General features: G+C 69.1%; 43 protein-coding genes, 1 pseudogene and 2 CRISPR repeat arrays (1 of these 46 running past the window's edge). Of the genes and pseudogenes, 31 read left to right on the top strand and 13 right to left on the bottom strand.

The features are described 5' to 3' along the window. Together ABD352_RS10680 and ABD352_RS10675 are read right to left on the bottom strand one after the other, a co-directional pair. Window positions 1-656, bottom strand: the 5' portion of a protein-coding gene (locus ABD352_RS10680; protein WP_344612117.1) for a tyrosine-type recombinase/integrase. Its footprint begins 385 nt before the window's first position; the window shows 656 of its 1,041 coding nt (coding positions 1-656); it begins with the start codon at window positions 654-656; its stop codon lies beyond the left edge, outside the window. Next, on the bottom strand, window positions 646-1,113 hold the full coding sequence (locus tag ABD352_RS10675; protein WP_344612116.1) for a hypothetical protein: 468 nt from the start codon (window positions 1,111-1,113) through the stop codon (window positions 646-648). Before ABD352_RS10675 ends, ABD352_RS10680 begins: the two co-directional genes overlap by 11 nt. A 357-nt stretch (window positions 1,114-1,470) precedes the next feature. Here ABD352_RS10675 and ABD352_RS10670 point away from each other — a divergent pair, with 357 nt between their 5' ends. From ABD352_RS10670 to ABD352_RS10660, 3 genes are all read left to right on the top strand, one after another. After that, window positions 1,471-5,067 (top strand): NACHT and WD repeat domain-containing protein, encoded by a 3,597-nt coding sequence (locus ABD352_RS10670; protein WP_344612115.1) that lies wholly within the window; start codon window positions 1,471-1,473, stop codon window positions 5,065-5,067. A 313-nt stretch (window positions 5,068-5,380) separates the two neighbouring features. Further along, window positions 5,381-7,531 (top strand): hypothetical protein, encoded by a 2,151-nt coding sequence (locus ABD352_RS10665; protein WP_344612114.1) that lies wholly within the window; start codon window positions 5,381-5,383, stop codon window positions 7,529-7,531. Window positions 7,532-7,575: 44 nt separating this feature from the next. Further along, on the top strand, window positions 7,576-9,234 hold the full coding sequence (locus tag ABD352_RS10660; protein ID WP_344612113.1) for a hypothetical protein: 1,659 nt from the start codon (window positions 7,576-7,578) through the stop codon (window positions 9,232-9,234). A gap of 693 nt (window positions 9,235-9,927) precedes the next feature. On the opposite strand, the gene ABD352_RS10655 is transcribed toward ABD352_RS10660, so the two are convergent. Continuing rightward, window positions 9,928-11,388: a hypothetical protein gene (locus ABD352_RS10655; protein WP_344612112.1), complete on the bottom strand. Its 1,461-nt coding sequence runs from the start codon at window positions 11,386-11,388 to the stop codon at window positions 9,928-9,930. A 144-nt stretch (window positions 11,389-11,532) separates the two neighbouring features. On the opposite strand from ABD352_RS10655, the gene ABD352_RS10650 reads away from it, so the two are divergent. From ABD352_RS10650 to ABD352_RS10635, 4 genes are all read left to right on the top strand, one after another. After that, the gene (locus tag ABD352_RS10650) at window positions 11,533-12,459 is read left to right on the top strand and encodes a hypothetical protein (RefSeq protein WP_344612111.1); all 927 of its coding nucleotides are present in this window, start codon (window positions 11,533-11,535) and stop codon (window positions 12,457-12,459) included. 26 nt (window positions 12,460-12,485) lie between these two features. After that, on the top strand, window positions 12,486-12,968 hold the full coding sequence (locus tag ABD352_RS10645) for a hypothetical protein (RefSeq protein WP_344612110.1): 483 nt from the start codon (window positions 12,486-12,488) through the stop codon (window positions 12,966-12,968). Window positions 12,969-13,333: 365 nt separating this feature from the next. Next, complete coding sequence (locus ABD352_RS10640; RefSeq protein WP_344612109.1) at window positions 13,334-14,701, top strand: hypothetical protein; 1,368 nt, start codon at window positions 13,334-13,336, stop codon at window positions 14,699-14,701. Beyond that, complete coding sequence (locus tag ABD352_RS10635) at window positions 14,698-17,325, top strand: hypothetical protein (RefSeq protein ID WP_344612108.1); 2,628 nt, start codon at window positions 14,698-14,700, stop codon at window positions 17,323-17,325. The genes ABD352_RS10640 and ABD352_RS10635 overlap by 4 nt, the downstream gene beginning before the upstream one ends. 161 nt (window positions 17,326-17,486) lie before the next feature. On the opposite strand, the pseudogene ABD352_RS10630 reads toward ABD352_RS10635, so the two are convergent. From ABD352_RS10630 to ABD352_RS10620, 3 genes and pseudogenes are all read right to left on the bottom strand, one after another. After that, window positions 17,487-17,588: pseudogene (locus ABD352_RS10630) on the bottom strand (IS5/IS1182 family transposase); the annotation flags it as partial. A gap of 292 nt (window positions 17,589-17,880) precedes the next feature. Further along, complete coding sequence (locus ABD352_RS10625; protein ID WP_344612107.1) at window positions 17,881-21,063, bottom strand: DEAD/DEAH box helicase; 3,183 nt, start codon at window positions 21,061-21,063, stop codon at window positions 17,881-17,883. Further along, window positions 21,036-23,648 carry a hypothetical protein gene (locus tag ABD352_RS10620; RefSeq protein WP_344612106.1) on the bottom strand — a complete coding sequence of 871 codons (2,613 nt, stop codon included), beginning with the start codon at window positions 23,646-23,648 and terminating at the stop codon, window positions 21,036-21,038. The genes ABD352_RS10625 and ABD352_RS10620 overlap by 28 nt, the downstream gene beginning before the upstream one ends. 1,115 nt (window positions 23,649-24,763) lie before the next feature. Between ABD352_RS10620 and ABD352_RS10615 the strand changes: the two genes are divergently transcribed. From ABD352_RS10615 to ABD352_RS10600, 4 genes are all read left to right on the top strand, one after another. Continuing rightward, on the top strand, window positions 24,764-25,474 hold the full coding sequence (locus tag ABD352_RS10615; protein WP_344612105.1) for a Hachiman antiphage defense system protein HamA: 711 nt from the start codon (window positions 24,764-24,766) through the stop codon (window positions 25,472-25,474). Next, a complete protein-coding gene (locus ABD352_RS10610) occupies window positions 25,467-27,479 on the top strand; it encodes a hypothetical protein (protein WP_344612104.1) in 2,013 nt (670 codons plus the stop codon). Before ABD352_RS10615 ends, ABD352_RS10610 begins: the two co-directional genes overlap by 8 nt. Before the next feature lie 159 nt (window positions 27,480-27,638). Further along, window positions 27,639-28,217 (top strand): hypothetical protein, encoded by a 579-nt coding sequence (locus ABD352_RS10605; RefSeq protein ID WP_344612103.1) that lies wholly within the window; start codon window positions 27,639-27,641, stop codon window positions 28,215-28,217. Next, on the top strand, window positions 28,208-28,567 hold the full coding sequence (locus ABD352_RS10600; RefSeq protein ID WP_344612102.1) for a hypothetical protein: 360 nt from the start codon (window positions 28,208-28,210) through the stop codon (window positions 28,565-28,567). Before ABD352_RS10605 ends, ABD352_RS10600 begins: the two co-directional genes overlap by 10 nt. Window positions 28,568-29,072: 505 nt before the next feature. Here the strand turns inward: ABD352_RS10600 and ABD352_RS10595 are convergent. Both ABD352_RS10595 and ABD352_RS10590 read right to left on the bottom strand, forming a co-directional pair. Next, window positions 29,073-31,541, bottom strand: a complete 2,469-nt coding sequence (locus tag ABD352_RS10595; RefSeq protein ID WP_344612101.1) for a lipase/acyltransferase domain-containing protein — start codon at window positions 31,539-31,541, stop codon at window positions 29,073-29,075. Next, window positions 31,538-32,011: a CHAT domain-containing protein gene (locus ABD352_RS10590; RefSeq protein WP_425553519.1), complete on the bottom strand. Its 474-nt coding sequence runs from the start codon at window positions 32,009-32,011 to the stop codon at window positions 31,538-31,540. Before ABD352_RS10590 ends, ABD352_RS10595 begins: the two co-directional genes overlap by 4 nt. A 346-nt stretch (window positions 32,012-32,357) precedes the next feature. After that, window positions 32,358-33,656: direct repeats of the CRISPR family, unit length 37 nt; unit sequence GCTGCGCCCGGCCTTCGGGTCGGGCGAGGATCGCAAC. A gap of 93 nt (window positions 33,657-33,749) precedes the next feature. Beyond that, a CRISPR array of direct repeats spans window positions 33,750-34,236; the repeat unit is 37 nt; unit sequence GCTGCGCCCGGCCTTCGGGTCGGGCGAGGATCGCAAC. A 21-nt stretch (window positions 34,237-34,257) separates the two neighbouring features. On the opposite strand from ABD352_RS10590, the gene ABD352_RS57570 reads away from it, so the two are divergent. Further along, window positions 34,258-34,617, top strand: coding sequence for a transposase (locus ABD352_RS57570; RefSeq protein WP_425553524.1), 360 nt, complete (start codon window positions 34,258-34,260; stop codon window positions 34,615-34,617). Window positions 34,618-34,633: 16 nt separating this feature from the next. Here the strand turns inward: ABD352_RS57570 and ABD352_RS10580 are convergent, their stop codons facing one another. The 4 genes from ABD352_RS10580 to ABD352_RS10565 all read right to left on the bottom strand — a co-directional run bounded on the left by ABD352_RS10580 (window position 34,634) and on the right by ABD352_RS10565 (window position 37,340). Continuing rightward, the gene (locus ABD352_RS10580) at window positions 34,634-34,948 is read right to left on the bottom strand and encodes a hypothetical protein (RefSeq protein ID WP_344612098.1); all 315 of its coding nucleotides are present in this window, start codon (window positions 34,946-34,948) and stop codon (window positions 34,634-34,636) included. Further along, window positions 34,945-35,292: a helix-turn-helix domain-containing protein gene (locus ABD352_RS10575; protein WP_344612097.1), complete on the bottom strand. Its 348-nt coding sequence runs from the start codon at window positions 35,290-35,292 to the stop codon at window positions 34,945-34,947. Before ABD352_RS10575 ends, ABD352_RS10580 begins: the two co-directional genes overlap by 4 nt. A gap of 252 nt (window positions 35,293-35,544) precedes the next feature. Next, window positions 35,545-36,081: a GNAT family N-acetyltransferase gene (locus ABD352_RS10570; protein ID WP_344612096.1), complete on the bottom strand. Its 537-nt coding sequence runs from the start codon at window positions 36,079-36,081 to the stop codon at window positions 35,545-35,547. Beyond that, a complete protein-coding gene (locus ABD352_RS10565; RefSeq protein ID WP_344612095.1) occupies window positions 36,078-37,340 on the bottom strand; it encodes an NsdA family TPR-like regulatory protein in 1,263 nt (420 codons plus the stop codon). The genes ABD352_RS10570 and ABD352_RS10565 overlap by 4 nt, the downstream gene beginning before the upstream one ends. An 830-nt stretch (window positions 37,341-38,170) precedes the next feature. Between ABD352_RS10565 and ABD352_RS10560 the strand changes: the two genes are divergently transcribed. From ABD352_RS10560 to ABD352_RS10470, 19 genes are all read left to right on the top strand, one after another. Beyond that, a complete protein-coding gene (locus ABD352_RS10560) occupies window positions 38,171-39,691 on the top strand; it encodes an APC family permease (RefSeq protein WP_344612094.1) in 1,521 nt (506 codons plus the stop codon). A gap of 586 nt (window positions 39,692-40,277) precedes the next feature. Continuing rightward, complete coding sequence (locus tag ABD352_RS10555; protein ID WP_344612093.1) at window positions 40,278-40,970, top strand: hypothetical protein; 693 nt, start codon at window positions 40,278-40,280, stop codon at window positions 40,968-40,970. Beyond that, window positions 40,961-42,199, top strand: coding sequence for an aminotransferase class V-fold PLP-dependent enzyme (locus ABD352_RS10550; RefSeq protein ID WP_344612092.1), 1,239 nt, complete (start codon window positions 40,961-40,963; stop codon window positions 42,197-42,199). Before ABD352_RS10555 ends, ABD352_RS10550 begins: the two co-directional genes overlap by 10 nt. Continuing rightward, window positions 42,193-42,840, top strand: coding sequence for a hypothetical protein (locus tag ABD352_RS10545; protein WP_344612091.1), 648 nt, complete (start codon window positions 42,193-42,195; stop codon window positions 42,838-42,840). The genes ABD352_RS10550 and ABD352_RS10545 overlap by 7 nt, the downstream gene beginning before the upstream one ends. Window positions 42,841-42,970: 130 nt before the next feature. Continuing rightward, complete coding sequence (locus ABD352_RS10540; protein ID WP_344612090.1) at window positions 42,971-43,261, top strand: hypothetical protein; 291 nt, start codon at window positions 42,971-42,973, stop codon at window positions 43,259-43,261. Window positions 43,262-43,741: 480 nt separating this feature from the next. Further along, on the top strand, window positions 43,742-44,479 hold the full coding sequence (locus tag ABD352_RS10535; RefSeq protein ID WP_344612089.1) for a hypothetical protein: 738 nt from the start codon (window positions 43,742-43,744) through the stop codon (window positions 44,477-44,479). Next, complete coding sequence (locus tag ABD352_RS10530) at window positions 44,476-44,613, top strand: hypothetical protein (protein WP_344612088.1); 138 nt, start codon at window positions 44,476-44,478, stop codon at window positions 44,611-44,613. The genes ABD352_RS10535 and ABD352_RS10530 overlap by 4 nt, the downstream gene beginning before the upstream one ends. A gap of 125 nt (window positions 44,614-44,738) precedes the next feature. Continuing rightward, entirely contained in the window at window positions 44,739-45,551 is an 813-nt protein-coding gene (locus tag ABD352_RS10525; RefSeq protein ID WP_344612087.1) for a hypothetical protein, read from the top strand. Then, entirely contained in the window at window positions 45,548-46,309 is a 762-nt protein-coding gene (locus ABD352_RS10520) for a tetratricopeptide repeat protein (RefSeq protein ID WP_344612086.1), read from the top strand. Before ABD352_RS10525 ends, ABD352_RS10520 begins: the two co-directional genes overlap by 4 nt. Next, the gene (locus ABD352_RS10515) at window positions 46,309-48,627 is read left to right on the top strand and encodes a hypothetical protein (protein WP_344612085.1); all 2,319 of its coding nucleotides are present in this window, start codon (window positions 46,309-46,311) and stop codon (window positions 48,625-48,627) included. Before ABD352_RS10520 ends, ABD352_RS10515 begins: the two co-directional genes overlap by 1 nt. A 118-nt stretch (window positions 48,628-48,745) precedes the next feature. After that, complete coding sequence (locus ABD352_RS10510; protein WP_344612084.1) at window positions 48,746-49,555, top strand: SAM-dependent methyltransferase; 810 nt, start codon at window positions 48,746-48,748, stop codon at window positions 49,553-49,555. Then, window positions 49,552-50,679, top strand: a complete 1,128-nt coding sequence (locus tag ABD352_RS10505) for a glycosyltransferase family 2 protein (RefSeq protein WP_344612083.1) — start codon at window positions 49,552-49,554, stop codon at window positions 50,677-50,679. The genes ABD352_RS10510 and ABD352_RS10505 overlap by 4 nt, the downstream gene beginning before the upstream one ends. A gap of 23 nt (window positions 50,680-50,702) precedes the next feature. Next, on the top strand, window positions 50,703-52,322 hold the full coding sequence (locus ABD352_RS10500; protein WP_344612082.1) for a carbamoyltransferase family protein: 1,620 nt from the start codon (window positions 50,703-50,705) through the stop codon (window positions 52,320-52,322). A gap of 25 nt (window positions 52,323-52,347) precedes the next feature. Continuing rightward, window positions 52,348-54,447 (top strand): glycosyltransferase, encoded by a 2,100-nt coding sequence (locus ABD352_RS10495; RefSeq protein ID WP_344612081.1) that lies wholly within the window; start codon window positions 52,348-52,350, stop codon window positions 54,445-54,447. Continuing rightward, window positions 54,444-55,073 (top strand): AAA family ATPase, encoded by a 630-nt coding sequence (locus tag ABD352_RS10490; protein ID WP_344612080.1) that lies wholly within the window; start codon window positions 54,444-54,446, stop codon window positions 55,071-55,073. The genes ABD352_RS10495 and ABD352_RS10490 overlap by 4 nt, the downstream gene beginning before the upstream one ends. After that, entirely contained in the window at window positions 55,070-55,465 is a 396-nt protein-coding gene (locus ABD352_RS10485) for a hypothetical protein (RefSeq protein ID WP_344612079.1), read from the top strand. The genes ABD352_RS10490 and ABD352_RS10485 overlap by 4 nt, the downstream gene beginning before the upstream one ends. Further along, entirely contained in the window at window positions 55,462-55,764 is a 303-nt protein-coding gene (locus tag ABD352_RS10480) for a PTS transporter subunit EIIB (protein ID WP_344612078.1), read from the top strand. Before ABD352_RS10485 ends, ABD352_RS10480 begins: the two co-directional genes overlap by 4 nt. Then, entirely contained in the window at window positions 55,761-56,228 is a 468-nt protein-coding gene (locus tag ABD352_RS10475; RefSeq protein ID WP_344612077.1) for a PTS sugar transporter subunit IIA, read from the top strand. The genes ABD352_RS10480 and ABD352_RS10475 overlap by 4 nt, the downstream gene beginning before the upstream one ends. Before the next feature lie 210 nt (window positions 56,229-56,438). Beyond that, a complete protein-coding gene (locus ABD352_RS10470; protein WP_344612076.1) occupies window positions 56,439-57,110 on the top strand; it encodes a hypothetical protein in 672 nt (223 codons plus the stop codon). Between the two features lie 231 nt (window positions 57,111-57,341). Here ABD352_RS10470 and ABD352_RS10465 read toward each other — a convergent pair. Continuing rightward, window positions 57,342-57,671: transposase (locus ABD352_RS10465; RefSeq protein WP_344612075.1), on the bottom strand; the 330-nt coding region annotated here is incomplete at its 5' end.

The raw sequence follows: 57,671 nt of genomic DNA, 5'->3' as shown, positions 1-57,671 counted from the left end.
GCGAGGTCGCGGCTGATCGGCTGCCAGCGGGTGGTGCCGCCCTTCTCGCGCAGTAGCAGGAGTCCGCGGTCGGCGTCGAGGTCTTGCAGCCGGAGGCCGAGGGCGCCGCCGCGGCGGCAGGCGGTTTCGGTGTGCAGCCGCAGCAGGAGGGCGTCGAGGATGGCGTCGTTGCCGGTGGTCCGGGCGACGTGGTTGATGGCGGTGAGTTCGTCCGAAGTCAGGGCACGGCGGGTGCTGGGCACCCGACGGGGTTTCCGGACGCGGTGGGCGGGGCTGGCTGCGGCGTCGAGGTGGCCGTCGGCGATCGCGCGGTTGTAGTAGGCGCGGGCTGCGGCGATGAACAGTTCGCCGGCGTAGCGGCCGTGGCGGCTGTTGCGGCGGGAGCGGGCGCCGTGTACGACGACGAGCCGCATGGCTTCGATCTCGCTCGCAGCAATCGCGTCGAGCGGGCGACCGGCCCACGCCCTCGCCATGCGCTGCCAGTAGGTGCCGTAGACCCGACGTGCGCCCGGCCCGGCGGCGGCGACAACCTGGGGCAGGTACGCGTCGAAGGCCGGTCGCGGAGGCTTGGCATCGCGTTGCAGGTCGGCGAGGGTCACCCCGAGGCCGGCGAGAGCAGTCCAGGCCGCGTCGAGTCGGTCGCGGTCAACCGGCATGGCCGGGTCCGGAGCGGGCGCCGAGCAGCCGCGCCACCAGCTGCGCCGGATGGATCACGAGGAGGTCGCGGGCGGGATCGGCGAGCAGGACAACGGTGTCGCCGGCGGCGAGATGACACAGCTGGCGGGCAGCGGCCGGGATCGGCAGGAGGTTGCGGGCGCCGACGACGTGCCTGCCGGACCCACTGGTGGTGGCGGTGATGGCGTGGTCGGCGACGTCGAAGCGCAGCCGGTGGCCGGTCGGCCAGTGCAGCAGGTCCAGCAGCAAGCGGGCCGAGACGCGGCCGGACGGGTCGAGCTTGGCGAGGTCGAGCTGCGGATCGGCGGGGTAGCCGGGTGGCGTGAACGGCTCGGGCAGTCTGGGCAGCGGTGGGCGCGCTGGCCGGGCGCGGGGGGATGGTGCCGGGATGAGCGCGGCGATCATCTGCTCGGTCAGGGCCGTGGTGCTGCGCGGCACGCCGCTCATCGTCGCTGCCCTGCGGCGGCGGGGAAAAACCGATACCCGACCGGGTGATCGCCCGCTCGGGTCAGCTGGTGGGGTGCATGCTCACTGAGAATCTTGGTGAAAAACCACCAAGACCAGTGTCGAAGGTCTGACACGCACCATTACCCAACGTCCCGGCCTGCCGTCGGCCTGGTTGGCGGTCCCACAGGTTGACTGACGGCATGTTCGCGGCGCCGATCGCCGATCCCGTCATACCGTCGGACGATGCCGGCCAACGCGCGTTGCGGATGGATGCGACTGCCGCACTGCCAAGTGAAAGTTCGCCGGCCAGGCTTGCGCAACGCAAGCGGTGCGTAGTGACATTGGTCCATGACGCGGACGGCGAATCCTTCCCGTGCGGAGGTCCGTTCCCTGTTCATCAGCGTCGTCTCCGGCGTCGGGGTCAACATCCTCACGGCCGAGACGCGAGGATGGTGGGGGCCACTGCAGCCGTTGGCCAAGTATCCATACATCTGGGTGCCATTGTCCCTCGTTGCATGGGTGGCCTGGCTGCTGTGGCGGGGACATCAGCGCCGCCCAACATGGAAAGGTCCGCAGAGCCCATATCCAGGGCTCGCGCCGTACTCTGCCGAGTTCACGGCCGTCTTCTTTGGCCGTGATCGTGAAATCACGGAGGTGCTCGCCCGGCTGGAACGCTCGGGGACCACCGCCAGTCGCCGGTTCATCCCGTTGGTCGGCCCTTCCGGCACCGGTAAGACGTCGCTGGTCCAGGCCGGAGTCATGCCGCGGCTGCCGAAGCGTTGGGTCCTGCGGGGCCCGTTCCGCCCGGCGGCGGATCCGTTTCTTGCGCTGGCGCAGTCGATCGCTGCGTCAGATACCAACGTGAGCCGCATATCGCGCCTACTGCGAGACGAGGCACGCCGCGGCGCAGTCGGGCTATTCCTCAGTCTCGTTGGTGAGGGGCACCGGCCGATCCTCCTGATCGTGGATCAGCTCGACGAGCTGTTTACGTTAACCAGCGAGGCAGATCGCCGCGACTTCCTCTGTCTACTGTCGAACGCTCTCGCGGCGCAGCCCGCCTTGCACTGTCTGGCGACACTGCGGCCGGAGTTCAACGCCGCCGCGCAGCAGTTGCAGCCTGCCCTGTTCGCCAACCCTTCGGCAATCGGGACACTGGATATGTGGGCCGTCCGCGACGTGATCGTGCTGCCGGCGCACGCGGCTGGCATCACGATCGCACCGGACTTGGTCAGCGCCATGGTCGCCGAAGCTACAATCGGCGACGCGCTTCCGCTGCTCGGGCATCTCCTGCAGCGGCTATCTTCCGAAGCCACCAACGGTGTCATCACCGCCGAACAGTACGAGCGCGCTGGCCGCGTTGCCGGAGCGATTGCCCAGCACGCCGATGGGCTCTACCAGGCACTCTTGGCGGTCCATCCGCAGAAAGTTGTGGACCGGGTGCTATTGCAGTTCGTAGGGTTCGAGGGCAACGAACCCGTCCGTCGTTGGGTGCTACGAGGTTCCCTCGATGAAGTCGGCCTCCGTGTACTGGAAGAGCTCCGGGCGGACCGGCTTGTCGTAGAGGTCAACGATTCGAGCGCGTCCGAGCCGACGTATGAGCTCGCCCACGATGCGCTCTTCCGGCAGTGGGTGACCCTTGCCAGTCTCGTGGACCGCAACCGCCAAGAACTGCGTCAGATCACCGTTTGGGAGCAACGCGCCGTTGCATGGGCGGCGGGAGCGGTGCATGACGATCTGCTCCGCGGCGCCGCACTGCAGCACGCCATCCAGGTCACCGAACGACTGATTCCATCGTCGGCACTCGCCGCGTTCATCGCAGCCTCATGCGCCGCGGAATCGCAGGACCTGCAACGGCGAGCCGACCACGCCGCAGAACGGGCGCAGCAGCTGCGTGTACAAGACCGAGATCTTGCGCGAGCCATCGTAGACGCCGCGGTCGACGAACTCGCCCCATCTCAGGCCGCGCTCCTGACCCAGTGGGCACTGTCCGCTACCGGCACACACCGACGGCTGCCGGTCGGCCACACCACCACTGCGAACTCACTGGTCTGGCTCCCAGGAGTAGGTCGCCTACGCACCGCAGACGCTACCGGAGTCGTGTGTACCTGGGCGGCCTCCGGGCAGTTGATCGAGATCGACCAGGTCCCGAGTGGAGCGGTGCTGCTGAGCCACGACGGTCGGCACGCTCTCATTGCCAACGGCTGGGACGAAGAGGGACACTCGACACTCGAGGTGTGGAGCATCGACGATAATAAGTCGATAAACCGGTGGACCGCTGGCTTCGGCCTATCGTCCGAAACGTTCTCGTGGGCGTCCAACGGACGATTCGCCGGTCAGTACACCTCTGGCACCGTCCACGTCGACGTCCTGAAAAACGGTGGCACCGAATCGGTTACCGAGATACCACGCAAGCACGTCCTGGCCACCAGTTGGTCGCCAAGCGGAGATCTGCTCGCAGTCGCCACCAACGAGACGCTCGACATCTTCAAGATCACCGACGCTGCTGAACACCATGTGGGCGTGCACGCTCGCTGGCAACGCCCAGCGCTGGCCTGGTCTCCCGCCGGGGACAAGCTCGCGATCACTGCCGGTGACCAGCGTACCCGCGACCAATCTCCCATCGGCTTTCGCGATCGCAGGACGATCCGCATCCTTGACGTATCGAACGGCCAGTTTACCGACGAATGGGAGGTAGACGATGCCGAAGCTGTTACGTGGTCACCGGACGGAACCCAGATCGCGTATACCCGCACGCGGGGTAGTCGCGACTACATCGAGCTTCACAACTTTGCAGCGGGACGCGTCCGTCGCCGTTGCCGTCGCCGCGGCGGGAAGCGCCTCGCATGGGCACCAGACGGCGACCGTCTCGCGATCGCCGGACAGTACGGAGCACCGGAAGTCTGGAATCTCGCCGTAAATGCCGTTGTCCGTGTGCCTGCCGGCGAGCCGCAGAGCCTATCCTGGTCGCCGGACGGTGATATCGCCGCCGTGGCTCGGTACGGCACCCCCGTCGAGCTCGTCGCTGACCACCCAGCCCGAACCGTCGAACTTCATGACCTACCACGAGCCTTCGGGCCTCAGCCATTCAAGGTGTATTGGTCGCCTGACGGGCGCTTCATAGCCGCGAGAAACCGCACACACATCGCCGTGTGGGACTCCCGCACGGCAGTCAAGATCGCCACCATCGGCCCGTTTCCGCTCCCTGGCACCCGACGCCAGCGCCAGCATCGCAGCCACAATGATCACTCAATCGGCTCACTCACATGGTCGCCCGACAGCCGACGGCTCGCGATGACCTGCTTCGACTGGTGGGAAATTGCCCCCAGCAGCGTGATGGTATGGGAGGCTTCCGAGCCAAGCCTCGAGTTCGCGCTCCAGCCGGAGGACGGCATCGGAGGGCCACTCGCCTGGTCGCCTGATGGCACCCGTCTGGCCTCAACGATGCGCAAACGTCGCGGCGTTGCGCTCTGGAATACGTTCGACGGCACCCGACAGCATGCATGGAGCATCGACGACGGGGAGATCGACCAGTTGCGGTGGTGCCCCGGATCAACCCGTCTCGCGATCGCAATCGGTGACCGTATCGAAATCTGGGATGCCGCCCACGCTGCTCTGGTCGCTCGCTGCGCAGGCCACCCTGGCCCCCTTCACGAGCTGTGCTGGTCCTCCGACGGCTCTCGACTCGCCAGTGCCGGCGGCGCCCACGCCATCTACTTCTGGCAAGCAGACGGAGGAGCACCGCTCGGCGCGCTCGATCTGCCCCGGAGGCATTTGCTTCGCGACCTTCGCTGGAGCGAAGCGCTCACCGCCACCTTCGACAACGGCACCGTGATGACATGGCAGGTACCTGAACCCGGCATAGCAGCCGCTGTCGTCCGCACGGAACGAGTCCTCACTCAGGAAGACCGTCGCCGATTCGATCTGCCAGTCGACCGGTGCGAATAGGACGCCGTGCCGTATGAACCGCAGCTGAGCAAGTAGGTGACCGACCTCGATGGGATGGCCAGTGGATCGTAGGCTCATATGCCGCCGCGGAGACAGCGTTGGGCTCGACTTGGGGAGGACATCAAGTGCTCAGTACCCGCCTTGACCTGCGTTGTTAGGCATGCGTCGTGCCCAGGTTTGGCAGGCACCATTGCCAAACGCGTTGACCTGCGTGGTGAGCCGTCGACCCAAGCGATGGGATCGGGATAGCATGTCGTTGCCCCCGTCCATGGCCATGCCGATTTCGTTGGAGCTAGCCCGGAACACGCACCAGGTGAACACACCCTACGCAGATCGGTGGTCGACCGTTGACGAGCTGGCGTTGGCTGCTCGTCAGTCCGTTCGTCGTTTCGAGCTGATCAGCTGCCTCAATGCGCTATACGACGTGTCGTGGGCTTCAGCGCGGCAGCTTCCAAGCCTCTCGTTTCTCCTCGGGCAGGCCCTCGCCGGGGAGGCGGCCGGCGAGCGCGACGCCCGACCCGGCGATGTTGCCGACTGGCTCCAGGCCATCCGGCGACGAGTGCCGCTCGTCGACGAATATCAGCAAGCAGCACGCCTCGACCCGGACCTACTCGTGCACGTCTTCTGGGATGACCGGATGTGGCCGCTGCATCCGGGCATGCTGGACGATCCGGAACAGGTTGTTGAGCAGCTGCGCCGCTACGCCGTTGCGGCTGACCCGGTGCTCGTGCCGGTACTCGGGTTTGGCATCGCCGATGTCGTCACGATCGGTGTGCGGGCCGTGGCGTTGCAGCGAGCCTTCCAGGCGGATCGGCGCGGCGGGATGTCGAACGGCGAGGACGGCGTGCAGGCCCACCCGGCGTCGGGGTCGTTGATCGAGTTCTGCCGAGAGGTCGATGCGGAAGGCGTGCCGGCCTGGCTGCGCTCCCCAGGAGATTTGCCGGTTGATGACCGGCTGCGGGCAGCGGTGGCCTGGTGCATCCGGGACGCCAGCGATGTTGCTGGCAGCACGTGGCTGCTGGACGGCGCGTTGCTCGTCCGTGTTCAGGACGCCGTGCTCCCGGTCCCGGCGGCACTGGTGCTTGATGCGCTGGCCACGATAGGTGTGCAGCTGCTGAGCCTCGCGGGGAGAACGAGCGGAGCTACGGCGTCGAATCTGTTGGATGCGGCTGAGCGGGCATTCGCGAGCAGAGGGCGTGGCCTTGCAACGCATTTCGTCGGCCCGGTGCAGTGCGCCCGGTCGGGCCGACTGACTGGGGCGATGTTTCCCGCTGGGCGGAGGCTCATTGCCGTCCAGGTCGTCGTCGGCACGAACGAGCGGGAAACCGCGCGGGAGGCCGATCGGGCGCGACGCCGGCTGGCCGCGGTCAAGGTAGGCGAAGCCCTGACGATGGACATCAGCGCCGGGAACGCCGAGCGGTTGGCGTCCTTGGTGGGTCCCGACGGCCCGTTTACGCCCGGAGCAGCGGCGACGACTGCGGTGATCGCCGAGAGTACGGTGGTTCGCCGGGTGGTCATCGTTGACGGACCGTGGAACGCTCCGGACAAGGTCCGACCCGGCACGGTGTTCGTAACGCTGGATGCCTGGCGGCAGATCGCCGCCGACGCCGGAGAGGATCACGAAGAGTTCTGGGCATTCCTAGATGAGCTCGCGGAGCTGCCCGGGCTACGAATGATCGAAGGCGCAACGCCCCTGACGCTGTGGGAAACGTTCCAGCGTCAAGGCGTGCTGTTCAACACCGGGATGAGCCTGAACCAGCCCGGACCCGACGTCGCGAGGCGGTGGGCAAACCGCGCAGAATGCGACCCCTATGAGATCGTGCTGCGGTGTATCGGCCTTCCCGGACTGCACGATTGGCCATTCGCGGCGACCCCAATTGACTGGTGCTTGACAGTCGGCCAGACCACACCATACGAGCACGCGGTCGTCAACGCCGACCCGCCCCTCGTGTTCGTAGTGAACGCGGACAGCGCCGAGGATCGCCAGTGGACCCAGGTGCTCGGTGACGCGATCCGCATCGGGTTGACCGGGCTGGCCACCGCGACGGCTGGCGACCTTGCCGCCGGATGGCTGGCCTGGAGCACTGCCATCCCCGACCCGATTTGCATCACCTTCTACGCCTTGCCGGCGGGCGCCGAGGAAGCGGTAAAACTGCTCGCCTTTGACGGGATCACCGTTCACCTCGGCTACATACCTCCCGCGAATCTGACCGCCACCCCGTCGATGGTGCACCGGCAGCTCGGCGACGCGTTCTGGTGCTTGCTCGTCACCACGCTCGCCGCCCGAGACCAGCAGACCACCGGCAGCCGCATCGTGAACGCCGCCACGGTGGCAGCCGAGAACGACGACGCTCGTCAAGCCGGCGAGGCGTTCCAGCGGGCGTGGGCGCAACTGCCCGTCACCGCGACGTTCCGTAGAACGTCGTCCGCGCGACGCCCGGCCACCCGAGCCGTCGCCGCCTGAGCGAAGGCGCCCGTGCGCGAGCCCAACGATCTATCACCAAGCACATGGCCACTCGCGTCCGCCTGAACACTCCGATTGGCGATCTTGACCAGGTCCTCCTTGACCAGGTTGTCGCCGGAGCCGTGGAGCTCCTGCGCGACGAGATCGCGCAGTTCGGCGCTGCCGGAGCGCTGCGTACGGCGGCAGTTGCCGTCGAGCGTCTCTGGGCCACCCGGATGCGGACCGACGACGATCGGGTCCTGCGACGTGCTTTGGGCTATCCCACAGACGTCGCCGTTGACGACGTCGCGTTCACGAACATCGTGGCCAGCCGCGCGGCCGACCTGCTGACCGAGGCGATCGCCGGGCACTGCCCCGAAGCCGGGCTGCCCATGGACCACCGTGACTGGCACCGGCTGTTCAACCTCGTGGGGGTGCTGGTCCATCTGCTCGGTCGCCGCGACCAGGCACGCGCCGGCGTCAGTTCCGACGGCCACGCCGACGCCTCGGACCGCGACCTGCCGTTCTACGCCGAGCGCTACACCGCCGACATCCGCCTCACCCATGACGCTCGCCATGGCCGAACGCTGCTCAGCACGTCTGAATTCAACGTGGCACCACGGGTAGAGCATGATGACGGGCTCTTTGTGTCGTGGACCGACGTCATGCGTGAGCGGTTGCAGGCGTCGCGGAAGTCGCCGTTGCACCAGCACGCGACCAGAGCAGCGCTGGCGGCCGACGCCACGCTCGCGTCCGCCTTCGGCACAGGCTTCGACGAGATCTTCGCCGTCCTCACCGCCACGGCCGACTGGGACACCGAGAGCGAGGTCGCCGAAGTTCGCGTCGTCGAGCTCGTCGAGGCCGTTCGCAGGTGGTCCGGCCTGCGGCCCGATCGGCTCCTCCGAGCGGTCGATCTGTTGACCCTGCATTCCGGCATCGCGGCCCGGATCACGATCAGCGAACCGTCGCCCGCGCTCGGCGAACGTCTCTCCGGCAGACCCCTGCTTCAAGTACCCGGCCGGCCGGCCGACCTGCTGGTGATGCCCCGGCGCGTCGCGCGTGCAGGCGAACTCTTCCTCGCACGCGTCCAGGTGGCCGGACTGCCCTGGCCGGACGCGCCGGACGAGGTGGTCCGGGCCTTCAAGCACTGGGAGCAGTGCGAGCAGAGGGCGTTCGAAGCGAACGTCGAACGCGAAGCCACGGCACCCAACCGAATTCTGATTCCCCGCCTCAAGAAGGAACGTGCAGCGAAGTGGGGCATCGCCATTCCCGGCGAAATCGACCTCATCGTGATCGACGTCGACCACCGGCGCGTCTTCGTCATTGAGGCGAAAGCCGGACACGTCGCCACCGACATCGAACGGGTGCTCTACGACATCATCGACTATCACGGCGCGCCCGCCTCAGGCCATGCACGCTGGGAAGGCTTCCGCCCTCAGCGCGGCGCCCCCTACCTGCTCAAGCTCCGTGCGAAGGCGAATGCCGTCAAAGACCAACTTGACGTCCTCCTCCACGAGCACGGCGTGGACGCCGGGCCGGACGGCTGGTGCGTGATCGAGATGGTCGTGACACCCGCGCCGGTCCCGGCTGCGTATGTGCCGCAGCCGGGGGTCCCGTTTGCCACCATCGACTGCCTGTCGCAGATCCTGGCGGCTCCAGCGACGCCGGCTCCCGGCCCGCATGTCGGATACGACTTGACTCCGCAGCCGGAGGACGGCCGGTAGTTGATGGGCATGACGCCGTCGAACTGCTGCATGAACCCCGGTCTGCGCCGCGATGAGAGCATTTGCGCGAACGCGCGGCACCCGCGACCGTGCGGACGGCGGTGTTGGGGTTCGACTCGACGAGCGCCTCGAGAACTCTGTACCTGCGTTGAGCTGCTCCGTTGGGTTGGGTGTGTGTCGGGGGTCGACACGCACTACTACCCAACGCCCTGACCTGCCATCAGCGTGGTTGGCGGTCCCGCGGGTTGACTGACGAATATTCGCGGCGCAGCTGGTCGTCGGCGGTGGTGGCCCATGGTCGGGTTGGGGGACAGGCCGCCCGCGGCCGCCATGCCCTCGCGCGGCAGCCACTCAATTTGAGCCACCCCCGCTTTCATGGAGCTTCTTGATCATGGTCTTGGCCGTAAGCGTCATCAGCAGGTATCGAGGCCGCGATCCGGATTTCCACCGAGCAGGCGGCTTCTGACCGCGTCTTCAAGGGGAGGCGCACTCGCATCGGCATGAGTGCGCGCCTGATCATGGTCGGTTGCGGTCCTAGACGCCCTATCTCTTTGGCATGCGGTTTCGCCGGGTGAGCGGGCGTGCGATCGCGTTGTGCCGTGAATCGGATGCCCTCACATCTATACCGCTGGTGACGGCTCTACGCACTGCTGGCAGTGAGTCGGTGAGAGTCGGTAGGCCGTAACCCGGTCTCTATTGCTTCATCGGGTGGTGCGGATTCCATCCGTTTAGGTGTGGGCGTAGGTCTTCCGGGCTCGGTTCGATGGTGAAGTTGACAGTTGCGAGCGTGGGTGTACCGATGGTGGGGTCGATCGTGTCGGCACGCGTGCGTGCCCAGGCCAGCCAGGCGGTGAGCTCGCCGTCGTTGGCCTCCTGACCCGCGGCGGCGTGTTCGAGGGCGTCGCAGAACGCCCGCATGTTGACGGCGTTCTGCCACTGCTCCATCGCGGTGTGGAATGTCGTCCTGCGGTACTCCTCGATGGCAAGGCGGCGGGCCTTTGTGATGGCGTGCTCCCACTTCGTCTTGCGTTCGAGGTCTCGGCGTCGGCGCTCCTCGGCTGCCTTTTGCTCGGCAAGTCTCGCCGCGGCCTGCCGTTCCTGCTCGCGCTGTCGGAAGGCGGCGGAGAGCTGTTCTTGCTCCTCGATGGCCTTGATGATGTTGGCGACGATGCGGCCGGTCTGCTGTTCCAGGCTTCTGGTCGGGGTGTCGCGCCAGGTGAGGGGCTGGCCGGACTGGACGTTGCTGACTTCGAGTCGGAGGCGGCCGGTGGCTACGCTGTCGAACTCCGGGATGTCTGCCCAGGGGCGGAGTCGTTTGGTTCGCCGTTCGTCGGCGGTGAGCACATGGGGGACCTGGTCGTACTCCTCGAAGAACTCGAGCGAACGCCGCGCGCTGCCGAACTTGACGTACGGCTTCGGGTGCTTCGTGGTGCGGTCGACGCCGATGCGGCATTTTCGGGCCGTCCCGGCGTCGTTGATCGCCCCGAGCAGAGCAAGTACGCGGGGGATCGATTCCGGTGCTACACGCAGGTTGGTGGGGTCCTGTTCGAGGGCGCCGTAGTCGGCTGCCGCGGTGGCACGTTCGTCGGCCTGGCCGAGCCGTAGCCGATTCCAGTCGGTGTCATAGGGCTGCGCCGCTGAGTACAGGCGGATGATGAGGTCACCGGTGTTGCGGCCGGTGTGCCGCAGCTCGTAGCCGTCCGGCACGAGTTTGTTTTGCTTGGCGGCGTGGATGGCGCGTCGATAGCTCGCGCGGGTGTCGATGTCCGGGTCCGAAACGACTACGGTGCCGCCGCCGGTCTGGAGCCGTTCGATCAGCACGGTCGCTTCTCGGATCGCGGCCGGTTGCGCCGTCGGCTGCTGGCCCTTTCCGCCTGAGGCCGTCTGCGTGGGCGAGTTCTCCGAAAGGTCACCGGTCGTCGTGCCGGTCGCCGTTGGGTACTGGCCGTTGTCGAGGTAGTAGCGGCCGAGCTCGGTCAAGGCCGCGAACCACCGACCGTCCCGACGTGACACCGTGACCATGCGCCGGCCTTGCAGGGCCCGCGCGGTGTGTTTTGCGCCTTCGCCGGGCATGTCCGCGTCGGGGCATCCGGCCTCTACCCAGCGCAACACCTCGACTTGGTGCGGCTTCAGCGGCGCGGTGATGTCGACCATCGGGCAGTTATACCGACCAGTTCCCTCCCCGGCATAGACCCTCATCATCCGGTAGGCGTAGGTCATCGGTCGATGTCAGAGTGGTCCGGTACACCCCGGGTCTCGCTGCCTCGCAGCAGGTTGGCATCTGAAAGGGCGGTTCAGGTGGCGTTCGATGCATCGCAGTTCGTCGTCGGCGACGAATGGGCGTACCGGCTTCGAGACACAGCACCCTCGGAACGCGTACGCATCAAGGCTGTCACACCGAAGAAGACCACAGCGAGCATCGAGGTGGAGTTCCCCGACGACAGTCATCGTGTGCAGACCGTGCCGTCATCTCGGCTGAAAACCCGGTGGGCGGACGTCGAGGCCTACGACACCCAGCAAGCAGCCTGGCAGCGCATCGCCGACTTCGAACTCGACTCCGTCGAACAGAGCGCAGTGGGCACCGTCTACTCCGCGCTCATCCCAGAAGAGGTAGCTGAGTTGGACTGGCGTCCGGTCGAGAACGCGACGATCCTCAAGGACCACACAGCGCTGGCCGAAATCCTCCAAGTGTCTATCGAGGAGATTCTGGCGAAGGTCGAGTCGTTCACCACCGACGAAGGCACGATCGTCTCGCCAGCCGGCACGATCGTGATCGCGGAGGCCGCCTGCCGCGCCCACTCGCACACCATCCTCGAGCACGTGATCGAGGAGGAGGCCGAGGCCCGACACAAGTGCAAACACGGCGGCCAGCACCCCTTCCGCAAGGGGGAGGAGTCCAGTCCGGAATGGGAGTACCACTGGTACCGCAAGCACGTTCGGCCTGAGCACGAGCTGCTGCGGCAATGGTGCGGCCACCGAGCCGTCGCCGCCCACGAACGCCTCACGGCTGCTGAAGCGGAGAACCACCGCCTCGACTTACTCGTCGTGCAGCTCATCAAAGCGCTCGACCTCGCCGGCGAAACCGCGCAAGCCGAACAGTTCGCCGAGGAGCACGAACGCGACCGGATCACCCCCTGCCTCGCCCGCCCTGTCGTTGACCGCCCACTGCACTGGTCCGAGATGCCCGTACGCGAAGTCCAGGTCTACCGGCGTCGCCACTGGTAGCCGTCTGCCACAGTCACCCCTCCTCGGTGCACCCACGCGACACCTCGACAAGCTCGCTGCGGGGGACGAATCCCAAGTGGGGCACGACCGTTCCAGCCGACGGCGTCGACGCGGCCCTGTTCGGCCAGCAGGTCGGCCAGCCGATGCCCGCCGCGACAGCATTGCCGGCCGCTGCGGTGACCCTGTTGATCGGCGCGACGCTGCTCGCGCTCGGCCTGGCCGCTCGCTACGACTCCAGCGGTGTCTGGGCGCTGCTGATCCTGCTCACGCCGATCGGCATACTCGCCCTGAACCCGCTCGGTGCGATGCTCGACAACGCCAGCCCCGGCCGGCCCGTCGTCCCGATGTGGTCATCCATGGCCGCCGCTGGGGTACTGGTCGCCGCCGTAGGACCGGCACTGCTACTCCTGGCTCTCGCCCCAACGGGTCGACGCTCGGCCGGGGGTCGGTCGCTGCCCGCCGAGGCGACCCATTGCCCGACCTGCGGCGCCCCGTCAAACTCCGCGTAGTCCACGAGACCCTGAGCCGGACGGCGGTCGCAGGTTATCGCGACGTCGGACCGCCGCGTCGCGGCAGCCGCATTGCTTGAACAGGGCCTCTGGCGTTCACCGTGCCATGATCTGGCTGCCGTTCTGGTCGCAACGTCGCTGTAGCCGTGGTGGGGTTTTTCGGTGCCAGTATTGTCCGTCAGGATGGCAGCATGATAGCCGCCGCCTCTGCCGATGCGTTTTCGGTTCCGCCCTCTAATCGCACGGGAGTGGATGGTCCGAGCTGGTGCGAGCCGGGGCTGACGGCCCGTTCGGGGCGGTATCCACTTGCTGTCGAGGCACCGGTAATGGCGGCCGTTGACATGCTTGTGCCGGGTGTGTCGACTGTGACCCGTTACGCCCGCTATTACAGCCTCTACTGGGCCGTCGCCGCGCACGCCGAGGCGAGTCGTCTGAACCGTGATGAGTGCCGCAGGCTGGTCCGTCGGGCAGAAGTCGGGATGGCAGTCATCTCGAAGGCGTACGACGACGCCGACGGCACGCTCGGGTTGACGCACGGTGTGGACGCGCTGACTAGGCTTCACCCGCCGCCGGGCAGCGAGTTCGAGGTGGCTGATGGTGCCGGCGCGCGGTCGTACTCGCCGCGGTCGTGGGGGTTCTGGTCGCAGTACAACGGGCCGAGCGTCGCGCTGGGCACGGTCGAGACGGACGGCGGTGCGTTGCGTCCCGGCCGGCATCGCTGCCCTGCGCAGGTGCTGGCCATGTACGCGCCGCTGTTCACCGCCTGCGAGCGAGGACAGGGGATTTCCCTGCCGTCGGCGGAGCTGGAGCGGTTGCGTTTGCAGCAGGAGCAGACGCCCGATCTCGAGCCGTTGCGCGGGGTATTCACGGCAACGCTCGACAGCCGGCACGACCCGTCACTGTGGAGCGGCGACGACCGGACCCGCCGGGCCACCCTGCGGGTGCTGGCGCGCTGCTGGCAGTTGCACCCGCAGGCGAAGACGTGGCTGGAGGCCTTCGCCGCCGGAGTAGCCTACGGGCCGACGGCGCGCGAGGACCCAGTGCTCGGCGGGGAGGAGCGGACCGCGACGTGGCGTGGCGTGGTGCTGCGGCACCACTCTGTCGGTGCGTGGCGGCGCCTGTGGGCGGACCTCGTCGCGGCGGTAGGCAGCGACGGCGCGTTTCGACGCCAGCTGCACGAGTGGATCAGCGACCGCCTGCCGAGCGGCACCGTCGCGAGTTTCGTCGCGGACCTGCCACCGACCGATCTGGACGGCGATCCTCATCCGGCTGAAGACAAGCTCCGGCGCGCGGATGCGGGCACGGTGACGGACGTCGCGGTGCTGCTGCTCGGCGCTCGCCGCCTCGACACGCTGACCGGCATGGCCCGGCGAAGCTTCGCGGGGCGGCGTTCGACGTACCTGGACCCGACGTGGGTAGCTCAGCTGCGCCGGGAGTTCGCCGGTCGCTCAGTTGCCGACCTGGGCCGCCGCCTGGTCGACGACATGTTGGCGCAGTCGCGGCGAGTAGCCATGCGGAAGGTGGCGGTCGGCCCGCACGGCACCTTCGCGCTGTTCAGCCGGCTGCATGAGCGCAACGGCCTGTACTTCGCGGATTCCGCGGAGGGGCGGGACAACATCGGTCTGCGTATCCCGCAACTCGCTGGCATCGCGACGCAGGTCGGTCTGCTCACCGCAGATCCCGCCCAGCCGGTAACTGCCCAGGGGTGCGATCTGCTGGACCTGCCGGCATGAGCGAGGTGACGAACGCCGTCCGGTCGCCGCTGACGCTGCTGGAGCGGTGGCGTGACCGGGTCGACCGCGCGCCGCTGCGCGAGATGCTCATCATCGGGTACACCGTCGATCTCGGCTTTCTGGAGAAGTTCGCGACCCCGACCGCACGCGGTCTCGGCGCGCGTATCACGGTCCTCGGCGACGCCGACCAGGCGGTGCACGATCCGGTGGACGTGCGGCGGGCGGGTATGGCGTACCAGCACGGCCACGCGGTGTGTGACCGGGCCTTCCATCCCAAGCTGGTCGTGTTTACCGGCGACGACGACGCGGTCCTGGCCGTCGGGTCGGGCAACCCGACCATGTCCGGCTGGGGACACAACCACGAGCTTTGGGTGACGGCCCGCGGCTCTCGCCAGACCGGGCCTCAGCTCATGATCGACGTGGCCGAATGGCTGCACGACCTGCCGACCGTCGTGCCGGTGGCCAGCTGGATCGCGGACACGCTGCGTCACGTCGCGAACCAGATCCGTCCGTCGTCGGTCGACGAGCGGTGGTCGGCGTTCCGGGCGTTCGGCAACCTGCACCAGCCGCTGTTGGAGCGTGTTCCCGGCGGGCAGGTCGACGAGCTACGGCTCGCCGCGCCGTTTTACGACCCGAAGGCCGAGGCCGTGCGGGCGCTGGTACAGCGGACCGGACCACGGGCCGTACGGATCGCGGTGCAGCCCTCCGTCGCGCAGTTCAACGGCGACGCACTCGTGCGAGCCGCCGCGTCCACGGAACGTCAAGAGTTCCGGCTCATCGGCCGAGGGCGTGCCCGGCACGGCAAGTTGATCGAATGGGACGCCGGTGGCGTCACTGTCGGCATGACCGGCAGCGCGAACATCACCGTGTCGGCGCTGCTGATGAGCACCGTCCAGGGCGGCAACTGCGAGCTGGTGGTCGTCGCACCCCACGCGACGCCGCTGCTGCCCGACGGCGATCCGCACCCCGACACGGAGCTCCGAACCCTGGCGTCGGTGCCGCCTACGCCCTCAGCGTCGTCCGGCCCGGCGCCCGTGGTGCTCGGCTGCGCGCTCGTCGACTGCACACTCCTTGTCGAGCTGGCCGTTGCTCTTGATCACCGGGTCGCTATCGAGACCTCACCATCGGCGGCTCCTGGGACGTGGCAGGAGGTGGGCGCTGTACCCCACGGACAGCGCACGGCCCGGTTCCTGGTCCCGGAGGAGACCGGCGGCGCGGTCCGCGCGTTCATCGATGTCGACGGTGAGCGGCGCGAGTCGGCGGTCGTGTTCGTTACCGACCCGGTTCGCTGCCGGCCCCGTCGCGACACCGCTGATGTACCGCGGCTGGCGCACACGTATCAGCCCGACGAGCTCTTCACCGACCCATCGATCGCCCAACGGTTTACCACGGACTTCGCCCGGCTCGTGGAGCTGGCCGCGCCAGCACCTGGGTCCCCGGGACGTGACCGGCCAAGGCGCGCAGACGCACCGCCCGCAGACCGGTGGGCCGACTACCTGGAGGAATGCGACCGCCGGCTCGGACCGGCCCTGGCAGGACTGATCTTCCCGCTCCGGGCGGCCGTCGAGCACACACCGGCCGCCGGTTGGTCCATCGATGACATTGACGAGAGCGAGGTCACCGAGGGCGAGGACGAGTCGGTGCTCGACGACCTCGACGAGGACACGGCCGCCCGCCAGGCTCCCGCCGTCCGTCCCGACGAACGCCGCCGATACCGGCGCTTCGCCGCCCAGTGGGCAGCGTCGGCGACCGGGCCGCGCAGCCGGGAGGCCGACCGGTCGACGCTGCCGGCCGTCGACCTACGCATGACGGTCGTCGCGCTGTACCTGACGCTGCTCGCGGCAGGAGTCTGGCGAGAGGAGGAGCACGAGGACTGGCGCCGCGACCTGCGCTGGCTCATCTGGTCGCTCGTCCCCGACGACCAGATGCTCGACGAGCTGCCCGCGGAGGCGTTCGCGCACCTGTACGCGCTGCTCGCGGTCGCGATGACCACCCTGCGGCACAACACCGCGCTGCACGGCGGCCGGACCGCCGACGTGCTCGCCACCGAGGCATGGCGCGACGCCGCCGAGTGGGTCGCCGAGGTGGACATCCAGCTGGCCGAGCAACGCCTCTTCCCGGCAACCCAGCCCTTCGCCATCCTCGCCGACGCCCGCGGCCTCTGGGACACCGTGCTCCTGGCACGCAGCACCAAGCAGGACCCGCATGTCGAGGCCCGCACTACCCTTGCCGACGCCGGCATCGCCGTCCGTCTGGACGGCAACGTCTGGTGGGTGGAAGGCGACGGCAGCGCCTACCGCAACGCCGCCCGCGCCGTGACCGAGCTCAGCCGGGCTTCCGGCCACGCCGTCGCCGTCGCGCGCAACAAGCGGCACACCGTCCTGATCGCCCTCGCCGGCAGCACGATGGTGCTGGCCGACTCCCAGGCACGCGTCTGGCGACTGTACGAACTATCCAGCACCAGGACGCCCCTCTCCCTCACAGTCGGAATCCCGGCGGCACCGCCCGGCGGGCGAACGACACCGCTCTCCGCTGCCACGCCCGCCGAGGTGCACCGCCTGAACCAACTGGCAGGCGTCGACCTGCCCGCCGTCGTACGCCGCATCTGGACGCCATCTCCGTAATTGCCTACCTTCGCGGAGTTTTGGGGGACAAGCACGACGGACAGAGCCCCATCCCGCTCGTTGTGCCTATCGCAAAGACGGCGAGCGACCGCGCCGAAGTCCCTCGGACTCACGGATGGGCGCGACGAGCGCGCCACGGATCAAATGCGTGAGCGCTGACACCGCCATCGGCTGCGACGCTTGCGGCGTTGTCGGCGGATCAGGTCCGCGAGTTCGTTGAGGGTGCGGGTGGACAGCGTGATCGTGGCAGGGTAGGACAGCAACGAGGCTCCTGGTCGGGGCATCAAGTCTTGGTCGACAGCTGTCTTACCGTGAGCCTCGCCCTACGTCGAACCCTGCCCGCCACACCATCGCTGACCAGCACCGTTACGATGAAAATGGCTCAATGTAGATGCCAACGACGGTGATGCGGCGCGCCAGTGGTCCTACCTCGAGCTGGAAGTGAACGGCAAGGCGGTCACTCGCCAGCCCTCAGGTTTGCCATCCGGGTGTTCGCTCGGCGCGGTCGTGCGCTGTCTCGCCCCAGGCTCGCAGAATCCGGCCTGTCTCAGCGGTCTACCCGCGGAGCGTGAGGTCGAGCTGCACCACGTCGCGTTGCCAGAGCAGCCGGTCGGCTGCCTCTTCGGCTGCCGGGGCGTACGCATCGGTTGTGGGGATGACTGGGCGTACGGCGATACGCGCGACGATGGGTGGGTTGTCCTCGTCGTCCATGTAAGGAGCGAGGACCCGGGCAACCTCACGAGCGAGGTATCCCAGTCGCCAGTCGCCGAGGATTCGCCACCGCACCTCAATGGCGTTCGGGTCGACCGGGTTGTCGTAGTCCCGGACGAGTTCCACCGAAGTCCCGACGCCGACCCACGTCCGGAGGAGGAATCGTCCATCCGCATAGCGGACGCCGCGCAGCGGCACTCGTAGTACGCCGCGGCCGGAGGTGATGAGGTGAAGGGCGTTGCGAGGGGTGAGCAGGGCCGCGGCCCGGTCGAGGAGCTTCGCCAGGGTCGGGCCTGCGATCTTCCCCGCTTGTGCGGGGCTGAGTTGGGCGATCCATTCCAGGAAGGCCGGGAAACCGCCGGTGGCGTCGGTCGAGTACAGCTCGCCGATGGCCTTGGCAGCGGCTCGGTCGCGGATGCCGATGCTGGCGGCGTAACAGGCGGCGACGGTAGGCACGCCGTACTTCGCCATCGCCGACACCGCGCTGATCGGACCGGTTGCGGGTTGTCCGAGGCGAAGTTCGAGCATCTGCAGGATCGCTGAGAGTACCCAGGCGAGGTCTTGCACGACGATGCGGTCGAGCATGCTAGTGAAGCGCATGGCGTCGCCTGCGGCCATGGGAGCGCCGTGGTGTTGCCGCAATCGGTCCAGCGGCACGCCATCGATCCAGTCGCCGGCCAGAGCCGGCAAGACGGCCGGGTCGATCCCCTTACTCTCACAAGAGCGGCGGATCTCGGAGACCGTGACTGCGTGGTGGAGGAGCATGCTGCGCAGCAGGGGCCAGGCTTCCTCACTAAGCAGGGCAGGGTTGGCGTTGATTGCTTCGGCGAGTTCGGTCGCCGCGGTCAGGGCGTCGTGGCACCCGGCGACGCTGAGCCCTGTGCGCACGAACGCTGCGCGGGTCGCCCGGTCCGGGACCGCGGCGACAAGGGCACGGACCCGGCGGGCAGCCAGCTTCGCCAGCGGCGCGAGAGGGATCTCGCGTGCGCCGAACTGGTGGGCAGCCAGCGTCTCACCGAGCGCGCGGGTCACCGCGTCAAGCAGCAGGGCCTCGTCGGCGGTGTCGACGACCTCTTCCCCGAGCAGTTCGAGCAGTTGGAAGTCCAGAGTCTCCACCCACGCCAAGGCGTCAGTGTCACTGCCGATGGGGTCGGGAAGATCCAGGGCTGCCAACTCGGCGACACTCATCTGTGTACGGCCCAGTCGGGCGACCGCGAGCCGTCGGTACAGCTCGTACAGACGCGAGGTGACCGGTTCGGTGTTCGTCCGGCTGAGGTAGCGGCTGGCCAGCCGCCGGGCTTGGGCCTCAGTGTCGGCGACGAGGATGACGTGGCCTTCGGTTTCCCGGAAGGCACGCCCTGCCCGACCGGCGAGGTTCCAGAACTCCCGCACCGTGATCTGCTGGCCTGGCCCCCGCCACGTGTCCGGGATGATGACCGTCTTGGTGGGCAGATTTACGCCCTGGCTCAGGGTGCTGGTCGCGCACAACACGCGGATGGTGCCGGCCCTGTAGGCGGCTTCCAGGCGTTGGCGAACTGCTTCCGGCACGTCGGCGTGGTGATAGCCGATACCGGAGAGAACCATGGTGATCAACTCAGAACCGGGCCCGACCTCGCTGGCCATCTCCACCGCCAGCCGGTTGCGCTCGGCGAGGACGTCTGGCTCTAGTTCGCTGGCGGCGTTGGCGCCGAGAAGGATGCCGTCGCGCTCGCACGACTGCTGCAGTGCCCGGGCCGCGGCCACGGCTTTGGGCTTGGTGGGCGAGGCGATCAGTACCGGGCCCAGCCGGTCGAAGTGCACGGCTAGGGCCGCCGCGATGTCCTTCTTTTCCCTGGGGAACGGCAGCGTGCGCGGCACCCGGCGGGTCAGCACGTAAGGCAAGAAGAATCCAGCCTCGTGGTCGTGGTCAACATAGTCGATCACGCCGTGCTGGCCATCGCGGACCTGCCCGCGCCAGTGGAAGACCCCGACCCGTAGCTGTGACGGACTCCAGTCGATACGCACAGGCTCGGCATTGCCAGCGGGGTCGAGCCAGCCGGCGATGTCGGCGGCGTTGGGCAGCACCGCGGACAGCACGACCATCCGAGCAGTGGCGGCACGGCGGAGGATGCGGGTCAGAAGCAGCTCCAGGCGCAACCCCCGGTCGCCTTCACCGAGTAAGTGCCCTTCGTCGACGAGTACCAGTGCAAGCCGATCGGCCGCACCTGGGTCGTTGCGCAGCAACAGGTCCAGCTTCTCGCTGGTCACGACCAACACGTCGGTAGTGGCGATCAGGCGCAGCTCAAACTGCACATGCTCAGCACCACCAAACAGGCCAGAGACCCGAAGTCCGGCAACCCCGAGCCGGTCGGTGAGGTGCCGTTCTACCTCGCCCGCCAGGGCCCGTGACGGCACGACATACACCGCCAACTTGTCGGGCTGCCCATCCGATGCCGGCTCGGCCAGCGCATGTAGGATCGCCCATTCGGCCACGAAGGTCTTGCCCGCCGAGGTGGGCATGGTGACGGTTAGGTTCGCCGGGTTCGGGGCCAGCAGGCCGGCATCCAATGCCCGGCGCTGCGACGGCCACACCTGCACAACGGGATGCTCAGCCAGCGCCAGACCACGCACGTAACGACGCCAGCGCGGGTTCCAACTGCTCGCGCGGTGGAGCATACGCCACGGCGAGGTGGCCACGATGTCTTCTACCACGTGCGCCAGGCAGTCGACCAACGTCCAAGTGTCCACCACGCAGGCGTCGAGCAGCAGCGCCGAAGCCTGCCGTAGGTCAGCCGCCGCCTGTTGTCCAGCGATTAGGTCGCCACGGCGCCACAGCGTCACCAACCCACGAGCAGCGCGAGCGGTCAGGCCGTACGCCGCCAACGCCGCCGCGTCCGACAGGTCCAGCACTCCGTTTTCGGCCTGTTCTGCGACTCGCTCGCCCACAACTGGCAGCCATTGTTGGCCAAGCGCCCCGAACCGCGCGACCTCAGCCACGTCCCGGGCCAGGATGAATCCGGTCAGCGCGGCGATCGCTGTCGGCGCCACGGACTCCAGCGCAACCACTGTGGCGGGTTCTGAAAGCGGACCGGTCGCCAGTAATCGACGATCGCGCGAACGGTCGGCTCTTCGCCGATGGCCGCCGCGAGCGTCGCGACGCGAATCAGTACCTCACCGAAGCGTCGATCCAGGACTTCGATCTTGTCGATCGCATCGAGCGCGCCGGCGAAGTCGCCGGCTGTGGCACACGCGACCGCGACCTGCCCGAACGCGAAGCCACGGACTTCCTCGTCGGTCGTCACAGCCGCGGCAGCCGACTCGGCAGCCGCGAACAGCCCGTCGAGCTGCTCGCCGCGTCCGCCTGCATGGGCCAGCATGGCCAAGCGGCAGAGCGCGTCGGCGCGTCCGTACGGATGGATCTCCTCCGCGAGCTGCCGTGCCTTGTCGTAGTCGCCGTTCCGTGCGACCTCCTCCGCCAGCAGGATCAGGGCCTCGTCCGCGCCGCCGTCAGTGCGGTGGATCGCGCGGGCCAACGCCTCGGCCCGGTTGCGGTTGCCGAGGACCGCCCACACTGCCGGCAGCTCCTCCGGCATCCGCTCGTTGCGGCGAAGTAGGCGGTCACGGTGCACGGCCAGGCGCAGCAACGCGCGCAGATCCGGGCGATCCGGCCGTCGCAGCAGCGCGGCGCTCGCCGCCAACTCGGTCAGGGCGGCGTTGTCGCCGCCGCTGAGATCCAGCATCCGGTCGTGGCGGCCCCCGTCGGTGGCGTACGTGATCAGCCGATCCGGGTCCGCCGTGTCGATCAGAAGCTGGACGTAGCTGTCGACCAGATAGCCGGGGGTGTCTCCGGGCCAGCCGGCGTTGCGGAAGCGGTCGGCCCATGCGTGGATGCGCTCGCGGTAGGCCAGGAGCCTGGTTCGGCCCATGACCCGGACTGCCTCCTGCTGAAGCTCCTCATGGCCGAGGGCGTAGTACCGTTCGTCCGCCCGCCAGGGACCGGACGAGGCCACGAAGGTCCTGCCCGACACGGCCTTGAGCAGCTTGTCGATGTCAATCGGATCGAGGCCGTTCAGCGTCGCGAGATCCGCTCCGGTGAGGCCGCCGCCAGCGGCGGTCAGGACGCCGAGCAGGTCGCGCTCCTGGCTCGTGCCGTACAGCAGGTGCCGCAGCTCGCGCTCCATCTCGGCGCGGACGACCTGCGCCTCCGGCGAGGGTTCCAGTTGCCGGGCGACCTCCGGCTCCCGCAACGGGTGGTCGTCCGGGACGTCGAACGGCAACTCCGGGTTTGGCCGCCCCGTGACGATTACCTTCAGGTTCTCCGGAGGGTGCCGCGGCAGCAGCGCGGCGATGCTGTGCGAGTCGGGTCCCGGGGTGACACCCCGGTCCTCGTCGAGGCCGTCGACGGCGAGCACCAGGCGGAGATCCCGCCCACGTAGCTCCGTGGCGGCCCGGTGCAGCAACTCGATCAGGTGCACCTCGCGGGTGGCCTGGGTCAGCAGCAGCGGCGGTGGCCCGCCCAGCAGCTCTCCCAGCTGCTGGAGCAGCACGTCGACGAAACCCGCCCGATCGTGCTGTCCCGGGTGCCGGGCGGTGACGAAGAACGAGACCACCGCGACGCCGGCCGGCGGGTGCAGCACGAACCACCGGATGAGCGCCGACTTGCCCGCCCACGGACCGGCCCGCAGCCAGCGGTAGCCGGGACCGTCGTCGAGGCAGAACCGCTCGAGCTCGGCGAGCTCACGTTCCCGCCCGACGAGGACGGCCGGCGCCGCGTCCCGGACGAACTGCAGGTACGCCGATCGGTGGGCCGTGGTCGTCCGCAACGGCGTGCCGGAGAGGTCTCTGCGGAGCACGAACTCGGTGACGTGGGCACCCGAGGGCGCGTAGCGGGCCACCAGTTCCGCGAGCCGCGGGAACAGCAGGTGCGGCGGTGTCACGACGTCGTCGACGACCACGGCCCGGAGCTGCCCGACGGCGACGGTCCGATCCGTCTCGTCCCCGCCCTCGAGCCGCAGCTCCCGGGTGTACAGGGCGAGCAGCAGGCGCCAGGTGAGCTCGCCCGGCTCGACGCCGTCGACGCGGGTGCGGCCAGCGGCCGTCGTCACCAGCGCATCGATGTGGAGCAACCGCCCGCGGACGTCGTCGTTCGTCCGCCCCGGCCGCGCGACCTCGGCGCGGAACGCTGCCTCGTCCCCGACCGCCCGGGCGATTACGGTCAGCTCGCGGAGCTGTTGCACGGCCGGGTTCGGGCTGGCCACGGCCAGGGCGAGGCGCCACCGTCCGGCGCGCACCGCCGCCCAGTGCTCGGCGACGACGCGGACGTAGAACGTCAGCAGTTCGGCCGAGGCGTGGTCGCTCCTGACGAGCGCCGGCGCTCGCCGCACCCCGATCGACACCCGGCGCTCGCCGCCGTCGGGCGTACGACCGGCCACGACCAGGTCGTCAACCGGGCTGATCGCGCTGGCCTGGAAGGTCACGGACTCGAGCGTGGCATCGTCGCCGAGCTCGGGCGCGGGGTTGCCGCTCAGCAGACAGGACAGCAGCGTGGCACCGTAGCGGTGCTCGAGAACCGTGCCGCCGCCTCCGGTCGAGTACGGAGACGCAGCCAGGTGTCCGCCGCCAGCACCGTTCACTGCGACAGGCTACGCCAGCGGAGCGTCAGACGTCCGCCACCGGCTGCAGTGACACCAACGTTCGGTGGGGCCGGCCCCGGGAGGTCCGGCCCGGCGCCGCGCTGGTTCGATTAGACGTCGCTTCCCCTCAACCTGTGGTCGGGTCCGACGTGGATGACGTTGTGCGGGCGGTCCCGTTCCCCTGGACGCGCCACAACCACTACCGCGCGAAAGGCCACCGCCTGCCCGACGGAACGTCAATCAACCTGCGGGACCGCCAGCCACCCGGACAGCAGGTCAGGGCGTTGGGAAATGGTGCGTGTCGGACCTCGGCACGTCGCCAACCCAACAGCGCAGGTCAACGCATGTACGGAACACTCGATGCACTCAAGAAGTCGAACCCCAACGCGGCCCTCCCCCGGCCCTAGACAGCCGGCGAAAGCGTGGCCAGGCAGTTCGTGGAGAAGCGGGCGCGGCTTGCCGTCTCGGTGTTCTACAACGCGGTGGCATACCTTATGTCGAATTTCGGGTGGCCCCGCGCTCCGCATGACGAGCTGACCGCGCGGTTCGACGTGGTCATGCCGGGGATGTTCCGGACGTAGCTGGCTATGCGGGTGCCGGTCGGCGCCGGAGCGCGGCGCGGAGATCGACGCGCCCGCTCAGCGCGTCGACTATGCGCCGCGCGATGCGCGCGGCGGCGTCGTCGACGCGGGCCGCGATGGCCACGACCTGCTCCAGCTCGTCGCTGCGATGGAAATGGTACGGCTCGAGTGGCTTGCGGCTCCATCGGTCCCCCACAGCGGAGGCATGTAGACCACGGTCTCCTCGCCGCCCCCAGCCGGGATGAAGTCCGAGCCGCCCCAGAACTCATGGCCCGCCACCAAAGGCTCCCACGGCTCGAGGGCGACCGCGCCCAAACGGGTCTGGATCTCCGCCAACTCAACGTCGGTCGCTGCAGGCCTGGTCGATGCGCTGTTGTATCAGCCAGGTGTATATCAGCCAGGCGACGTCATGTGGCCTTACTGTTGGACCTTGTGGCGATTGGTGCTGGTGTGCTCAACAGATGGCTGAGGGTGGATGGGCGTTCCACGCCCGGCACTGATGTTGACCTTGAGGTGCTTGTGGACACAGGCGCGGTGGATGACGATGAGCTGCTGGCGTATCTGGGGCACGAGTTGGCACGCAACTATGTGCAGCCGGGTGCGTTAGCCGCGATTTTCGACGACCTCGGCGTCCCGCTGGTGGCGAACTATCTGCGGAAGAACAAGTTCCCCACTGACGTGTCGGTGCGGCACGGGGACTTCGGCGAGGCCCTGACCGGGGCTCTGTTTCGTCGGGTTCGGCGGTGGTGCGTGCCGGTGCTGAAGCTGCGCTACAAGCACCGACCGAACCAGGCGGTGCAGGGCTGTGACGTGCTGGCGTTCCGGCTTCGGGCGGACCCACCGGTGGTGGCGGTGCCGGAGGTGAAGACCCGGTCGGCGAAGGACCTGGGGGTCGGAAGGGAGGCGCACGAGAGTTTGGAGTCGGTGCTGCAGCGCCTCGACGAGAGCATCTCTTTCGTGTTCGAGCGCCTGGTGGAGAATCACAATGCGCTGGCCAAACACGTGGGACGGTTGTTAATGGAGCCTTACGAGGTAGCCCGGCACATCGTGCTGGTGCACGACCGGGACCGCTGGGATGACCGCGTCGTCGAGCGGCTGGTGGCCGTGGCGTCGCAGCCGATCGAGGTGACGGTGATCCGGCTGCCGGAGTTGAAGGATCTCGTGCAGCGGGCATACACAGCCGCAGAGGCCAGTCCCAGACGTGCAGCCGTCGCCGCGCAGCAGGAACCGGTGAGCAATGACTGACTACGACGGCTGGGCATATCGCACGGGCCGGCAGATGCTGCGAGAGCAGGGACCGGCACGGCCCGGGCTTCGCGCGCAGCTTCGGGCCGCGACCCTGTTCAATCAGGTACGCCACCCTCAGGCTCCGCAGCCCGACTTCACCATCGACGACCGCAGCCTACTGCGGGCACTGGCGGTTGCTCGTCGTGGCGAGATGACCCGCAGCCCGCGTGAGCGTCGCCGCAACCCGGGCGATCTTCCCGCGATCGCGGAGGCATACACAGATCTTGCCGCCCGGGCATCGGAGGGTAGCTGGCGGCGCACCGAACTATTGGCGGTGGCCGCGTCGGTGTGGAGCCTGGCCGGATACCAGGCCAACGCGGCGACTCTGGCTCGGGCCTACCTTGATAGCTTTGACCTGCCGATCGACACTGACCCGCTGGAGCAGTCCGTTGCGCTGGCGGTGGCGGCCGGCGACACCTGGCGAGCCGAAGCCACGTCGGCCATGCTTACGTCGGCGACAAGCCGGTGTTCGGCATTCGCGTCTCTCGCGCGCGCCGTTGACCCCGAGTTCGCGGCGGACCACGCCCGCTCGGCGGCGGCCGTCGCTCGGTCGGCGCCGGACGAGGATCGCGTCACGGCGCAACTCCATGTCGTACGCGCATGGATTGCGGCGCGGGACCTCCAGGCGAGCGTCCAGGCGCTGCACGAGATGACCGTCCGCGAGGACCACCATTTCCCTGATCGAACCGCACTCGAGCGTGCCCTTGAGGCAGTCGCGGAACAGGCGTTGGCGAACGGCGAGGTTGAGCTGGCGGCCAGCCTCGCGGCGGTCGCCGCGGAGCGCGGTCTGGCTCGGGCGAACGCCGACATGATTGTGATCCACGCCCTCGTGGACAACGGGGAGCTGTCACGGGCTGAGAGCATCGCGCGTGCGGGAACGGACCCAGCGGCGAAGGCGAACGCCTTGGCGGTCGTGGCATACGGCCGCGCCTGCGCCGGCGACCACGAACGGGCGGCCGAAATCGCCATTGAGATCGAGCAGTCGGTCCGGGCCGCCGTCGGTCTCGATTCGCCGGTCGCGCTCGTCGAACTCGCCCTCGTCCTGCTGAAAACGGGCTCACACGAGCATGTCGGCCGGCTTGTCGCACAGATCCATGGCGGCATCATGTCTGATGCGCATTACGACGATCGCGATCTCGTGACGATGAGACTCGTCGGCGAACTGGTTCGGTGGGAGCGGTTCTCCGAGGCGGAGGCGCTGACGAACGCGCTGGACCCGGGCGGCGACTCGCTAATCACCGAGATGTACACCTACCACCGGCGCAACGCCGGTCGACACGGGCAGGCCACCGCCGAGCCGGCGGACGCGGAGCCGGTCGAGGTTCGTATCGGCGTGTCGGTGCAGGGAAGCAGTGACCTAGAAATCCGCGACTTGTTCGAGGCGGCGGATCCGAGGGAGCGGCCGGACTACACGGCGGCGTTGGCCGAGGTCGGGCGCGGCGAACTCGCGGAGTCGCTGGCCCTCGGTCTCGACGATCTCAACGAGCGGACGTGGGCGTTGGCGCCGATCGTGCGGCCGGCCTGCGAGCGCGGCGACGTCGAGCTCGCCGAACGAGTCGGCCTGGCAATCCCGCAGGACCACGAGCGCGCCAAGGCGCTGGCGACGATCGCCAGGCATCTACCGGGTGACAAGGAGCGGGCGGACCGCGCGGAGGCGGAAGCGCGCGGCGTGCGGTTTGCCGAGGAACGGTCCGAGGCGCTGGCGGCGTTCGCGGCCGCGATGTTCGCCGTCGGCGACATCGACCGGGCGCTGTCGGTCGCCCGCAGCATCGACCTTCCGCCCGAACGGGCCAAGGCTCTCCTGGCGATCGCGGATCAGCTCCCGCCGCCAGCGCGGCGGCGGTTGATCGCGGAGGCGCTGTCCTTCGCCGCCTGGGACGCCGTCCTACCGTGGCTCGTCGCGCATGAGCCGGCCGCGTTGGACGTCCTGGTCGAGGAGCTCGGCGTGACCGGCGACGCCTGATCGTCAGTACTGGCGAGGAGGGGCGGTGAGCCTGAAGCGCTTCCTCGGGTTCGGGCCGGGGGTGGCGGTGATCCGCAGTGGGCGGCCCGGGCTCGCCGGGGTGAGGCGTAGGCTGGCCGGGTCTTCGCCCCTGCTTTCGTGCTGGCGTCGATGGCGGGAATGTACCTCTGGTTCGACACCCTGGCGGCCTCGCCGCAGCCACCCAAGGTGAGCGGAGCGGCCCGCGTCTACTTCGACCGCCCGGACGTCGATGCGATTCTGCGGGTGTTTGTCCGAAGCAGCGGCACAACAACATCGATCGACTACTGGATCGACCTGCAGTCATCGGACGACACGGGCAACTTGCGGTTCTGGTTGGTCCTAACCGGGGCGGCCAGGACCACGGAGCAGTACCCCGCCCGGCCGCCTCGGCCAACTCGGGACGGTTGCTGGGACAGCATGTGGTTAAGCCCGGCTGAGATCGGCCTTACCTGCGCCAAGCGACGCATCGCACCTGGCGCAATCAGCGCGTCTGAGGACGCGCTGGAAGACAGCCAGGTTGTTGCCGGGACGCTCGTGCGCCAGGAGATGCAGCCGGCGCCATACGCGACCATCTCAACGCTGACCGAACAACCGCTGGCGGCAACGACCGGCAAGCAAACATTCTTCGCGCTCCCGGGCTTCGGCACGTCCCCGATCCCTCAGGACGTCAGGTCTCGCTTCCCGATCAAACTAAGATCTGGGCCGAGGTGGTCCTGATCTTCTGTGACTTGAGCTCCCCGGCGTCCGAGACCGCGACCGCGGCCTCGACGGGAGCCGAGCCGATCGATTCCGAGCCGACCGACAACGCCTCGGTCAACCTCACATATAAAGATCTCAATACTGGGCTGTCGGTCCGCGGCGCGCACGCCGAAGGCGTCATCCGACTCTGCGCGTTCGGGCTGGGGTGCACCGGGATGGCGGCCTCCGCCGCCTGGATCGTCAAGGTCGGCGGCGCGTTGCCGACACCGGCGCTCCTGGCGGTGACTACCATTACAACGGCCGGCATCGCCTGCTGCACCTGGCTGATGGCCCGCAAGCCCAAGCCGCAGAAGATGCGGTGGCGGTAGCAAGCCGGGGTACGACCGCGGAGAAGGGGGCTTACCCCCCAAAGCCCCCCGCTGCACAGCCGACCGTTGGATGCTTTCGAACCGCACCAGGAACCTGGTGCGCCTTCGAAAGCATCCAACCTGCCGGGCCTCTCGCAGTCCGCCGAGAGGCCCGGATCGTCTGTTCGAACTGCACCAACATCTTGACGCTGCCAACCGCGCTATGCGCGGCCTCGAAGGCAGTCAGACCGCCAGTCTGAGTGAGCGATCGCCGTTGTTACCGGGCTGGTGCTGGGGCGAGCGAGACGTAGGACGCAATACGCGAGGTCGTGCCACCTTCCACTTGCGGGGTGCCCTTGACGATGAGCGGTTGCAAGGCGGGGATGACGTGTTCGGGGCCATGCCAACCTCACCGGCCGGGAGCGCGACCCGCCCGGCCCGTCCGCTGTCCGCCAGCAACTCCTCCAGCTGCCCCAGCACATCCGACCGTTCCCACAGCTTCACCCCATGATCGTGCGGCGGCTCCTCAGAGCAGCGGCCCGATCGGCCGTTCGGTGAGCCTCGCCCGGATCGACGCCAGCACATCTTCCGACTTGCACATCGCCGCGGACGTCGACTCGACGTACATCCGGGAGCCCTCGTCCCCGGGCAGGGCGGCGGAGAAGCGCGGCACGACCCCGTCGCCGCCATGGTCGAACTGGGTGCCGTCGTCCGTCGGCAGGAATTTGTATACCGTCAGCTGCTCGGACTCGATCCGAACGCTCTGTGGCGTCGGCTGGCCGACGCCGATGATGTTCATGACCGGCCCGCCCCCCAGGAGACGGCGCTCCCGGCCGGCGCCCAGCGCCGCCACCGCGAGTTGCCGGTCGCCGCCGCTGCTGGCGACATCGTGCGGCGTGAGGTCGCGCACTCCGCTGCCGTCCACCACGCATCGGTAGGTCGGCAGCAGGTCGTAGATGCCGGGCAGCCCGGAGAACGCCCGAAGGTGGTCCCGCGTGACCGGCACACCGGCGCCGCCGCCGGTCAGCAGGCGCAGCGCCGCGACGGTGCCCGAGTAGGGCACGCCGATGCCGATGGTCAGGGCTACTTCCGAGTCGTCGCCGAGGGTGGCCGTGAAGGCGCGGGCGATCAGGCCGCCCATGCCGTGCCCGATCAGCACCAGGCGGGCGGAGGTGGATCCCTGTGGGTGGGTCCGCCATCGGTCGAGGTGCAGCTCGGCCGCGTGCGCGAGCTCACGGGCGTTGGCCGCGACGGACAGGCGCCAGTCGTAGGGAAACTCCAGTACGGCGTCGGGGTGCCGGACGACTCGGCGCAGCGTGCGCAGCAGGTGGGTGTAGGGCTCGATGGCGGACAGAACCGGAAGCATCGCGGGCGCGCGAAGCAGCCGGGTGGGCCGGACCCGGCCCGGACGGCCGGCCAGTTCGTCCTCGGTCATCGCCAGCGACCGCAGCACGGACCCGGTGGTCAGCGCTCTGACGTACCAGGCGGGGTCGGCCGCTCCCCAGAGGACCCGGCCCGTCTCGACCTCGACCAGCTCGCTGCCCAGGATGTTGGGAACGGCGATGATCGCGTCGGTCTCGGCCAGGCTCGACTCCGGCCGAGGTGACCGGGGAGCGGCCCGGAAATCGGCGGCCAGCCGGAGCGCCACCGCGCCACCCTCCCGGGCGATCGCGACGATTTCCCGGCGGTCCCACTCGAAGGTGGCAAGCGCCGTCACCGGCGCGAGACGTCGAGCAAAGCCACCCTGACTCGACAGCGTCCGCGACGCTCGGTCGGACCAGGTGAGCATCCCGGACCGGCCGCCCCACAGCAGCACCGGCCGGCGCCCGCCCTCGCGAAGCTCGATGACCGTGTTAATCCATTCGCCACGCTTCTCGGCGACCACCGCGGCGGACCGGGTCGACAGGTCCCAGACGCGGATCGTGCCGTCGTCGCTCGCCGTGGCCACCGACGGTCGTGCCCCGGCTCCGGCGACCGGAGTGATCCCGTTGATCTGGGCTCGATGACCGACCAAGGAGTCGATGGGCGCGAACTGCCGAATGTCCCATAGCCGAACGAGCGCGTCCGTACCGGCCGTGACCAGGGTCGGGGCGGGGCTGTCGGGCACCATCGCCATCGCGAACACCGGGCCTTCGTGACCGGTCAGTGTGCCGACGGTAGGGAAGTCGGGCCGGCTGTCGAGCAGGTGGATGACGCCCGAGCCGGCGGCCAGGGCAACCAGTGGGCGGCTCTCCGGCCGTTGGATCGTCGCCAGCGCCGTCACCATGCCGAACTGCGGCCGGACCAGCCGGGCCACGGTCGTGCCGGTCGCCGGGTCCAGACAGGCGAGCGTCGGCCCGGCGGCGGCCAGCAGCAGCGGCGGCCCGGACTCGGCCGGGATCGACGCGACGTGCACGCGCTCGCCCTCGGCGACGGTGTATTCGGTGATGACGCCGTCGAAGGGCCGCCAGATCCGGACCGTGCCGGCGTCCGTGCCCATGGCCAGGGCGGGCCGGTCCTGGACGGTGAGGGCGAGGAGCGACCAGGCGTCGACGCCGTTGCCCGGGAGGTCCGGCAGTCGATCCGACCGGATGTCCGGCGCTGTGGGTGACGCCGGTGCAACAGCCGGGCGGTCAGGCGCCTCCGCCGCGATGAGGATCGGCAGTTCGACGGCGTGGAAGGGTACGCCACCGGCGCTGATGAGGGTCAGCCCGAGGCCGGACCGGGTGTCCGGCTCGCTGGTCGCGTCGACGGCGGCCAGGAAACGCGCCGTGCCGTAAGTGCCGCCGAAGCGGTGCAGCACGACACTGGCGTCGCCGAGCACGCTGACCTCGATGCCGCGGCGGCCGCTCAGCATGAGCGCGACCGGGTACTCCTCCTCCGGATACGGCCAGCCCGGCTCGTCGAGGCGCAGGTCGACCGTGACGAGATAGCGCCCGCCGGGCCGGGCCTGCGCGGGCCAACTGACGACCGGCGTCACCGCGATGGCGATGCCGGGGACTGTAACGTCGCTCATTCGCCGGCCGCCTTCGGGATCATGCGCAGCAGGGTGTGCGGGTTGCCGAAGTACAGGTACATGAAGCCGTTGAAGAACGCCACGAGCCGAGCCTCCGCCCGGGCGTCGTCCCGCTCGCCGTGCTTTACGTCGGCGGCCAGCCGGGCCCGGTAGGCCCGCAGCGCGGTGGGCACGCTGACGTCGTGCTGCTCGGTGCCCATCAGCAGCTGCTGGACGAACTCGGCCGAGACGAGTTTGCGCACGTCTCCCGTGGTGGCGATGACGCCGCGGGCGCCGCGGCGCAGGAAGATCTCGGCGAAGCTGCGGGTGAGCTCCTCGCCGAGCCGGTCGTCGCCGAGGAGTCGGGCGCTGCCGCATGCGTTCAGCAGCACCAGGGTCCGGGACGCGCGGAGCGTGAGTTGCGATCCTCGCCCGACCCGCAGGCCGGGCGCAGCCGAGACGGCCTCTGGCGGCCCCGGGGTGGTGGACATGGTTGCGATCCTCGCCCGACCCGAAGGCCGGGCGCAGCCCCCCATGTTTTCCCTGTTCAGCTGGGGGTCAGGGTGTTGCGATCCTCGCCCAACCCGAAGGCCGGGCGCAGCACGCCGGTAGATCGACACGCTGAGCGGCACGTCGTGGTTGCGATCCTCGCCCAACCCGAAGGCCTGGCGCAGCCATGTAGCGCATGGCGGCTCAGACCTTCAGCCCGCGGAGTTGCGATCCTCGCCCAACCCGAAGGCCGGGCGCAGCACCCCGCAACCCGCAGGAGGCCGAGCATGACCGTGGTTGCGATCCTCGCCCAACCCGAAGGCCGGGCGCAGCANNNCGGTCCTCAGCGCTGCGCCCGGCCTTCGGGTCGGGCGAGGATCGCAACTGTCTGAGGTTGTCGTACCAGTAGTCGGCGTCGAGCAGGAGCTGCGCCCGGCCTTCGGGTCGGGCGAGGATCGCAACACGGCCCCATCGCCACCGCACTGCTGGAGAGCTGACATGCTGCGCCCGGCCTTCGGGTCGGGCGAGGATCGCAACGTCGAGCCGGCCGCGGCGGCCAGATCGGTGTCGCCGTACGCTGCGCCCGGCCTTCGGGTCGGGCGAGGATCGCAACGACTTCATGCCGACCGTCCAGGCGTAGGCCTCGGCGGCTGCGCCCGGCCTTCGGGTCGGGCGAGGATCGCAACTGGACAGCGGCGCCGACCCCATGATCGTCGGGCAGAAGGCTGCGCCCGGCCTTCGGGTCGGGCGAGGATCGCAACCACGTCACGCAGGGCGAGATGGCCAAGATGGTCTCGCTGCGCCCGGCCTTCGGGTCGGGCGAGGATCGCAACTGGGCGATCGCCGCGCAGCACGAGCGGTCCCCCGAGGCTGCGCCCGGCCTTCGGGTCGGGCGAGGATCGCAACGCTGACCGGGTCGGGCACCCCGTACCACTATCAGTGGATGCTGCGCCCGGCCTTCGGGTCGGGCGAGGATCGCAACCCGAAGTCGTTGACCCGGTAGTGGATGAGGTGCTTGGACGCTGCGCCCGGCCTTCGGGTCGGGCGAGGATCGCAACTACTGCGGTGAGGCCACCTTCCAGCACAACGTCACGTGCTGCGCCCGGCCTTCGGGTCGGGCGAGGATCGCAACGGCGTCCGGACCTGCGGCATCACCGCGGTCCTGCTCGAGCTGCGCCCGGCCTTCGGGTCGGGCGAGGATCGCAACCGGGGTCAGGGTCGACCTGACCCCCGTTGTCGGGGTGGTTGCTGCGCCCGGCCTTCGGGTCGGGCGAGGATCGCAACGCGGTGAGCGAAACAGCGGTCGCTGTTGCCCTGGAGGCTGCGCCCGGCCTTCGGGTCGGGCGAGGATCGCAACACGGTGACGTCCGCGACCTACCAGGTGGAGGGCCGGCTGCGCCCGGCCTTCGGGTCGGGCGAGGATCGCAACGGGGCTGTGACGAGCGTCGTTGTCGCCCCGACGGGCGCTGCGCCCGGCCTTCGGGTCGGGCGAGGATCGCAACGCCACGCACCAGGACCGGCTCGCCGTAGTGGCGGGGCTGCGCCCGGCCTTCGGGTCGGGCGAGGATCGCAACCACTACCTCAATCCGCAGCGTGACACCCTCGTGCGCGCTGCGCCCGGCCTTCGGGTCGGGCGAGGATCGCAACACGGCCCCGCGGCCCGCTGAGAGCCCCGTGGAGCCGCTGCGCGGCGAGGATCGCAACGCGTAGGCGGCGGCCTGGTCGATGATCCAGCGGGTGAGCTGCGGCCGGCCTTCGGGTCGGGCGAGGATCGCAACACGTACCAGGAAGCCGCGAAAGCCCTCAAGATCGGGCTGAGCTGCGCCCAGCCTTCGGGTCGGGCGAGGACCGCACCACGTGGTTAGGCCCGGCCGGGGGCGCGACGGGGGACGCGCTGCGCCCGGCCTTCGGGTCGGGCGAGGATCGCAACAACAAGGTCGCGGCGTCCAACCGACTGAGCTTGGGCGAGCTGCGCTCGGCCTTCGGGTCGGGCGAGGATCGCAACGCCAAGGTCAACACCTACGCCGCGGCCGGGATCGGCTGCGCCCGGCCTTCGGATCGGGCGAGGATCGCAACGGCACCTCTTTGGCGTTCCCGAGCCGGTCGGACCGGACGATGCTGCGCCCGGCCTTCGGGTCGGGCGAGGATCGCAACGTCGTGCCGGGCATCAGGATGCACCTCTACTCTTCCGCTGCGCCCGGCCTTCGGGTCGGGCGAGGATCGCAACAGCTTCGTCTCGCAGGAGACGATCGTCCTGATCGGCGGCTGCGCCCGGCCTTCGGGTCGGGCGCACCAGCAACTACACGCCCCGATCATCCTGATCTGGGACAGCCTCAACACGCACGTCAGCGCCGTGATGCGCGCGTTTCTCGACGCGCACCAGCGGTGGCTGACCGTGGTACGGCTGCCCGCCTACACCCCGGAACTCAACCCGGTCGAAGGCGTCTGGGCACACATGAAACGCGGACTGAGCTACCTCGCCGCCTGCGGTCTGGACCAACTCGCCGCCACCGTGAAGACCCGGCTGAAGCAGATCCAGTACCGACCGGACCTCATCAACGGCTTCCTCGCCCAGACCGGCCTGGCCCTTGGCCCGCAGCCGCCGTAACCAGCCACATCCCTGTTCAGCCACCCGCCGCGAAGCCGGGCGCGAACCGGGCCGAGGGACTTCCGTGCTTGGCCCACCACCGTCCACGACGTACCTCCACACCTGGTACGTCGGCCAGCATCCGCTCTGGATCAACCACGCTGGCCAACGCCTGCGCCAAGTCCTCGCGCAGCTCGGCCGCAGCGTCCTCAACCGTGTCCTGCTCACGCGACCAGTCGATGCCCGCATCCCGCAGCCGTCGCACAGCCAGCTCAGCGACCGCGACCGGGTCATCGACCACGACCTCAACGCGGCAGTACACCTGCATCACGACCGGCTCGCCTACCGTCATGACGGGCAGCATTGCACGAAGGCGCAACCTCGGACCAACTCAAATCTCAGTAGTTCAACCTCTGTAGCGGTCGACATCGAATTAGGTAGTCGTCCACACAGCCGGCAGCCGGTACCGGACGGGCCTTTGGAGGCCAACCCGGCTGCACCGTCGGCCAGCCATCGCCGTCGCCACACGTACACCGCGTTGTGCGACACCCGCAGCCGTCGGGCGATCTCCGGGACCGGCACGTCCTGCGCGAACAACGCCGCAGCCTGCAACCGGACCGCCTCACGCGGGCCCGGCCCTCGGCCGTCAGCCCACCACCGTCGGGATAGCGCACCCGAACCAGATACGCCACCCATCGACCGCGGTCACGTCGACACGCCGCAGCGACTCCGACCTAACCCTGACCATTCAATCTCTGTAATGCGGGCCTGCGGCTGGCCAAGGCGTCCGGTGACCGGCAATTCGGTGCCTACATCGTGGCGCTGTCGGTCCAACCAGGCGCTCTACCTCGACGACGCCGCCAGCCTTGCTGCCGTTTTCGCAGTGGCGTATCAGCCTTATGGAGTACAGCGTGATGGCCACAGACACGAGTCCTTGACGCGGTCCCATCACAGTTCGGGTGGTGTCAGGGTTTTGATGAGGACGTCCATCGGTTCCATGTTCGGCGGGCTGGTGGTGCCGACCTGTTCCCATCCCCACGATCGGTAAATCGTCCGTGCGTCGGAAGACGGATTCGAGCATAGCGTGGCGAGAGGTTCTGGACGGTTCGCGAGGAGTCGCGAGAACAGAAGCTGGCCGATTCCCTGCCCGCGCCACGGTCCAAGCACGACCCATTCGATGATGGCGAACTTCTGGTGACCCCGTGTGCGCGCCGGTTCGGCGCCTGCGCTGCGCCACCAACGGTCCGATGGAAATGTGATTCCATAGGCGAAGCCGACTAGTGAACGGTCTGGGACTTCGGCCGCGATGAGAAGAAACCCCTGCCGCTGGCTCTGTTCAGCAATCTGGCTGGCGAACTCCTTCGCGTGGTGTTCGTCTTCGTTGTACGGCGGTTCGCGGTACACGGCGGCATATATTGCCGTGAGTTCCTCGGTGCGGTCGGTGAGTTCAGAGCCGGCTAGCGGTCGAACGGTTGCGCGGTTCATGCAGTGTCCACGAGATCGAGTGCTGTTGCCTGTTCGATGAGATCCCGACTTTCCGTTGTGCGACTGTGCCGAAGGGCAGCAAGACACTCGCAGAGGTGGGCCGCGGCACGACCGGACCTGATGCTAGTGAACTCGCGAAGCGCTGGTACCAGCGTGCGGCACGCCTGCCGGTCATCGCCGTCTGCGAGATGGGCAAGCGCGAGTCGGGCGGTGTAGAGCGCGTGGTTGCGGGTGTAGTGCGGCTCCAGTGATTGGACCACCCTTCGGAGTTGCGTCGCTGCTTGCGCTGGTCTCTCCAGGTAGGTGCTGACGGACGCCTGCTGGGCGGTCAACTCGGCTGCGGTGTAGAAGGACAGCCACACCGGATCAACATCAGACCGGTTCGGTTCAAACGTGTGCAGCGCGCGTGCCATGGCGCTCTGGGCAGCCGAGGCATCGCCGGCCTGCGCCCAAGCGGTGGCTTCGCGAGCGGCCAGAAGTGACATGAGGCGAGGGCTACCCCATCCACGGGCCCGTCGTTGCGCGAGCTGGGCCAGCTGGACAGCTTCGCGGGGCCGGCCCCTGTGCCGTGCCAACATGATCATGCTAGCCAGGACCAGCACCTCAAGGTTCAGATCGTCGGCCAGTTGAGCAGCGCGGAGGGCTTCACCGAAATAGTGCTGGGCGGATGACACTCTGCCGGCGTCGAAGTCCAGCCAGCCAGCCATCTCGGCGAGTTCCCCGTAGGCCAGTTGCAGGTCTTGGCCAACGGCCTCGCTGTACTCGGCGTTCTGCAACAACGCGTCGACCTCGCGCAGACACCATTGGGTGACGTCGCTGACCGGCGTACCGCCGGCCTGGTCGTCCAGCGAATACAACTCGGGCAGCAGGCTTCGGATCTTCCGGGCATGGCCTTGGGTCACGACGCTGGACTGGACGTCTGTTCCGAGGACGGCGGCGATCGGCAGCGCGAACGAGGTGGTCAGCAGTACGCGGCGGTGCATCGGATCCACCTTCTCTGACGGGTTCAGAGCAACGGTAACCCCGTCGATGGCCGCAATGGGAGCGAGACCCGCGAAGCTGCGCGGGGCGCCCAGTCCGTCGACCATCCGGTTGATCGCGCGGATGTCGAAGCACTTCGCGGTGCCTTTCATCAGGCGGGACACGTGTGGCTGGGAAAACCCGGTGAGACTGGCGAGGTCGAGCTGGCTGATGCCGGTGGCAGTGACGACGAGGGTGAGCACGGCGGACCAGTCCCATTCACTGAGGGCCGTGCGCATCTCTGGCCTGAACCAGAGGCCGGGTGGGATGGGTTGCACCAGGCTCGGCGTACCGCGGCGGCTGGTGAGACAAACGCTGCATTGGCCGGTGTCGTTGTAGCGACTAAGCGGCTGACCGCACCCCCGGCAGCGCTGTCCTCCGGCTCCTGCCACGTCCTCACCTCGTCTTATGCGTGCAGGTATACGTCCGCTATGCCATCTCGCGTTGCTCGCCGTCGATCTGTCGATAACTGTAGGCGTCCTACCGCTGCGGATGCGAACCCCCTCCGCTGACTCCTGGCGCCACTGAGCGAGGAACAGATGTCCCCTTCAGCCGACCGGACGCGCAGGTCACGTCCGCGCTGTCTGGCAAAGGCTGCGGCCGCGACCTGCCGTCCCTCCGACGAAGAAAGCCCCGAAGACCCCGTGCGTGCTGGGTTTGCGGCGGAATTGTGGCGGCCGCACAACAGCAGGCGTCTGTGGCCTGATGCCGTCGCGGTCCGCTCCGTGGGCGGCGTAGTTGACATCTATCTGGGGAGCTTGGGGATGGGACCGACGACGCGGTCGCCGATGTCCGGGGCTGTTTGCCGTTTGATCGGTTGGCCGGGCCGGGTGTTGCGGCCGGATCCTGACCGGCAGGGTTTTGCGGTGCGGATCGACTGGCCTGCCGCAGGCGGACTGGTGAGTCACGACTTCGTGCAGTTCACGGTGAGTTTGCCGCGGACGCAACGTAGGGCCGCGTGCGTGCAGAGGTTTTGGCAGCGTGGCCCGTTCCGGCCGCTTGCGGTGACGGTGGCGCCGATGACGTGGTCGGTGTTTGCCGCGCATCGGCAGCAGTGCGGTTCGCTGGCGTGTCCGTCGGTGGCGGCGTTGTACGGGATGGTGGGGGGTGCGGTGTGCGTCCAGCGGCTGGGTTGATCCGTCGGCATATCAATGGTTTCAATGCGTGGCAGTTCATGGTGGGGGCGACGTCGCCGATGGCGGTGCTGGTGGGTGGTGTCGTCAACACCTACGCCGCCACGGGTGTGCTCGGCACACCCCTTGCGTTCCTGATCGTCGGCGGGGCGCTCGGGTTGTTGATGATCGGGTATCTCGCGATGACGAACCGGGAGGGCAACGCTGCCCCGGCGTACGCGTTCCTGGCTTTGGGGTTGGGGCCGAGTTGGGGGATCGCGGGTGGGGCGTTGATGTTCGCGGCGACGAACGCGATCCAGATCTCGTTGTACGGGCTGATCGGTGCCACCACCGCTGATCTGACCGGTGTCGGTCACTGGACGGTGTGGGCGGTCGCGGCGTGGGTGGTGGTGGCGGTGTTCGGGGTGGCGAACTTCTCGCTGGGCAAGGTGGTCATCGCCGTGGTCGGGGTGGCTGAGCTGCTGATGATCGGGGCGGTGATCCTGGCCGCGTTCACACATCCGCATGGCGGGCGGGTCAGTACGGCGCCCTTGGCGGTCGGGGCGTTGTGGGATCAGCGGGGCCAGGTCGGGTTGGTGTTCGCGCTGACGGTGGCGGCGTTCGTCGGGGCCGAGTCGGGGGCGTCGTTTGCGGAGGAGGGTAAGACCGACAGGACGGTGGTCCGGGCGACGGTGGCGGCGTTGGTGGTGCTGCCGGTGGTGTATTGCGCGATGGCGTGGGCGTTGCCGGTGTGGACTGGCCCGGAGCAGATCGTCGCCGAATCCCAGGGTGCGTCGCGGACGGGGTTTCCGTTCACGATCGTGGCCGCCGGCTATGGCGGCGGCATGGTCGTGGTGGCGCGGGCGCTGATGCTGTGCAGCTTCCTGATCTCGGCGTTGTCGTTCCATCAGACGATCGGCCGGTATGTGCATGCGATCGCCCGGGAGCGGGTGATCCCGGTGTGGCTGGCCGACGTTGGCCGGCTCGGCGGGCGGATGGCGGGGGCGACGGCGCCGGCGTCGTTGCTGCAGTCCGGGATCGCCTTGGTGGTGATCGGGGTGTGCACGCTGCTGCGGGTCGACCCGATCGGCGGGATGTTCATCTGGCTGTCCTCGGCGGCGGCGGTCGGGGTCCTGGTGATGCTGATCGGGGTGTCGATCGCCACCGTTTTCTACTTCCGTAAGGGCGGCGGCGGCCGCCACGACCCGGTGACCGTGCGCACGGCGGGGCCGGTCCTGGGGGCGATCGCCGGTAGCGGGCTCCTCGCCGTCATCGTGTCCAACCAGTCCGCCGTGCTGGGCGCGACGAGTGCCGGGTTGCAGGCCGTCATCCCGCTCCTGGTCGTGGCGGTGGTCCTGGCCGGGTTCGGGTACGCGTGGCGGGTGCGGCGGCGATGGCCGGACCGCTACGCCGAGGTCGGCCGGGGCCGCCCGGACGAGGTCACGGTTCCGGATCTGCAGGTGGGTTTCCGTGTCTAGCCGCCCGCACCCGCATCCCGACGGCAAGGCGCTGCCGCAGCAGCGACGCACCCGCGCACCGCTCTACCTGGTCCAAGGCCCAGCCGACCAGCTGACCGCGCGCGGCGCGTGGCCGGCCGAGCAGGCACCTGGCACCGCAGCCGCCGACGCGCAGACCGCGTGGCTGCAGCCCGTCACGGCGCCCGGTGCCGGTGGCGAACCTGCCAGAGACTGGCACGGGCCGCAGGCCGGACAGACGATGCCCACGACCGAGTTTGTTCAGGCCGGACGCCCGGATGGAGCCCCCGACGAGCGGCACGGCCGCGTCGGCTTTCCACAGCTGCGAGACCGGGACGGCTACCGCGACGAGGCCACGATGTATCAGTCACCGCAGGGGCCGCCGACCGCAGCCGGCGGGGACGGGACTGGCTCGGCAGGGCCCGGTGTGCTTCGGGCTGCCCAGTCCGAGCCGTTCCCGGAGAGGTCGCCGCGGCTGGGGATGCCGTGGCCGCGCCGCCCGTATGAACTGGTGCCGCCGTCGCCGGAGCTCGGTGGGGAGGTTCGCCGCCGTCCGGATTCGGAGATCGACCCGGCGGAGCGGGCGGGGGTGACGCGGTTGCGGTGGGCGGTGGTGCACCGGCTGACCGAGATCACCGTGAACCACGCGGAGGCGGCGTGGCAGCTGCGCTACAGCAAGCCGGTCGCGCCGACGCTGGTGGTGCTGCTGTTCGCGGTGCCGTACACGGAGCAGGGCCTGTTGCGGTTCGCGTTGCGGGCGGATGCCCGCACGTGGCATCAGAGCGACCGGGTCGCTGACGCGGCGGCGGTGCTGCAGGAGATGGCGGGAATCGTGCACCGCGGCTGGCGCCAGCACGACGTGCCGTTCGATGTGCGGGCGGCGCTGACCAACCAGCCCGACGAGCAGTGGACCGACGAAGACTGGCGACGCCGGCCCGCGTTCGTCGGGGTGGCGTTGTCGACATTGGACACCAGCGAGTACGGGCCGTGGAACCGGGCACAGGGACGTGCCCGGTTCGGTGATGACGTGCCGTCCGAGGTCCTGGCCCAGTTCACCGACGGTGGCCGGCTGCGGATCATCCGCCATGCGGCCCGGCAGTATCACCGCATCGAACGGCAGGCCAGCATGTCGCTGCACCCGGACCGGCAACCACCGGCGCTGCCGTGGGAGTCCACCCCGGCGTTGAACCGGATCTGGCCCACCGACCCGACCGCCTACAGCTGGCACTTCCTGGGCGAGCTGGCCCGCACCGTCTACTGGGGGTGGCGGGCATGGCGGTGACCACCGGCGGGCCGCTCGCCGTGACCGCGGATGGGCCGCTGACCCTGGCCGGGGTGCGGGACCTGCACCGGCGCTGGCTGGACGGGGCAGCGTTCGACATCGGCTATCCCAACGCCGTCGACTTCGACGCGTCGATGCTGCTGCGCCTGTTCGATGTCACGCTCAACAACGTCGGGCACCCGTTCACCCCGACCAGTGGCTTCTCCGGCCACAGCTTGGATCTGGAGCAGCAGTTCATCCGCGAGCTCGGGGCGATGTTCCGCTGCCCGGCGGAGGCGGTGACCGGGTTCGTCACCTCGGGGAGTACCGAGGCGGTGCGGGCCGCGATGCTGACGGCCCGCACCCGGTTCCGGCGCCGGCTGATCGTCTACGCCTCCACCGCCGCGCACACCTGCGTGGCGAAGCTCGCGGAGGAGCTGTGCCTGCCGCTACAACATGTCCCGGCCCACGCCGACGGGACGATGGACACCACCGCACTGACCGAACTGGTGCAGCAGCGGCGCCGGGGGATGGCGGTGCTGGTGGTGGCCACGATCGGCACCACCATGCTTGAGGCTGTCGACGATGTCCCGGCGATCCACACGGCGCTCGACGCCGCCGGCGTCCCTGCCCGGTCTCGCTGGGTCCACGCCGACGCCGCCCTGGCCGGGATCCCGCTGGCCATGCTCGACCCGGCCAGCCGGCCCGGATTCGACATCGCTGACGGCGCCGACAGCATCAACATCTCCGGCCACAAGTTTCTCGGGGTGCCGACACCGTGCGGGGCGATCGTGCTCCGCACCGACCGCTGCGCCCCGCCGGACCTCACGCCCACCTACACCGGCGCGCCGGACCTGACCCCGGCCGGGTCCCGCTCCGGCCACACCCCGGTGCTGATGCTCGCCGCGCTGCGCGGCTTCGGCACCGACGGGCTGCGGTCCCGGGCCGAGACCTGCCGGTCGTACGCGGTGGCCTTGGTGGAGCTGCTCACGGCGGCGGACGTCCCGGCGTGGCGGCACCAGGACGCCTTCACCGTCGTCTTCCCCGCCCCGTCCGACCGGCTCCGCGCCCGCTGGCCGCTGCCGGTCCAGGACGGCTGGGGCCACGTCATCTGCATGCCCGGCAAACCCTTCACCAGATACGAACGCTTCGCCGCCGAATACCTCACCGACCGCCGCGACCACGGCGGCCACCCCCTCGGCCGGCCACCGGCCGTGGCATCCGACCTCGAGGACGCGATCGCATGCTGACCCTGCACACCCCGCTGCGGCTGCTGCAGCACATCCCGACCTTGCGCACACCCGCGGCAGCGGCCTGCACCACCCTGTATGTGCTGCGCGCCGGGCAACTCGTCCACATCGGCGCCGCGCCAGGCAATGACGGCCGCTGGATCGGCTGGCCGCTAGGCCGCGGACACGGGCCGGACTGCCGGGCCGTCCTCGACGACGCCGACCTCGCAACAGCCGTCCCGCCGGCCTGGCTGACCCTCGCTGGATACCCCGACCCGGAGCTACACCCGGCCGGATACCGGGTCGCCTGGTGCTCCAGCATCTGGCAGCAGCACGGTGCCCGATTCGGCCAGGCCGCGCGTCAGCTTGGCATCGCCGCGTACCCGAGCAGGCCGCCAACCGGCCGCCCCGCACCGTGGTTCGAGGTTCGTCACGGCCTGCACGGCTCTGCGCTCGCCGACCGCGGCAGCATCCGCCGCTATGCCTTGGCCGCACGCATGCACCCGGTCGGGTTTGGGCGCCATGTGGCTGTGCTGCTGGAGGCCGGATGGTTGATGCAGGCGTCGGTTGCCGGCGAGGCGGTGTTGCAGCTGACGTTTCCGCGCACGGCCGACGGGCCTGCGGCGGCCCCGCATCTGCCAGCCCTGATTGGCCGCGCATGAGTGCGCCGCGCAACGACGTTTCGGCCGCCACTGCGGCCGGTGCCATCGACCGCTGCCAGGGACGTACGGCTCCCTTCGACAGGCAGTCGTATGTGCCGGCTTGGCGGCCGGTCCAGCCGGGATGGCTGCGATGAGCACCGGCAGCAGCGAGCAGTTGCGTCGATTGCGGGCCGCGGTGCTGGATCTGCTCCCAGGCTCGGGTCAGGAGCCGGTGTCGACCAGCGACCTGCGCACCGCGCTGCGCCTGTCCGTCTACGAGCACAGTGCCCGTCTGTGGCCGATCCTCAACCAGCTCGCCAATGACGGCGTCGCCGAGCGCGTCATCCGGCCCGGCCGCACCGTGCGGTATTGGCGGCGTACCCCCGCGTCGGCGTCAGACGCCGCTGGGCAGTCGTCAGGGCAGCCGCAGGAGCCGCGATGAACCACCTGTCGTCCGCGACCGGTGCTCGCGGCCCATGGACTGCACCGCCGGTGCGCGGAGTCGATACTGCACGCGCCGGCCTCTCCAACGCGCTGCGGCCTGTGGGTGGTGCTGCGGCGCGCTCGCCGGGACGGCCGCGGGGAAACGGTGCCCGCGCGGCCGTCCCCGCCCCAACCTGATGTGCCGGGCCTGCGAACGCCTGCCGTGCCGCCGTAGCCGATCAGGCCGGGACAGCCGAGCTGACACGCAGCTGCCGGTTTGCGGCGCCACCAATGGTGGGCCGTGCGGTGTCTGGAGGCCGGGCGTCGACGTGCCGGGCGGTGCACCTGCACTGCCGAGGGCTCGGCCCGCTGCCGGCGCGGGGTGGCTCCGAGCCTGCAGCCTCCGGACGCCCGGGGCTACCCCCGCACCCTGCCGACGCGAGCCAACACGCACATCCAGTACAGCCCCGACATCCGCATTGCGCCGCACGGAGCCGACATGTTTCTCGACCGACCATTGCCGTCGCCCCGGCCGCGGCTGCTCCCCGGGACACCGGAGGGCAGCTGTGTGTTGACGGTGCCATTTGCTGACCCGTTCGCTGCCGTGCTGGCAACCAACACGGTCCAGCGCGCCAAACGTGAGCACGGCGCGCGGCTGGTCTTCGCGGTCTGCGGAGCATGCGAACTGTGTCACGTCTACGGCGGCGCCCTGAGCGCGATCGCCCGGCTCAACGAAATCGAGCCGACCGTCCTGCAGCCTGCCGCGGCGACCACGCACAACGGTGCCGGCTGCCGGGAACCGCACGAGTCGCTGCCCGGGTTCCCGGCCGCAGCTGAACTCGTCGACGGCAGCTATGCCGACGCCGTGCGGGTCAGCAAGCAACGCGCCGCGCAGCTCGGTGGTGTCGACGGCAACGTGCCCGGCCCGTGGGGCAACCACGGCCTGTATGCCTTGGCCGCGGATCTGGTCGATGTCTTCAGCGGACTGTCCGCGCCGCCGCTGGTGATGTGGATGCCGTTCGACCCGGGCACGTGTGTCGCCGTCGATGCGGCGTTGCGTCTGCTGGGCTGGCCTACTGAGCTGGTCGCTGTCGGCATGTCCGACGGTGAAGTGAGCTGTGGCCGGCATCAGCGCTCGCCCCCTACCTCGGCGCGCGGGCTGCCGCGAACCGGATCGAGCCGGTTGGGGCCGGCCACGCCGCAACAGCACAACAGGTCCTGTCCAGAACCGGTGTGACCGGCGCTCGCCTGCACGACGCCCATGGATTGGCCGGTCTGCTCGCCGCGGACCGCGGCACGCTCACCGACCGCAATCTCGTGCTGCTGCCGCAGGTTACGGCCGGCGGCAGCTTCGCGGGAGGTGATCGCTGATGCCGTTTATCACCAGCCGTCGCGGCGCGGACGGATCGGTCGTCGCGATGGGGAGAGCCCGTCAGCCCAGCACGCGAACCGGAGCACGACCGCGATCCGACCGAACTGCACGAACGGAGCCCGCCATGACCGTCCCAGCCGTCCCCGCCATGGTCGCGGCTATCTCGGTGACGATGCAGTGCGCGATCCCGATCGGCGATCCGCCGCCCGCGGGAGGCCAGGTTCCCGACGAACGGGACCTTGCCTGGGCGGTCGCTGATGCGATCGGCGATGGCCGGGTCGCCGCGGCGCTCCGCGCGGTGCTGCCTGGCGCTAGCGCCGCCGTCTCGGTGCGGGTCACCGCCGGTCACGTCACCCTGGCCCTGGCCTCGGACCTGGTGGGTGTCCGGCAGTCTCCGGCAGGCGCGGACTGCGTGGTGCCGTCGACGGTGCTGGTGCTGCCGATCTCCCGTACCGATCCGAGCTACGCGTGGTTGATGGCGGCGCATCAGCCTCGGCGGCCAGGCTGGTGCTGCGCCACGTGCGGGACGCCGTGGCCGTGCGCCATCCAGCAGGCCGACCTCACTGCCGCCGTCTACGCCGGCAATGGCCGCGGGGTGGGCCTCACGCTGACCGCTAATGTCGCCTGTGCCTGGCTGGATCAGCCCGATGCCTGTCCCGGCTGCGTGACCGGGCAGTTCTTCGGCTGGGTCGATGACGACCTGTATGCGCTGATCATCGCCGAACCAGATGCGCCCGCAGCGGCAACCTGCGACAGTTCGACGGCGCATGACGGCGTGACCGGCCTGGCGCCAGACGCCGAGGCGCAGGCACGGCCCTCCCGACGGCCCGTCAGGCTCGCTGCCCACCTGCCGGACTGCCCGGCCGCGCCGCCGGAACCGGGCCGGACCGCCACAACCCGCGGCACGGTGGCCCGTCCGGGTGGTGACAGCGCATGACGACCCTCGACCGTCCCGCCTGGCACGACACCGTCCGCCTTGCCGCGCTGATCGCCGAGGAAGATTCCGCCGACGTGGCCACCTCGCTCCTCGCCGAGGTCCTCGGCAGGCTCGATCCGGCCACTGCGCTGCCGGACGGCCTGATCATCGAGGCGGCGATGCTGTATTCGCGTCTCGTCGATCCGGTCGCGGACCTCGTGCCCGATGATGTGGCCTGGGCCGGGTACGCGTGCCGGGCGGCGCGGGTCCGTTGCGGCCCGGACCATGTCACCACGATCGCGGCGATGGAGAACCTGGCCAGCGTGCTGTACGTGCGTGGCCGGTTCGACGAGGCCAACCGGGTACGCCAGGACCTGATTCAGCTGCTCCTCGACCGCGGCAACATCGACGCGCACCTGATCCAGCGGATGGAACTGGCCGAGCAGTTCCACGCGGCCGGGCGCTGCGACGACGCGATGCGGCAGGCGCAGGCCGCATGGCAGGACTGGACCGGCCGCTACGACCCGGCCAGCCCCGAGTCGCGGTGGATCATGTTGCAGTTCACCAGCATGCTCATCGCCTGCCACCAGTTCGACGAGGCCAAGGCGCTGCGCAGCCAGGCGCAGTTCGCACTGCCCAGTAGCGACGATCCGATCAAAGCCGGCTACGACGCGTTCATCGCCACGGTGCCCGCCACGATCATCCACCATCGACCGGTCTGTGCCCGCCGCCGGGACACGGCGGCAGCCGACGCGTCCGGGCGGGAGGGGCTGCGCTGATGAGCCGCTTCCGCCGTCCGGTGCGGCTACGGCTGACCGGCCGCCGCGCCCTCAACCGCGCCGAGCAGCTACTCGGCGACGGCCACGCCGCCGAGGCCGCGGCGCTGATGGTGAAAACTTACCTGCGGCACGAGCACCCGCGGACCGCCGCACCGCACGAGGACCTCGTCGACGCTGTCGGCTGGTACGTCCAGGCGGTCGGCGCCGACCCGGCCGCTGTCCCGGACCCGCTGGCGTGGGCCCGCTGGGCGTATACCGCCGCCCAGCAACTGCACGCTGACGGCCCTGATCTGGACGTGCTGCAAGTCGGCGCGGACACGCTCACCCACGCGCTGCTGCGGGCCGGGCAGTCCGAGGAAGGCATCGCGGCGCGGCGCGAGTCGATACAGGTCGCCGTGTCGCGGGGCGACACCGCCGGGGCTCAGCGCCGGCACCTGTACCTGGCCTCGGAACTCCACCTGATCGGCCGCTGCGCTGAGGCCGCCGACGAAGGCATCGCCGCGCTCGAACCCATCTCCGGCGCTGACTGGGCGGCCACGACCGACGACATCAGCGCCGTCGTCGGGAACTTCATGGGGCTGGAGTCGTGCCACCGCCACGACACCGCCGCCACGCTCGCGGCCCGCCTCGGCCGCCATCCCGCCAGCCTGGCCGCCATCGCGGACGTCGTGTTCGAACCCGACATCCAGAAGCTGCTCAACACGCTGGCACCGGCCTTCCGAACGCACACCGCGCAGCACCACGCCGACGAATCGTGTGACCAGCCGGACTGCCCCCTCGCCCTCGACGGCGCGGTGGGTGCCCGCCTCTACGGCGCGATGCTGTCCAGCCACGACCCCGACACGGCACCGCCGGACGTCGCACTGATCCGGCTCGCGACCCGCTTCGTGATGTTCCCCGACGCCGACCAGCAGACGGCAGCAGACGCTGCCGCATGGGCCTCCTACACCCACCGAGCCAGCCTCGCCCTGCCCACCGCGGGCGTCGACGACATCACCGCCGCGACCGTCGTCGCTCTCACCGTCACCGACCGGCACCGCAACCACCAGGCCGGGATCGACACCTGCCGCGCCGCCCTCGCCGCGCTCACCGGCCACGCCGGCATCAGCGACCTGGTCGCCGTCCGCCTGCGACTGGCCCAGCGGCTGCACCGCGCCGGCTGCTGCACTGACGCGCTTGCCGAAGCAGCCGCCGCCCTCACCGCCTACGACACGGTCCGCACCGACCGCGACATCACGGCCGTCACGTACTTCCTCATCGTGGCCGCGATGTTCGACGGCTGCCACCGCCACCAGGAGGCCCGCGGCCTCGGCGGGTCATTCGACGGGCCCTACTTCAACGACCAACACGACGTCGTGGACCACTGGCTCGACACGTTCGAGGAGTCGCGCCTGTCCATGTTCGAACACACCCGCACGTTCCACCCCGACCAGGTATGCGCCGAGCAGACGTGTGCGAAGAACCTGGCCACAGCGGCGGACGTCCCGCATCAACGGGCCCTACGCCACATCATGAAACTGTACGAGGAGCACCGTGTCGCCGACGCGGCGCAAGCGGTCCGCCGGCACCTCGCCGCCTTGGATCCCGAGACGAGCCCGGCGTCGCGGCCGTTGGCCGAAATCGCGGTCTGCCACCTCGTCAACGCCGTCGAACGGGCGCAGGGCGAGCGGGATGAGTCCGTGCTGCCGTGGGGCCGCTACGCCCGCCGCGCCGCCGACGCCCTCGACCCCGACCGTGGCACCGGCTGGGCCGACCTCGGCACGCTCTTCGCGGGGGCCGCGACCGGGCACGGTGCCCACACGGAGGCGATCGCAACCGCACACGAGGTCTGGCAGCATTACCACAGCCGCGGTGACACCCTCGCCGCCCTCGGCGCCCGGCTCGACCTCGCCACCGCCCTGCACACCGCCGGGCACTGCGACAACGCCCGCCAGCACGCCACCGAAGCCTGGACCGCCACCCGCTACCACCTTGATCCCACCGATCCCGAGCAGCGGCTCACCGGCCTGCTCGCCGGGATGAACCTCGTGCACCTACTCGGCGACTGCCACCACCACGACGAAGCGTTCGCCGTGCTCAAACAGAGCATCGAGAGCTACGACAGCGGTGCCGAACCCGGCGTCGAGCAGCGGGAGCGACGCTGGCAGCAGGAATGCCGGCGGTTCATCTGGCGCAGTCACCGCCACCGCGCCGCCTTCCACCGCGACGATCCGTGCCACGGCGAGCGCGACCACGACGACATCGCCCCCGAATCCGCCGCGACGCTGGTCCCCACCCACCTCGACATCGCTGCCCTGCCGGGGGTGGTCCCCTCATGACCCCGCCCGCCCCCGCCCTCGCCCGCCCCCGGACCGGCCTGCCCACCACTGCCGCGGCACATCGCCTGCCAGGCGGTCGCGGGCAGCGCACACCCGACACGGCCGCAGGAGTCGCCGCATGATGCGCGAACCGCTCGACACCACCGTGGCGGACGCCGCCCGCCGCTACGACTACCTGCTCGGTGGCAAAGACAATTTCGCCGCCGACCGTCAGTCCGGCGAGCAGCTCCGCACAGCGTTCCCCGCGATCCGAACCGCCGTTGCCGAGAACCGCCGCTGCCTGCACCGGGTGGTCCGGTACCTCGCCAGTGAAGCCGGGATCCGGCAGTTCCTCGACATCGGCACCGGCCTGCCCACCGCACCCAACGTCCACGAGATCGCCCAACAGGTCGACCCGGACATGAGGGTCGTCTACGTCGACAACAACCCCGTCGTCATGGCCCACGCCCGCGCCCTGCTCACCCCGAAGCCCCCCGGTCTCACTGTCTACGTCGAAGCCGACCTGCGTGACCCAGCCTCGATCCTGCGCAGCGAGGCGCTGCACAGCACCCTCGACCTCACCAAGCCGGTCGCGGTCCTCCTCTTCGCCGTCCTGCACTTCATCGACGACCACGACCACCCCCACCAGGCGGTGGCCGACCTGGTTGCCGCGCTCCCGCCCGGCAGCTACCTCGCCATGTCCCACGTCACGTTCGACCCGCTCCCGGACGTCGCCCGCGCACGGCTGACCAAACTTGCCGACCCGGCCGCCGGCCACGGCACCTTCCGTGCCCGCACCCGCCCCGAAATCACCCGCTTCGCCGACGGCATGCAGCTGATCGAACCCGGCGTCGTATCAGTCGTCGACTGGCACCCCACCGACAACCAGGAAACACGATCAACACCGGCGGAAACCGCCTTCGACGTCTTCGTGGCCAGGCTGCCGTGACCCCATCTCCCGCGCCGCCAGGAAAGAACAACCACACCGAGGTCACCGTCGCGGTGCCCAACGTCGCGGCCGGTGCCCTCGACGCGGACGACCGCAGCGACCGGCGACACCTGCACAGCGCCCCCGCCGATGTGGACCGCTCGCCGACGCTGATCCCGTCGACCCCGCGCAGCCGCGACGACCTCCTCGGAGCGCTGGACGGCGCGAGGGTCGACGAGGCAGGACTGGTGGCCAGCGTCGTCGTCGCGGTACGCGGAAATGCCCGGGATCTGGCGGGGCTGCTCGCTGCGCTCAGCCGCCAGGACCTGGGAACCGGCCTCTTTGAGTTGATCGTGGTCGACAACCATCCGTCGGCCGTGGTGGAGCCGACCGTGTTCGCCGCCGCTGGATTCGCCTGGCAGTTGGTGCATGAGCCCGTTGCGGGTGTGAGCCGTGCACGCAATGCCGGGATCAGGCGTGCGAGGGGCGCATGCGTGCTGATCACCGATCCGGATTCCCGGCCCGGCAGCAGCTGGGTGAGGGAGCTGGCCACCGCGCTCATCGACCAGGCGGCTGCGGTGGCGGGCGGCCCGGCGATACCTCGGCTTCCGATGGAAGCGGCGCTGCGCTCGCAGCTTCGCCAATGGTTCGTGCCTCCCGTCTGGCCAGAACACACGCAGGAGCTCACACCCCCGTATTGGATCGTCGGATGCAACATGGGCTTCCGGCGCACCAGCCCGCCGCCGATGTTCGACGAGAACCTCGGGGCCGTCGGCCGCCGCCATCGCAGCTGCGAGGATCTCGAATTGGTCATCCGGGCGCAGATGGCCGGCCAGCGGGTGCTTCTCGTTCCCGCCGCGGTCGTGCACCGGACAGTCACAGCCGATGACCTTCGGCTGCGAGCGCTGCTCAGCCGGGCGTTCTGGCACGGCGTGTCGGTCGCGCAGCTGCGCAGGAACGTCCCGGCCCGCTACATCGTCGACAGCTACCGGCTACGGGATGTGATCACCGAGCGCCATCACCTCACCCGGCTGACTCACCTGGCTCGCCTCGCCGGATATTGCGGTGCCCGTCTCGCCGCGAAGCTGCGCACGCATCAGCGAGGCGTTCGAGCGACCCAGGCCGTCGCGCAACCCCCAAGATGAGCCCGGAAAGGAAGCTGATCAGCATGGCTGACCCTGTCGCGGTTGGTCTCAACCTCGGACATGACGGCGGATGCGCCGTCATACGCGGCGATGCCATCGTGGCGATCGCCGAAGAACGGCTCAACCGGAAGCGCTACAGCGACGGCTGGCACGCTTCGCTGGCCTACTGCCTCGACAGCGCCGACCTGGACCTCGCCAACGTGGACATCTTCGTGTTCAGCTGTGTGGGCCCTCGGCTGCCAGCAGGGTTCACCGGAGGGCTTGACCGCTATGGCGTCAAGCCAAGCAGGATCGTCAGCGTCGATCACCATCTCTCCCACGCCTACAGCGCGTTCTGCCTGTCGGGCTTCGATGACGCCCTGGTGATGATCGCCGACGGCTCAGGAAATGACCATCAAACTGAAAGCTACTTCGTTGCCGGTCCCGCAGTGCTAACGCGCGTCGGCGGCAACCGTGCAGACCGCCCCCGGGCCGGTGGCGTTGGCGCCGTCTACGAGGCCGTCACCAACTGGCTGGGCTTCGACGGACAGGAGTCAGGCAAGACGATGGCCCTGGCATCCTTCGGCGATGCCTCGACCATCGGCGCATCCTTGTTCGGCATGCATGGACTCGAGGTCGAAGGCCGCCTCACCCGCACCCACGACCGGGGCCTGCTGGACTTCGCCAGAGCCAGTGGCCTAGACCTCGGCGACCCCGGTGACTGGCATGGCCCCCGGGGTCGGGACCTGGCCGCGTGGGTGCAGCACGAGACCGAAGAGGCACTGGTCGAGCTGGTCAGCACGCTCATGTGGACATACCAGCAGCGGCGGGTCTGCTTCGCTGGTGGCGTAGCGATGAATTGCGTGGCCAACGAGGTGATCCGCCAGCGGACAGGCGCGCAGCTGTTCGTTCCGCCGGCGGCTTCGGACCGTGGGCAGGCTCTGGGCAACGCCCTGTTCGGCATGCACCAGCTCACCGGCCGTGTGCCGAAGATGCCGCGGGTGGGCCGCGATTCCTTCGGCCGCACGTACACCAGCGAGGAGATCCATCTCGCGCTGCGCCGCCATCCGCGGGCTGGACGGGCGCACCGGTATCCGATGCCCGCTTTCACCTATCGATGGGAATCCGATCCCTCCACCGTGGCGGCGGACATGATCAGCGAAGGAAGGATCATCGGCTGGTTTGAAGGTGGCAGCGAGCTCGGCGCCAGAGCGCTCGGCTCCCGCAGCATTCTCGCCGATCCACGCCGCGTCGACGTCCGCGATCAGCTCAACAGTCGCATCAAGCATCGCGAATGGTTCCGTCCCTTCGCGCCCGCGGTCACTGCTGCGGACGCCAAAGTGTGGTTCGAGCTGGAAGGCGAAAGTCCGTACATGCTCTTCGCGCCGAAGGTGCGAGACAGCGTACGCGACCAGTTGGCGGCGGTTACCCACGTTGACGGCAGCGCCCGGGTGCAGACCGTCGACCCCGACGTGCATCCGGCCTTCCATCGGCTGATCAGCAGGTTCGGTGAGGTCACTGGGGTGCCCGTGGTGCTCAACACGTCCTTCAATGACACCGAGCCGATCGTCGAGAGCCCGGCTGACGCGCTGGCCACGTTCTGTCACACCGATCTCGATGCGCTCGTGATCGGCAACTACGTCGTGGAGAAGACCGGTGCATGACGGCCATCGGGAATACATACGGGCCGTGGTCCTGTTCGACACCGCCGGGTTCCTGCACTCGCTGCCACTCACGGGTGCTGCCGCCCGTACCCTGGAACTGAACAGGAACCTGCCTGACCACGGGGTGGACGTCACGCTACTGCTGTGTGACCTGAACCCCCGATCCCGGCCTGCCAACGACTGGCCCTTCCCGGTGCGCTACCTGGACTTCGACGTCATGTATGGCAATGGTGACCAGCTCACGACGATCGTCAGCGAGCTCGCCCCGCACGTTGTGGTCATGTCGAACACCGAACTGACCGTCCGGTACGGCAGAGCCCTCGCCGACGCGACCCGCAGCGCCTTGATCTACGAAATGCACGACAACGAAGCCGAACTGGCACGAACCATCGGCGGCAGCGGCCCCGAGGTGCGGCGGGCGGCCACGCTGCAAACCGCGGCGGCGACCCTCGCCGACGCGGTGGTCACCTTTACCGGGCGCGACGAGGCTGCGGCTCGCGGCTTCGGCGCTACCGCCGTGTTCGTCGTGCCGTGTGGCGTGAGCCGTGATCGGAGAAGGGCCGTCCCGCGCGCCGATCGGCCGGCGGCGGCCGTGGCGTTTGTCGGCAACCTCTTCTACGAGCCGAATGTCCGGGCCGTAGCGTTTCTGCACGACCGGTTGCGCGAGAGGCTGGCGACGGTTGGCGGCTGGATCGACGTGTACGGCCGCTATCCACGCACGCTGCGCCATCTCAGCCTCCCCGGTATCCGGCTGCACGGCCCGGTGGTCGACCTCCAGGCAGCTCTTCGCACCGCCGCTGTGGGCGTAGCGCCGTTGGACTCCGGCGGCGGGATGAAGCTGAAAGTGCTGGCGTACATGGCGGCCGGCCTGCCCGTGGTCGGCACCAGAGAAGCCTTCGCGGGCATCCCCGACCCGCAGACCTTCGCGCTGGTCTCCGCAGCCGACGCGATGGCCGACTTCCCGGACCTGGTCACGCAACTGCTCCACGACAAGGCCATGCGAAAGCGACTCGGCGATGCCGGCCGTCGGCTCGCCCTCAATCGGTTCTCATGGCCAGCGCTGGCAGCCCATGCCGCGCACGTCTACCGCAAGACCGCCCAGGACAGCTCACGACCGAACAGCACGCCACACGTGTCGGCCGACGCCCGTCACCTCGCCGACCGCCAGCCATACTGGCTGCTCGAATGGCTTTCCCGGGAGGAACCCCGTATGCACGACCACGCCAGCGCAGTGACACGGCATCCTGTCCTCGCCCGACTGGCAAACGAGATCGAATGCGCCCGTCAGGCGGCCGAATCCGCCCTCGGCGTCGCCTTCGACGGCGAAGCGATCCCCGGGTACGGCGGCCGTTCCATCGTGTTCTTCAGCTCCGAAACCGTCCTCAAGATCTACACGCACCGCCCTGCGGAACGAGCCCGCCGGGAACTGGCCGGACTGGCGCTCGGCGGCCGGCGGCCGGGCTTGGTCACGCCATCCGTGCTCGGCCACAACGACGTGCCGGGCGCCTTGTCCTGGGTGGCGATGAGCAAACTGCCAGGCACGCCGCCGTCCGATCCCAGTGACCGCGACGAGACCAGCCTGCTCGGAGCGATGGCAGCCCGCCTGCACACCACCGGCGCGGAGGAGCTATCCGAGCTCCCCACCTTTCTGCGCAACATCCGCCCGCTACCAGCAGACACCCCCGCGCTGAGCACCCGCCTCGCCACCGTGCTTGACGAGACGAAACACCAGCAACTCGCGCAATGCCGGCAGGGATTCGTGCACGGCGACTTCTCGGCACGCAACACGCTCATCGCACCCGGGCACGACCCAGGGGTGATCGACTTCGAAGGCTGCGGCGTAGGGTGCGTCTACGAGGACATCACCAACCTCTACGTGCAGAACTGCCTCATCGACGGCCGTGACATCAACGTCATCCTGGCCGGGTACCAGTCCGAACAAGCACGGCTGCGCTCCGACGCCGCCGAAATCGACTCAGGGCACCTGCTCTTCCACACCGCCCTGTACTTCCGCTGGGTCCTGCAATGGGCCCCGGAGATCGACGCCCCCCTGACCAGCCAGATCCTCGCCCTCGTCGCGCCCGTGCTGGACGCGCTCGAACACGACCCGCAACATCTCCCATGATCGCCCTCGACGGCATGCCCGGCGCTGGAAAAACCACGCTGCTGCGCCGACTGCATGACGCAGCGCCCGGCCGGGTCAAGATCTTCCCCGAAGCGCAACCAGCAGACCACAGCGACGACCTGGAGATCACCAGAGACCTTCTCAACGAGGCCGCCGACCGGATCGCGACCGCCGGACAGCTCGTCACCGCACAGCCCGGCCTGGTGGTCGCTTCCGACCGCTGCCACATCGGGGTACTGACCTACCGATACGCGCTCGCACAGACCGGCCGCAGCCCTCACCGTGCGTTCGACGACGCTCTGACCCTGTGCCACACAATGGGCCTGCTCATACCCCGCACCAATGTCTGCACGTTGGTCTTTCTCGTCGATCCGGAACGCTCTATCGCCCGCCGAGCCCGGTACGCCACCGACCCTCGGCACGCACTCTGGTTCGATCGGTCGTTCCTCGCCGCCTATCACGACTTCCTGACCGGCCTGGACGCCTGGATCACACCTCATCCCGAACTGATCTCGATCGAGGCTGACGACGACCTGGGCTGGCCCCAGCTTGCCGCACTGCTCCCACGCGCCCACGCCAGCAAGCTGACAGCCGTTCTCGCACCGGAAGCACGGGAGGGCCGATGACGCACGGGCAGGCACCCACGACCCGACGGCTTCTCCGCCAGCTCGCCACCCTGCCAGCAGCACCAGCCGGCTCACGCGCCCACGAGGGCATCGCTGAGCTGATCGACGAAATCCGGACCGTCCTACTCGCGGACGAAAACAGCGATGCGCTGAACATTTCCGCCAGCACGCTACATCAGTGGCGCACAAGGCTCGATCAGGCTCTGCATGCATTCGAGGCAGCCGACCCGGACGCATGGGCGAGCGTCCGACAGCCAGGAACCTGGCTCGACAACCACCTTCGGCTGCGATCCCTCCTCGCGCACGAGGTCGCCAAAGCCTACTGGGACAACACGACACACATCGAATACACGTCCATCGACATCGAACGCTACCTATGGGGTGCCCGATGAACCTGCGACCCAGCATCGACGACGTCACACCGAAACACGTGGCCGCCGCCGAGGCGATCGTCGGTGCACTCGGCGGGCCGGCCAACATCACCTCCCTCGAGCATTGCGTCACCCGCCTGCGCATTGCACTGGCCGATCTGCGGCTGCTCGACGACACGAGACTTCGAAGCCACCCCGCCGTGCTCGGCGTACTACGGCGGGAGACGCTCCAGATCGTGGTCGGACCCGCAGCGGTCACCCCGCTCGCCACCGCCATGGCGCAACTGATCGCCGCCGCCGCAGCCGACGACACTCCATGATCACCCGGACCCTGGCCGTGCTGGCCCCGCTGGCAGGCGCTGTCCTGCCCTTGTCTGATGTACCAGATCCCGTATTCGCGCAGGAACTCGTCGGGCCGGGCCGGGCGATCCTACCCAGTCTGCTGGACCAGACAGTCTCCGCGCCGATCAGCGGCGTGCTGCGGATACTCACGCCTCACGCGTTCGTCGTGGTGGGGCAGGACGACCGGGCGGTCCTGGTTCACCTGGGAGTCGACGCGCACAGCGGACGGCAGCCCGCGGCACAGGCCCTCGCCCAGGTCGGCCAGCAGGTGTCCGCCACCGAGCCGATCCTCAGGTGGCTGCCGTCACGAACCGACCCGGCCCTGCACAACGCGTGCCCTATCGTGGCACTTGAGGCCATAACGAAAGCGCTGCTCGGTGCGTATCAGGGCGACATTAGCGCAGGCAGCCACCTCTTTGCCTGGCAAACCGGCGGCTCCTGAACAACCGAGAACAGCATCAACGCTGCGAGCACATCACGGCGGTCGTCGCCCTCAACATCGGCCGTGCCGGCGAGGAGGTAACGGCAGCTGAGCGTGCCGCGCTATGGGGTGTCTCGTGGATCAACGCGGCCTGCGCCGGGTCCTGGCGGCGGCTCGCGCTGATCCAGAAACACCCCGAGCACGGAAATCCGTTGCGTATCATCACCTTCCGTGTGGTGGCGGGCGGCTTCGGGAGGTGTGGTCCTGGGCGGCCTCGCCTACGCCGCCGACTTCTGCCAGGGCCTGCTCGCCGCCGTGATGCTGCTGCTGTCGAGCAGCATGTTCGCCTGGGGCGCGGCCGGCCTGGCCTTCGGCTTCGCGGCCCGGGACCGCCGCAGCGCGATCGGCGCCGCGGTCACCGTCCTCACCGTCGCCACACTGGTCTACTACGGCATCATCCTCGTCGACGGCCACCGCTGGCGGGATGCCGTCACCGACGGCGATGCCTTCCCCGATATGTCGAGTTTGGTGTCGGTACTGACGGCGACCGCCTTCTGGGCCGCCGCCTCGGTCGCTGGCGGGACGGTGCTGGGACTGCTCGGCCAGGCCATCCGCCGGGCCCGCCCCAATGTCGCGGCGCTTGCCGCGGGCTGCGCGTTCGCCCTGCTGGCCGGACAGGGCGCGGTCGCTGCCACGCACACCCTCGGCGCCGGCTGGACCTGGCTCGTCGAGGGGGCCGCCGAGATCCTGCTCGCCGCCGCACTGACCGCCACCCTGCTCGGCCGCGGCCCCGGCCCGTCCCGCTGGTGGACGTTCGCCGGGGCGGCCGTCGCGCTGCTGGCGGCGAGCTACGCCGTCTGGGTCGAGCTCGACACCATCCGCACCACCGGCAGCCTTTGGTGAGGTACTGAGGGCGTGTCCCGTGGATCTGCGGTGAGGTCGCGTAGCCAGATTTTGATGGTGGCGATGTCGATGGTGGCCAGGCACATGAAGGCTCTCTTGTCCTAGTAGTGCTTTGTTAGGTTTGTCGATGTCTGTTGCGGTGTAGCGGTTTCACGGTTTGGTGGCAGGTGGGGCATGCGCCGGTCCAGGTTGCGAGCAGGAGTTGCAGCTCGTGGATGACTTTGTAGAGGGTCAGGCCGGCGCATCCGCTTTTGGGTCGAGTCGCAGCGTGGTGATGAATAGGTGCGCGGCGGTGACGAGGGTGACGTGGCGGTGCCAGCCGGTGAAGGAGCGGCCTTCGAAGTGGTCGAGGCCGAGGCCGGTTTTGAGTTCGCGGTAGTCGTGTTCGATCCGCCAGCGGATTTTGGCGGTGCGGATCAGGTCGGTGGGGGTGGTGTCGGTGGGTTGGCTGGACAGCCAGTAGGTGACGGGTTCTGGCTGGTCGTCGGGCCATTCGGCGATCAGCCACCGTTCGGGCAGGCTGCCGTCGGGGTCGCGGGTGATGCGGTGCCCGGCCGGGCG

Source organism: Dactylosporangium salmoneum, from assembly GCF_039532525.1.
In the GTDB taxonomy this organism is placed as follows: domain Bacteria; phylum Actinomycetota; class Actinomycetes; order Mycobacteriales; family Micromonosporaceae; genus Dactylosporangium; species Dactylosporangium salmoneum.
The sequence above is the reverse complement of the archived record's forward strand: the minus strand, read 5'-3'. Positions and strand labels throughout refer to the sequence as shown.

Excerpts from the sequence above, each read along its gene's own strand:
- ABD352_RS10670 (WP_344612115.1), top strand. The coding sequence starts at position 1,471 with ATGACGCGGACGGCGAATCCTTCCCGTGCGGAGGTCCGTTCCCTGTTC.
- ABD352_RS10660 (WP_344612113.1), top strand. The coding sequence starts at position 7,576 with ATGGCCACTCGCGTCCGCCTGAACACTCCGATTGGCGATCTTGACCAG.
- ABD352_RS10655 (WP_344612112.1), bottom strand. The coding sequence starts at position 11,388 with ATGGTCGACATCACCGCGCCGCTGAAGCCGCACCAAGTCGAGGTGTTG.
- ABD352_RS10635 (WP_344612108.1), top strand. The coding sequence starts at position 14,698 with ATGAGCGAGGTGACGAACGCCGTCCGGTCGCCGCTGACGCTGCTGGAG.
- ABD352_RS10610 (WP_344612104.1), top strand. The coding sequence starts at position 25,467 with ATGACTGACTACGACGGCTGGGCATATCGCACGGGCCGGCAGATGCTG.
- ABD352_RS10605 (WP_344612103.1), top strand. The coding sequence starts at position 27,639 with ATGTACCTCTGGTTCGACACCCTGGCGGCCTCGCCGCAGCCACCCAAG.
- ABD352_RS10595 (WP_344612101.1), bottom strand. The coding sequence starts at position 31,541 with ATGAGCGACGTTACAGTCCCCGGCATCGCCATCGCGGTGACGCCGGTC.
- ABD352_RS10590 (WP_425553519.1), bottom strand. The coding sequence starts at position 32,011 with ATGTCCACCACCCCGGGGCCGCCAGAGGCCGTCTCGGCTGCGCCCGGC.
- ABD352_RS10580 (WP_344612098.1), bottom strand. The coding sequence starts at position 34,948 with ATGACGGTAGGCGAGCCGGTCGTGATGCAGGTGTACTGCCGCGTTGAG.
- ABD352_RS10575 (WP_344612097.1), bottom strand. The coding sequence starts at position 35,292 with ATGGGTGGCGTATCTGGTTCGGGTGCGCTATCCCGACGGTGGTGGGCT.
- ABD352_RS10570 (WP_344612096.1), bottom strand. The coding sequence starts at position 36,081 with ATGAACCGCGCAACCGTTCGACCGCTAGCCGGCTCTGAACTCACCGAC.
- ABD352_RS10565 (WP_344612095.1), bottom strand. The coding sequence starts at position 37,340 with ATGCGCACGGCCCTCAGTGAATGGGACTGGTCCGCCGTGCTCACCCTC.
- ABD352_RS10550 (WP_344612092.1), top strand. The coding sequence starts at position 40,961 with ATGGCGGTGACCACCGGCGGGCCGCTCGCCGTGACCGCGGATGGGCCG.
- ABD352_RS10545 (WP_344612091.1), top strand. The coding sequence starts at position 42,193 with ATGCTGACCCTGCACACCCCGCTGCGGCTGCTGCAGCACATCCCGACC.
- ABD352_RS10540 (WP_344612090.1), top strand. The coding sequence starts at position 42,971 with ATGAGCACCGGCAGCAGCGAGCAGTTGCGTCGATTGCGGGCCGCGGTG.
- ABD352_RS10535 (WP_344612089.1), top strand. The coding sequence starts at position 43,742 with ATGTTTCTCGACCGACCATTGCCGTCGCCCCGGCCGCGGCTGCTCCCC.
- ABD352_RS10525 (WP_344612087.1), top strand. The coding sequence starts at position 44,739 with ATGACCGTCCCAGCCGTCCCCGCCATGGTCGCGGCTATCTCGGTGACG.
- ABD352_RS10520 (WP_344612086.1), top strand. The coding sequence starts at position 45,548 with ATGACGACCCTCGACCGTCCCGCCTGGCACGACACCGTCCGCCTTGCC.
- ABD352_RS10515 (WP_344612085.1), top strand. The coding sequence starts at position 46,309 with ATGAGCCGCTTCCGCCGTCCGGTGCGGCTACGGCTGACCGGCCGCCGC.
- ABD352_RS10510 (WP_344612084.1), top strand. The coding sequence starts at position 48,746 with ATGATGCGCGAACCGCTCGACACCACCGTGGCGGACGCCGCCCGCCGC.
- ABD352_RS10500 (WP_344612082.1), top strand. The coding sequence starts at position 50,703 with ATGGCTGACCCTGTCGCGGTTGGTCTCAACCTCGGACATGACGGCGGA.
- ABD352_RS10490 (WP_344612080.1), top strand. The coding sequence starts at position 54,444 with ATGATCGCCCTCGACGGCATGCCCGGCGCTGGAAAAACCACGCTGCTG.
- ABD352_RS10485 (WP_344612079.1), top strand. The coding sequence starts at position 55,070 with ATGACGCACGGGCAGGCACCCACGACCCGACGGCTTCTCCGCCAGCTC.
- ABD352_RS10480 (WP_344612078.1), top strand. The coding sequence starts at position 55,462 with ATGAACCTGCGACCCAGCATCGACGACGTCACACCGAAACACGTGGCC.
- ABD352_RS10475 (WP_344612077.1), top strand. The coding sequence starts at position 55,761 with ATGATCACCCGGACCCTGGCCGTGCTGGCCCCGCTGGCAGGCGCTGTC.